Raw genomic sequence first — 54,231 nt, forward strand, 5'->3', positions numbered from 1 at the left:
GGAAAAGCCGTCATTGCGCGGCTTGGAGTTGACAGGCCCTGCGATCCATAGGATGCACTGGCCGCTGCGCACGGGGTCCCGGCCTTTTCCCGTCACCGCCGAAGCGCACCATCGGTCACGCAAAGGTATCCCGCCCATGGACTCCCACGCCCCCTCGCTGCACGGTTGCCTCTCCGCCGCCATCGATGTCCTGCAACGGACCATGGACAGCCTGGATCCGGCCCGGATGGAGGCCGCGGTCGCGGCGGTCACCGCGGCACTCGGCGCCAACAGGGCGCTGCTGGTCTGCGGCAACGGCGGCTCGGCGTCCGACGCCCAGCACATCACCGGCGAGCTGGTCGGCCGCTTCCTGAAGGAGCGGCGCGGGCTCAAGGCGATCTGCCTCAGTTCCAACCCGGCGGTGCTGACCGCCTGGAGCAACGATTATTCCTACGACACCGTCTTCTCGCGCCAGACCGAGGCCTATGGCGAGCCGGGCGGCGTCATCCTCGGCATCTCCACCAGCGGCAACTCGCGCAACGTGATCGCCGCCTTCGAGGTGGCGAAGAGCCTGGGCATGACCACCATCGCCATGACCGGCGAGGGCGGCGGCAAGATGGCGGCCCTGAGCGACATCCTGCTCGACGTGCCGTCGCGCTCGACCCCGCTGATCCAGCAGGTCCACATCTGCCTCTACCATTACCTGTGCGAGCAGGTCGAAGCCCGGCTGGCCTGACCCCGTCCATGATCCCGCCCACCCAGGATGTCCGGAACAGCCGGGACGCGCTGAAGCGCCAGGCTCTGGACGCTTTCGGCGCAGGACGGCTGGAAGAGGCGGCGTCCCTCTACCGCGGCCTGCTGGACCAGGACCGCACGGCCGCCGACCTGTGGAACAACCTGGGCATCATCCTGGCCGATCTGAAGCGCCCGGCCGAGGCGGCGGCGGCGCTGCGCAACGCCCTGGCGCTGCGGCCGGACTATGACAAGCCCTGGGTCGGGCTGGGCAGCGCCGCCTTCGGCGACCGGCTGGACGAGGCGGTGCGCTGCTGGACACGAGCGATCCGGCTGGAACCGCGGCAGAGCGCCGGGCTGTGGTTCAACCTGGGCGTGACCCGGCAGATGCGGGGCGAGGCCGCCGAGGCCGCCGCCCTGTTCGACCGGGCCGAGGCGTTGAAGCCCGACGACCCGCGCGTCGCCAGCCAACGGCTGCTGTGCCTCAACTATCTCGACCTGTCCGGCGAGCGCCTGCTGGCCGAACACCGGCGCTTCGACGAGCGGTTCGGTGACGGGACGGGCGGGAATGCCCGGCCCGCCGTGCCGCACGCCAACACGCCCGATCCGGAGAAGCGGCTGCGCATCGGCTATCTGTCGGTCGAGTTCCGCGAGCATCTCGGCGCCTATTTCCTGACGCCCCTGTTCGACGCCGCCGACCGCGGCCGGTTCGAGATCGTCTGCTATTCGATCCTGCCGGACACCCACGCCGACGCCTACACCGCCCGCTTCAAGGCGCAGGCCGACGGCTGGCGCACTGTGGGCCATCTGGACGACGAGGCCCTGGCGGCGCAGATCCGCGCCGACGGCATCGACATCCTGGTCGACCTTGCCGGCCATTCCGGGCTGAACCGGCTGCCGATGCTGGCGCTGCGCCCGGCGCCGGTGCAGGTGACGTGGCTGGGCTATCCCAACGGCACCGGCATGGCCTCGGTCGATTACCGCATCGTCGATCCGGTCAGCGACCCGATCGGGCCGACCGACGGTCATGCGGTGGAGACCCTGGTCCGGCTGCCGGCTCCCTTCCTGTGCTTCCGCCCGCCGGCTTCCGCCCCGCCGGTGGTGCCGCTGCCGGCCGGCGCCACCGGGGCCGTCACCTTCGGGTCCTTCAACAAGCTGTCGAAGATCACCGACGGCACGGTTGCGCTGTGGGCCGAGGTGCTGCGCCGCGTGCCCGACGCGCGCCTGTTGCTGAAGGACCGGCCGCTGTCCGATGCCGGCACCGCCGCCGGGCTTCGGGCGCGCTTCGCCGCCGCCGGCGTCGATCCGGCCCGGCTCGACCTCGTCGGCTTCATCAAGGACGCCGCCGGGCATCTGGCCGCCTACAACCGCATCGACATCGCGCTGGACCCGCATCCCTACAACGGCACCATCACCACCTGCGACACGCTGTGGATGGGGGCGCCGCTGGTGACGCTGGCCGGCGGGCGCCACGCCGCCCGCGTCGGCGCCAGCCTGATGACCGCCATCGGCCTGCCGGAACTGGTCGCCGCCACCCCGGACCGCTATGCCGCCGTCGCCGCGGAGCTGGCCGGCGACCTCGCCCGCCTGATGCGGCTGCGCATGGGCATGCGCGAGCGGGTGCGGGCGTCGGCGCTGTGCGACGAGCCCCGCTTCATGCGCAATCTGGAGACCGCCTACCGGCTGATGTGGCGGCAATGGTGCGATCAGCGGCGGCCGGGGGCTGATCCGACTCCGTGGCGGAGCCTGCAGCGAAATCGGGAGCCTCGGCCAAATGATGGGCCGGTTCCATGCTTTCATGCAGCAGCCGCAGGATGATGACCCTGGCCGGTCCGTCCGACGGACGTTCGACGGCATAGTACAGGAAATGGGAGGCGGCACCCCGTCGGCCCGCCGCCGTTTCGAGATGGAAGGCCCGAAGTCCCGGGACGACAGTCCCCCGGTCACGCGAACCACCGCGGCCGGGATCCTCGGCGACCATCGTCACCGCCTTCGCGATCAGGCGCTTGTAGGCTTCGCGCTGGTGCGTTCCGAACCGCTCCAGCGTTTCCCTCAGCACCATCCTGAAGTCCTGCTTCGCCGCGTCGGTTACACGGTAGACCACCCCGGTCCTCACACGTCGATCCCGTCGAGGATGTCCTCTATGGGCCGGTCGTCCAGGCGGCCCTGCCTCCAATCGTCGAGCCCGACGGTGACGGCCCGCCGAAGCATCTCCAGCTTTTCCTGTTCCGCGGCCTTTTCCCGATGAAGCAGGCGCAACGCATCTCTGACGACTTCGCTTTGCGACGCATATCCGCCGTCGGCGACCTGACGCTCAACGAAACTGGCAAGGGTTTCAGGAAGGCTGACGTTCATGGTGGGCATGGAACACCTCCTGCTGTTCAGCATGAAAGCTGGGACGATTGGCAAAGATTGTCAATATTGCGCGATCCTTGCCAACCCTTGCCCTGAACTCAGGCCTGTTCCTTGCCGTCGGGCCTTCCCGTCGCCGGCCAGGCGAAGTCGGCCATCCGCTCCTTGGCCGGTCCCTGGAAATGCAGGAAGGTGAAGGGAACCGGCGATCCGCCGTCGGTGCGGGGGCAGACCGGTATGCCGTCGGCGCCGAAGCGGATGTCCTTCAGCCCGTCGCGCATGGCGAAGCGGTGGTTGCCGTCGCGGATGTTGTGGTCGAAACCCCGGTCGATCAGGCCGCCCTGCTCCAGGAACCGGGGGTCGGCGGCGGCGATCTCCATCAGCAGATGCATGTCGCTGACATGCGGCTTGCCGTCGATGCGGAAGCGGTCGGCCAGGGCGTGCAGCCGCGGCTTGTCGGCGAAGATTTCGACGAAACGGTCGCACAGGTATCCCAGCGCCTCCGGCCCCTCGAAGCAGTTGGCCCAGCTCCAGTTGCCGGCGATGCGGCCGGCGAAGGGTGCGGCGAAATGTTCCGCCGGGCGGTAGAGCATGACATCGCTGTCGAACACGCAGAAACGGCCGAGCCCGTGGCGGACGGCGAATTCATGCACGAAGAACCAGCGCCCGTAGCACATCGCCTCGTACCCCTCGCCATTCACCGAGAGATGCTCGTACACCGCGCCGAAACGGCCGTAGGAGCCGGTGTAGAGGCGGATGTCGGCCTGATGGACCGGAAAAGGCAGGTCGCGGATCTCGTCGGTCAGCAGGATCACCGGACTGTCGGGCGAGGCAAGCGCCGCCTGCCGCAGTGCGACGTCCAGAACGGCCTTGTGGCCGATGTGGACGAACAGGATGGGCAGGCCGGGCTTGTCGAGTGGCATGTCGGGCATGGGGACGGGGAACGCTTCGTCTCGCGGGAAGGGACCGCATGGTAGCCGCCCGCGGCGGCGGGAGGAACCGGCCTGCTCCCATTGCCCTTCCTTGACAAGCGCGCCCTCCGGCTTCTACCGATAGCATCTCCTTTCCCGCCCTTCCCCATCACCACACCGGACCGCCGCGATGAGCGAAGCGCCGCCCTCTTCCCCGCCCCCGACACCGCATCCGCGGTGCACAGCGGGTCGGCCGACCGCTTCGGCTACGAATGGGGCCGTTATGCCGAGCTGAAGGACATCTACGAGGAGCAGTTCCGCCGCTGGACGCCCTTCATGGCGCCGGAGGACTGGCGCGGGCTGAACTTCGTCGATGTCGGCTGCGGCATGGGGCGCAACAGCCACTGGCCGATGAGCTATGGCGCGGCCGGCGGGCTGGCCATCGACATCGACGAGCGCAGCCTCGCTTCCGCCCGCGCCACGCTGGCGCCACATCCGGCGATGGAGGTGCGCCGCCAGAGCGCCTATGAACTGAACGAGGTGGCGCGCTTCGACCTCGCCTTCTCCATCGGCGTCATCCACCATCTGGCCCACCCGGAAACGGCGCTCGCCAACATGGTGCGCGCGGTGAAGCCGGGCGGACGGGTGATGATCTGGGTCTATGGCCGCGAGAACAACGGCTGGATCGTCCGCTTCGCCGACCCGCTGCGCAAGGCGCTGTTCAGCCGCCTGCCGATCGGGCTGGTGCATGCGCTGTCCCTGCCGCCGACCGCGCTTCTGTGGCTGGCGCTGCGGCTGGGGCTGGACCGGCTGGAGTATTTCCGCCTGATCCGCCGCTTCGACTTCGCGCATCTGCGCTCCATCGTCTTCGACCAGATGCTGCCGAAGATCGCCAATTACTGGCGCCGCGACGAGGTGGAGGCGCTGATGAAGCAGGCCAGGCTGGAGGACGTGCGGCTTGCCTGGGTCAACGAGATCTCCTGGGCGGCGATTGGAACGAAGCCCCGTGACTGATCGCATTATCTTTTAATCGAGGTTCAATCCTACGAGCCCCGCTTCAACTTGCGTCCACGAAGCGTCACCCCGGCCCCTTGCCCGCCTGTATCACCCGTCCTCACGGCAGCGCGCGGCCAACCGGCGTGGCCGGTTCTTCCGGCGCTTCTCGGCCAAACGGACCGCGGCTGCGGCACGCTCCGCCGCCCCCGGCGGCACCCCCGGGCGCTCGGCATCCGGCAGTCCCCAATAGTCGAAGTTGCCGGTCATCACCGCGACGACGCGGCGCATCTCGGTCCGGACGAGATCGCCGGCCTTGCACGCGGCGTCGCGGTGGTCTGGCGGACACAGGCCGGCGTCGACGGCCCGGGTCAGCGCGCGGGTGCCTCGGTCGAGGCTGGTTGCGATGGCCCGCAGCTCGTGGAACACCGCGCGTAACGCCTCCAGCTCCGCCGGGTTCCACTGCGGCCGGCCGGTCAGATGCACCAGGGCCAGCGAGCGCAGCCAGGTCGCCGGGCCGGTGCCGTGCGCCCGGGCCGCCTCGGCCAGGGCAGCGCGCTCGGCCTCCTTGAACCGGACACCGACCTGATGGCCCGTTCCGCCCCCTCGCGGCGCGGCCGGCGTCTGGCCATCCACCGCCTGGATGATGAGCCGCCGCAGCGCAGCCGAGGCGCCACCGTCGGTCCGCCGCGCCCAGGCCTGGAACCGTTCGGCCAGAGCGGCGTCAACATAGCCTCCGACCATCTTCTGCCCGGGCTTCGGCGGCATCACGCGAGCCCCGTTTCAAACCTGCTCCCACTAAACATATCCTGCCCTCTCTCTCCCTCACTTCACCATTGATCCCAGTACCCCATGGCCCCGCTTCCGTTTTGCACCGTGCAAAACCCGCATTGCATGCCGACGCGGTGGCGACCGCTCATTCGACGCGGACGATACGCAGATCGGCGGCCTTCACCTCGGCGATGCCGTCGGCGTAGGCCACCAGCACCAGTCCCGCCCCGCCGGCCCGCCGGTCAACGATCAGGCGGCCCTCCTCCCCGTCCCCGGCCGTGACATGGAACACCGGCGGCACCGGGGCGACCGCCACGGGGTCCGGAACTACGGTCGGCTTCGGTTTGCCCTCACCCCGCCCACGCCCCTCCTGGACGTCGGGTTTTGCACCGTGCAAAACCTCGCCGTCCGCAAAGGGCTCGGCCGCCGGGGCGGTCGGGTCGTCACGCAACGCCTCCGGCTCCTCGGCGGCGGGCACCGGCCGGTCCGGAACGAGGCTGCCGGCCGGCCGGCCGGTGATGCCGCCGACGATCCGGCGGGCCTCGGTGACGGTGAGGACCACGTCGCTATCGGGCAAGGCCGCCAGCACCGCGTCGGGGGTCTTGCGCCATTGCCGGTAAAGGTCGTAGAGCGCCCGCATGTCGGCCTGGTCGATGCGCGCCCGCAGCTCGGGCGGGAAATTGCCGGCCTGCCGGAACGCCGACACTTCATAGGCCTTGAGCGCGCAGATTGTGGCGATCTGCGGGCCGGTGTGCCCGTCCGCCGCCAAGCGGGCGATGGCGGCGGCGAGATCGCTGTTGGACAGGGCCGCGCGGTGCTGGTTCTCGATCACTTGCGCTGCGAAATCGCCGACGCCCTCCCGCCGGATCACCGCCGGGACTTCCGCCAGCCCGGCCAGCCGGGCGGCGCGCAGCCGTCGCGCCCCGAAGGCCAGCCGGTGGCGCCCGTCCACCGCCGGCCGCACCACCACCGGCTGCACCAGCCCATGGGCGCGGATGGAGGCGGCCAACAGCGCCAGCTCCTCCTCCGCGAAGACGGTGCGCGGCTGGCCGGGATCCTCGTCGATGTCGGCGAGCGGCAGGTGCAGCACCTCGCCCTGCCCGTCTCCCGCCGCCGCCCGCAAGGCGGCGAAGCTGGCCGCAGCGAAGGCGGCACGCGGGTTGGCCGGCGCGCTCACGGTCGGAGCTCCATCCGCTCGGCCACGGTGGCGAGCACGCCGCGGATCTCAGACGCCGCCTCGCGCGCCGCACTGCCCGGCATCGCCCACACCGGCGCTCGGTCGCTGGCGGCGCGGGCATAGGCGTCGCGCTTGGCCACCAGGCCCGGGAACAGCAGCTGGCCGAGCTCGGCGGCCAGGCTCTCGAACAGCGCGCGCTCGCGCCGGCTCTTGCGGTCGAAGATCGAGGGCAGCAGCCCGAGGAACAGGGGCTCGGGCCGGCCGTAATGCCGCGCCACCCCCTTGATCGCGCGCAACAGCTCGGCCACCCCCTGGAGCGAATAGTCGTTAATGCCGATCGGCGCCAGCACCGCGTCGGCCGCCAGGAGCGCGCCGAAGGTGCGGTTGGTCAGCGCCGGCGGGGTGTCGATCACGCAGACGTCGTAATCGGCCGCCATGGCGGCGAGGCTGTCGCGGAAGGTGGCGATGCAGGCGCGCCCCGCCCCCTCCACCCCCAGCAGGTCGCGGGTCGAGCGGGTGACGGTCAGGCGGCCGGCCTCCGGCACCCGGGTCGGGCGGACGAACAGCTCGACGCTGTCGACCCGCCCGAGATGCGCGCCCAGCGTGGCGGTCAGGTTGGCCTGCTGGTCGAGGTCGATCACCAGCGTGCGGAAGCGCTCGGCCAGGTACCAGCCGGCGTGGGCGGTGAGGCTGGTCTTGCCGACCCCGCCCTTCTCGTTCATCACGGCCAAGGTTTTCATCGGACCTCCTTAGCAGGGGGCTTGCCCGGCCGCGCCGCCCACCGAAGCCGGGGCGCGCAGAAAGGTTTTTGCAAAATCGCTTCGATCGTCGGCGAAATGTCGGCCCGGCGGGTGCGACTACAAAGGCAACAGCCGTTCGCGCCACCCATGCGCGAAAGAGCCACGGACCAACGGGCCGTGACCGCTTTTTGTCCCAACCCTTCGTTTGTTTGGGCAGCAATCATTTTCTCGCAGAGGATGCGCGTTCCGCCCTCTGCCCCTGAAGGCGTTTTTATAAAACCCCTGCAATCGATCCAATACAGCCGCTCATGCGGCCTGCCAAGGGAGGCCCACGAAATGACGAGGCGCCTATCCGCAAGGACCACTCGCTCCGGCTGCGCTTGCGCTGTTAGAACAGCAGCGGCACGGCGGGACGGCGGGGGCGGGGCTTGGCAAGCGGGCTGCAGGAAGGGGAGATCAGGCAGGCCCTGCAGGAGGGCGGCCATATCCGCAACGTTCTCATCGTCTCCAAATGCGTCGGCGGTGCTGTCGAACATCTCGCCTACCTGCGGGCGAGCTGGCGGCGCGATTTCCTGCCCTTGCGCACCTGGAACGACCGCGGCGACCGCACCTACCGCGACCTCGACCGGCTGCTCACCCTCATCCGCGCCGACTTCGGCTTTTGCGGCTGCATTCCGGTCTACATCGCCGGCGACCCTGAGCTCGCCCGCTACAAGGCGCTGGCCCAGGAACTGCCGGCCGCCGGCCCGCTGCCGCCCCACTGCGACATTGATCTCCAGCGGCCTGAAGCGGCGCCGCCGGGCTAGCGCCCTTTCCGCCGCTGCCGGCTGGGGAGGGTGGCGATGACCCTCTCCCTGGCGCTGTTCGCCCAACTGGCCGCCGCTTGCGGCCCCTGGGTGCATGCCGACACGCTGGCCGCCGTCGCCCAGGCCGAAAGCGGCCTCGATCCGCTGGCGATCGGCGACGCCACTGCCGGACGGTCACACAGCCCCCGAAGCGCCGCCGCCGCGGTGGCCCAGGCGACCGCGTTGGTGCGCCGGGGCCATTCCGTCGACCTCGGGCTGATGCAGCTGAACAGCGCCACCCTGGCCCGGCTCGGCCTCGGCGTCGCCGACGCCTTCGATCCCTGCCGCAACATCGCCGCCGGCGCGCGGGTGCTGGCCGGCGGGTTCGCTCCCCAGGGCGGCGAGGACGGCCAGCAGGCGCTGGTGCGGGCGCTGTCGCGCTACAACACCGGCTCACCCGAACGCGGCGTCGCCAACGGCTATGTCGCCCGCGTCCAGGCCGCCGCCGCCACCGTGGTGCCGGCGATCCGGCTGGAGGGTCGGCTTGAGGGAACGCCACCTCCCGATCCCGATCGGCCGGCCCTCCCACCTCCCGCCGCCACCACGATCGAGCCGGAACCGCCGGCCTGGGACGTCTATGCGCGAGCCCGCCGCGACCGCGAGCGCGCCCAGAGACCGCCACCGCTGCCGGCCGCACCCCCTCCGCACCTGCCAGACCGCCCGGCGGCACCGGAGGCCCGCCCCTGACTCCAGCCGGACCCGGCGTCCCGATCAGCCCCCAGCCCCAATTCCGAGGAGGTGTTCGTCCATGGTCACTCCCCGCTCCCTGCCCGCCCCTGCTCCTGCCACCGCACGCCCCGCCACGCCCGCCATCCTGGCGGCGCTCGGCATCGGACTGGCCGTCACCCTGGCCGCGGCCCCCGCCTTTGCCCAGGCGGCCGGCGGCGGCGGTGACCTCACCACCTTCCTGCAGAACGTCGTCAACATCCTCACCGGCACCGCCGGCCGCCTGATCGCGGTGATCGCCATCTGCATTGTCGGCATCGGCGCCTTGATGGGAGCCCTCAGCCTGCGCACCGCCGGCGGCGTGCTGCTCGGCGTCATGCTGATCTTCTCCTCCGCCTGGATCGTCACCCAGATCGTCGGGGCCTGACATGGACGGCCGGGAACTTGCCCCAAATCTCGCCGAAGACCCGCTGTTCCTGGCCTGCACCCGGCCGGCGATGTGGCGCGGCGTGCCCCTGGAGGCGGTGGCGGTCAACGGCATGGCCACCGGCATCGTCTTCGTGCTGGCCGGCAACCCGGCCTGGCTGCTGATCGGCGTCGTCCTCCACCACGCCCTGCGCGCCCTGGTCGGCCGCGACGCCCATCTGTTCGGCACGCTGCGGCTATGGGCCGACACCAAGGCGCGCGCCCGCAACACCGGCCATTGGGGCGGCTCCTCGGTCAGCCCGCTGCCGCTCGGTCCCGCCCGCAGCGCCCGGGAGGTCCGCATCCATGCCTGACACCGCGCTGTGGGCGCGCGAGCGCGGCCCCGACACCTACGTGCCCTATCTCGGCCACGCCGCCGCCGGCACGCTGCTGCTCGACGACGGTTCGCTGCTCGCCATGATCGAGCTCGGCGGCGCCGGCTTCGAGACCGCGGCGGCCGAGGAGGTCAACGCCCGCCACGCCCGGCGCAACCTGCTGCTGCGCAACATCGCGTCCGACCGGCTGGTGCTGGCCACCCACACCGTCCGCACGCTGGACGACGGCTCGGGCTATCCCGCCGCCCCCTGCACGATCGGCTTCGCCCGCGACCTCGACACCGCCTACCGGGCGCGCCTGCTGGCCAACCGGCTGTTCCGCAACCGGCTCTACCTGTCGGTGCTGCTGCGCCCGCCCGGGGCCGGCGAGCGCCGCCGGCTGGCCGGCCTGTTCGCCCGGCGCCGGCGCGGCGACCTCGCCCGCCCGGCCGGCCCGGCGGCGCTGGAGGCGCTCGACGCCGCCATCGCCACCCTGCTGGCCGAACTCGACGACCATGCCCCGCGGCGGCTGGGCTTGCGCGAACAAAACGGCGTGCTGTTCTCCGAGCCGGCCGAGGCCTTGCGGCTGATCCTGACCGGGCAGACGCTGCCGGTGCCGCTGGTCGACGGCCATCTCGGCGGGGCGATCTACACCGACCGCGTCATCGTCGGCCGCGAGGCGATCGAAATCCGCGCCCCCGGCGGCTCCAGCTATGCCGCCGCCTTCGGCCTGCGCGAATATCCCGCCACCAGCTGGCCCGGCATGTTCGACGCGGTGCTGGCCGCGCCCTACCGCTGCGTGCTGACCCAGAGCTTCGGCTTCCTCGCCAAGCCGGCGGCCCAGGCCGTGCTGACCCGCAAGCAGAACCAGATGGTGACGGCGCAAGACAAGGCGGCCAGCCAGACCGCGGCGCTCAGCGAGGCGGCCGACCTGCTGGCCTCCAACGCCTTCGTCATGGGCGACCACCATTTGAGCCTGGTCACCTTCGCCGACAGCCTGGACGGCCTGCGCGAGGTCGCCGCCCGCGCCCGGCGCGACCTGGCCGAGAGCGGGGCTGTGGTGGCGCGCGAGGATCTGGCGCTGGAGGCGGCCTATTGGGCGCAGCTGCCGGGAAACTTGTGGCTGCGCACCCGCCCCGGGGCGGTCAGCTCGCGCAACTTCGCCGCCATGGCCAGCCTGCACAACCACCCGTCCGGGGCGGCGCAGGGCCATTGGGGCGAGCCGCTGACCCTGCTGCGCACCAGCGGCGGCACCGCCTACCGCTTCCACCTCCACGCCCCCACCGGCACGGTAACCGACCTCGGCAACGTCTTCGTCGCCGGCCCGGCCGGCTCGGGCAAGACGACGCTGATGCTGTTCCTGGCAGCACTCGCCGGGCGCCAGGGCGCCCAGGTGGTGTTCTTCGACAAGGACCGCGGCGGCGAAATCCTGGCCCGCGCGGTCGGCGGCACCTACCTCGTCCTGCCGGCCGGCGCCCCGTCGGGCCTGGCGCCGCTGAAAGCCCTCACCGGCTCCCCCGCCGACATCGCCTTCCTCAAGAGCCTGCTGGCGCCGCTGATCGGCGAGCCGGGCGCCGGGCTCGCGCCGGAGACCGAGCGGCGGCTGGAGCTGGGCTTGCGCGCCGTGCTGGCGCTGCCCCCCGAGGCCCGCTCGCTGGGCGAGCTGCGCGCCTTCCTCGGCCAGGCCAGCGGGCCGGGCGCCCGGCTGGAGCGCTGGTGCCGCGGCGGCGCGCTCGGCTGGGTGCTCGACAACGAGGCCGACGCGCTGGCGCTCGAGGCGCCGTTCCTCGGATTCGACGTCACGGCGCTCCTCGACGACCCCGTCGCCCGCGGCCCGGTTCTGGCCTATCTGTTCCACCGGGTGGAGCGCCTGCTCGACGGCCGCCGGCTGGTGCTGATGATCGACGAGTTCTGGAAGGCGCTGCTCGACCCCGGCTTCCGCGAGCTGGTGAACGACAAGCTGAAGACCATCCGCAAGCTGAACGGGCTGGTGGTGCTCGGCACCCAGTCGCCGGCCGACGCGCTGAAAAGCCCGATCGCGCACTCGATCATCGAGCAGTGCCCGACGCAGATCCTGATGCCGAACCCGCGGGCCGATGCCGCCGACTACCAGGGCGGGCTGAAGCTGACCGGCCCGGAGTTCCAGGCGGTGCGCGAGGATCTCACCGCCGGCGGCCGGCGCTTCCTGCTCAAGCAGGGCACGGCGTCGGTCGCCTGCGACCTCGATCTCGGCGGGCTCGACGATCTGGTGGCGGTGCTGTCGGCCCGCGCCGGCACGGTGCGGCTGATGGAGCGGCTGATCGCCGAGCATGGCGCCGAACCCGACGCCTGGCTGCCGCAGTTCCGCCGGCAGTGGCGCGGCGCCCTGACATGACACCGCCCTCACCAAGCATGGAGAACCGGCGATGACCAGGACCATTCACACGGTGCAGGCCCTGCCCTGCCTTCTGGCGCTCGCCGCCCTGAGTGCCGCGGCCCCGCCCGCCCTGGCCCAGCTGGCGGTGATCGATCCGGCCAACCTCGCCCAGGCGGTGCAGCAGGTCCAGCAGATGGCCCAGCAGCTCCAGGCGATGCAGCAGCAATACCAGCAGCTCCAGCAGACCTACCAGGCGATCGCCCATGCCCCTTCGGACGCGCTGACCGACCTCGGCCGCCAGCTCGACGTCGAGGGGTTGCGCAACGCCCTGCCGGCGCAAAGCGGCGAGTTGGCCGCGGCGATGGCCGGCACCGCGCTCGGGCCGGGCGGCTTCGGCACGGCGGCGCAGGGCAACCTGGAGCGCAACCGCGTCTATGCGCCGTCCGGCGACGACTTCCAGGCGCAGGAGATGCAGCGCGGCGCCACCAGCATCGCCGGGGCGCAGGCGATGGCGAGCGGGCTCTACCAGTCGGCGTCCAGCCGGATCGCCGCCTTGCGGGCGATCGAGGGCCAGCTCGCCGCCGCCGGGGATGCCAAGGCAGTGGCCGACCTCGCCGCCCGCCTCGCTGCCGAGCAGGCCTACATCCAGGCCCAGCAGGTGCAGGCGCAGTCGCTGGTGCTGTGGCAGCAGGCGCAGATGCGCAACCACGAGCAGCGCGAGCAGGAACGGCGCCGGCAGTCGATCGACGCGCTGATCGACCAGGCCAAGGCGCGGGGAGGATGACGATGACCAGAAGTTTTTGCACCGTATGTGCCCTGCCTGCCCTCCTTGCCCTGGCACTCGCCGCCGGGCCGGCGATGGCGCAGGGACCGTCGGCAGCGCCGCCGCGCACCGTGAGCTGGTATGCCGACCACCCGCAGGTCCGCGCGCAAGTCCAGCTCGCCTGCTTCGACGACCCCGGCCGGCTGGGGCGAGACCCCGACTGCGTCAATGCCCAGCAGGCCAGCGTCGAGGTGGCGCTGCGCGAGGCACGCTCGCGCACCGGGACCATGGATCCCAATGATCCGGCCTTCTGGTCCAGTGACCCTGAGAATCGGCTGAGCCAACTCATAATGTGCCGCCGGAACCCAAACATCGACCACTGTGACGCAGCAAGACGGTCACTTCTCATCGAAGCTGGGAACATTCAGAGGTGATCCTCAATGGGCGACATCCAATGGCAGATTTTTGCCTATATCGTCTCCCAGGTGGAGACGCCGCTCATCACCGCCGTTGCGGAGGTGCTCAATGCCTTCCTCACATTTGCAGCAACACCGCTGCGGATTGCTTTGGTGCTGTACATCGCGCTCACCGGTCTGCTGGTCCTACGCGGGGAAGCCACTGAAACCGGCGCCGTTCTGTTCAGTCGCTTATTCAAGATGATCCTTGTGGTTTGGCTCATCACGGGAGCCGGAATCTATCAGCAATATGTCTACGACTTCTTCTTCAGCATTTTGCCGAACGCTTTGACCAATGCCCTGACTTCGTCGGGTTCGGTTCGGGTCGTCAGTGCCAACAGCTTCGATCAAGTCTGGCTGCGGGCTTGGCGAGCCGGCCTTGAGGTGTGGCGGACACTGGGCTGGAGCGACATCGCCGAAAAGGCCGTCGTCGTCCTGTTCTGGGGTGTCGCCATCCTGTCCACCGGCTTCTGCTTCGCCATCTGGCTGATCTCGCGGGTGATCCTGGCGCTCTACATCGCACTCGGCCCGCTGCTCGTCCCGCTGGTGCTGTTCGCCGCCACCCGCACCATCTTCGAGCGCTGGATCGGCTCGCTGATCTCCTGCGTCATCCTGCAGATCACCACCATCGTCCTGCTCTTCATTGTGCTCGCGGTCGAGCAAAGGGTCGTGGGCACCATCGCGGTCATGGGCTCGGTCGACCCGATGGTGATGCTGCAGGTGCTGCTCGCCGGGATGATCTTCTTCGCCGTCGCCGCCTATGTCGCCTTCCAGCTGCCGGCCTTCGCCGCCTCGCTGTCCGGCGGCCTGGCCTTCCACACCGGCGCGCTCGCCCGCGCCGCCCGGGGGCGGCCGGCTCCACCGGGTACAGCCGAATAGACGCCCAGGGCGACAGCCAGCGCGTCGGCCGCTCCGGCGCGCTCGGCGCGCTGCACCTCGCCGGTTCCGCCGGCTGGCGGGCCGCCGCGGGCGCCGGCCGACCGCCGCCGCTTCGCCCGCCGGCCGGCGGCTCCCTCTCCGACCGCAGCCCGCCGGTTTGAGGCGGCGCCGCCGCGCGCCGCCGCCCGGGACCTGCCCTGTCCGAGGACACCCATCATGAAACAGCGCCTCGCCTGTGCCGCCCTTCTTCTCGCCCTGTCCGCCTGTGCCGGCCAGCCGGGAGCCCCCGAGCCGTCAGGCCCGTACCGCGTGCTCAATCCCGGCCGCTGGACGCCCAATGCCGGCGACCTGCGGCCCGCCCTGCTCGGGGAGGCCGCCCGATGACCGCCCCACCTCCCGCCGATGCCTTCCTCGCCCGTCCGGTCGCCGCCGATCCCGAACTGCTCGACGCCTATTTCGCCCGGGTCGCCAGCTACGAGGCCGACCGCCTGCGCGCCCACCGGCGCACCGCCCGCGTGGGCCTCGCGGTCGGCGCCGCCGGCGCCCTGGTCGGGCTGGCCGGGGCGCTCGCCGTCGCCGCGCTGACCCCGCTGAAAAGCGTGGTGCCGCTGGTCTTCCGCGTCGACAACGCCACCGGTGCGGTGGAGCGCGTCTACGACCTGCAGGGAGGCCCGCTGGAGGCCACCGAGGCCGAGCGGCGCTATTTCCTCTGGCAGTATGTCCGCCTGCGCCAGGGCTACAGCGCCGCCGAGGCGCCTGCCAACTTCGAGGCGGTGGCCCTCTTGTCGGCACCGCCGGTCCAGGCCGAGTATGCCGCCGAATTCCGCGGCTCCAACCCGGCGAGCCCGCAGGTGCTGCTGGGGCGCGACGGCACGGCGACGCTGCGCTGGGTTTCCACCAGCTTTCTCGGACCGAAGCTGGCCCAACTCCGCTTCGTCCAGCACGAGCGCAAGGGCGACGCCGCGCTGCCGGTCCGGCGCATGGTCGCCACCATCGGCTTCGACATCGTCCCCGGTCCGGTCAGCGCCTCGGCGATGAACGTCAACCCGCTCGGATTCGTCGTCACCAGCTACCGCGCCGACGTGGAGGCCACGCCATGATCCCGCTCCGCCCCGCCGCCGCGGCCGCCGGCCTGCTGGTCGGCGCGGTCCTCGCCGCCGCTGCCGCCAGCGCCGAACAGGCCCCCAGGCCCGGCGGCTTCGACCCGCGGGTCCAGCTCGTCGCCTACAACCCGCTCGACGTCGTGCGCATCGTCGGCTCCCCCACCAACTCCACGCAGATCACCTTCGGGCCGGCTGAGGAGATCACCCAGGTGGCGATCGGCGACGCCGAGGGCTGGCTGGCCCAGCCGGCCGCCAACATGCTGTTCCTCAAGCCCACCGAGCGCCGCCCCGCCACCAACGCCCAGGTCGTCACCCGCCGCCCCGACGGTGCCTTGCGCTCCTACCAGCTGCGCCTCGTCGCCGAGCCGGGCGGCGAGGGCACCGGCGCCGCCATGGCCAGCGCCAGCGCCAGAGGGGAGACCGTGGGCGGCGCCATGTATGCCGTCCACTTCCGCTACCCGCAGGACGAGCGCGCCGAGCGTGCCGCCCGCCGGACCCGGGCGGCGGAGCGGGTGCGGGAGCAGGACGCCCAGGCCCGGCTCGCCGGCGCCTGGGCCGAGGGGCCACGCAACTGGCGCTACGTCGCCCAGGGCTCGGTCGCCCTGGAGCCGGCGGAGGTCAGCGACAACGGCCGGCAGACGGCGTTCCGCTTTCCCGGCAGCCGGCGCGTCCCGGCGATCTACGCGGTGGCCCCGGACGGCGCAGAGGCGATCGTCCCCGCCACCATGGCCGGCGACAGCGCCATCGTCCAGACCACCGCCCGGGCCTTCGTGCTGCGCGACGGGCAGGAGGTCCTGCGCGTCGTCAACCGCGGCTTCGACCCGGCCGGCCGCGATCCCAGCACCGGCACCGGCACGCCCGGCCTCACCCGCAGCGTCCGGAGCGCCGGCCCATGAGCAACATGAGCGGCGATCCCGTTTCCCCGCCCGGCGGCGCGCTCCCCGGCGAGCGCCACGTCTCCGCCGTCGCCGGCCGCGGTCCCGGCCCCGGCCGCAAGGCCGGCATCGGCGCGCTGCTCGCCGGAACGGTGCTGGCCTGCGGCGTCATCCTGCTGACCGCCGAAAAGCCCGACCTGAAACCGCAGGACGGCCCGCCGCCCCTGGCGCGCCCGGCCATCCGCTACGAGCCCCCGCCCCCGCCGCTCCCGGTGCAGCCGGCAGCCCTGACGGTGCCACCGCTGCCGCCACCGCCGCTGCCCGAGACGCCGGCGGCGGCCCCGGCCCAGGCGCCGCCGCGGCAGCCGCCGCGCCTGCTGGTCTACACCGCGACCGCGGCCGGCACCGCCGCCCCGGACGCCGCCACGCTGCTGTCCGGTGTTTCCGGCCCGCCCGGCAGCGGGCAACCGGCCCCAGACGCGCTGGCCGCGCGCCTGCAACCGACCCGGCTGGCCGGCGTCGCCGCCGGCCTGCTCAAGAACCAGCCCTATCTGCTCACCACCGGCACCGTCATCCCCTGCATCCTGCAGACCGCCATGGACTCCACCCTGCCCGGCTTCGTCACCTGCGTCGTGCCGCAGGACGTGCTCGGCAAGACCGGCCTGACCCTGCTCGACCGCGGCACCAGGGTGGTCGGCGAGTTCCGCGGCGGCGTCCGTCAGGGGGTGGAGCGAATGTTCGTCCTGTGGACGCGCGCCGAGACGCCGCAGGGCGTGGTGATCGCGCTCGACAGCCCGGGCAGCGACCCGCTCGGGCGCGCCGGCCTCGACGGCGAGGTCGACCGCCATTTCTGGCAGCGCTTCGGCGGGGCACTGCTGCTGTCCTTCGTCGACGGCGCCATCCAGGCCGGCGTCGCCGCGGCGTCGAAGGAGGGCACCACCACCATCAACACCGGCCAGACCCAGTCGGTGATCGCCGAGAGCCTGCGCGGCAGCATCGACCTGCCCCCCACCCTGCGCAAGGCCCAGGGCGAGGCGGTCAGCGTCTTCGTCGCCCGCGACCTCGACTTCTCCACCGTCTACCACCTCCAGCCGGCCGGGGGCTCGCCATGATGCGCCCTGCCCTACGCCTTGGCACGACGCGCCCCGGCGAGACCACCTTGCGCCTGCTGCTGGAGCCGCTCACCGCCCTGCTCGCCGACACGGGCGTCACCGAGCTGGTGGTCAACCGGCCGGGCGAGGCCGGGGTGGAGCGGGCGGGCGTCTGGTCCTGGCACGCGCTGCCGGATCTCGGCTTCGAGCGGCTCGACGCCATCGCCACGCTGTGCGCCGCGCTGTCGCAGCAGGATGTCGGGCCGCAGCAGCCGCTGTGCGCCTCGGTGCTGCCGGACGGCGAGCGGGTGCAGATCGCCCGTCCGCCGGCGGTGGAGGCCGGCCTGCTCAGCCTGACCATCCGCCGCCCCTCAAGCTTTGTCCCGACCATCGCCTCGCTGGCCGCCGGCGGGCTGTTCGCCCGCACCGCTCCAGCCGCTCCGCGCCTCCACGCTTTCGACGCCGAGCTGATGGCCCTGCACCGGGCCGGGGACTGGCAGCGCTTTTTCCCGCTGGCGGTCCAGGCCAAGAAGACGGTGGTGGTCGCCGGCGACACCGGCTCGGGCAAGACCACTTTCGCCAAGGCGCTGATCGGCGCCATTGCGCCGGAGGAGCGGCTCATCACCATCGAGGACACCGCCGAATTCATCGGCCTGCCCCAGCGCAACCGCGTGGCGCTCTTCTACAGCAAGGGCGGCCAGGGCCTGGCGCCGGTCGGCCCGGAGGCGCTGATCGAGGCGGCATGGCGCATGCGCCCCGACCGCATCCTGATGCAGGAGCTGCGCGACGGGGCCGCCCTCACCTTCCTGCGGGCACTCGCCGGCGGCCATCCGGGCGGCATCACCACCTGCCATGCCGGCAGCGCCGCCGGGGCGTTCGATGCGCTGCGCCTGATGGTCAAGCAGAACGAGGTCGGCCGCCACCTCGCCGACGCCGACCTGCACGCGCTGTTGCGCCGGCACATCGACATCGTCGCCCAGTGCCGGCGCGGTGCGGACGGCTTCGCCATCGAGGAGGTCTTCTTCGACCCGCCGGCCGCCGCTCCTCCCGGGGACGCCCCTGCGGACGCCATGCCCGTGCGCGCCGCCGGCTGAGGAGGGCCTGCGAAGGATGGACGGCTTCAGCGATTGGCCTCCGGCCGCCAAGGCACTGGCCGCCCTGGTGGCGCTGCTGGCGCTGGCCGGGCTGTGGTCGGTGCTGGCCTCGCTGGTTTTCCTCGCCGGCACCGGCCTGCTCACCGCCGACACGCTGCCCCTGGCGCAGTTCTGGCTCTATCTCCAGCATTACGGCCTGCACCACCCGGTGGCCGGTCCCTGGCTGCGGCTGGCGGCGGCGGTGGCCAGCGCGGTGCTGGTGCTGCTCCTGATCGGCCGGCTGGCGCGCGGCGGCTGGCCGCGCCGCAGCCGGCCGCTGCATGGCGAGACGCGCTGGGCCGGACGGCGGGCGCTGGTCGAGGCCGGCTTTTACGCGCGCGGCGGCGGGCTGTTCGTCGGCCGCGACCGCCGGGGCCGGACCTTGCGCTTCGGCGGACCCGAGCATGTCGTCTGCTATGCGCCGACGCGCTCGGGCAAGGGGGTGGGGCTGGTGATCCCCAACGCCCTGCTCTACGAGGCCTCGCTGGTCTGCCTCGACGTGAAGAAGGAGACCTGGGCGGCGACCGCCGGCATCCGGGCGGCGGCCGGGCAGCGGGTGGTGCTGTTCGATCCGCTCGCCCCGGACGGGCGCACCGCCCGCTACAACCCCTTCAGCTATGTCCGCCGCGGCACCGTCGACGCCTTCGAGGACATCCAGCGCATCGCCCAGATGGTCTTCCCGCATGCCGGCGGCGACCAGCAGTTCTGGACCGACGCGGCGCGTTCGGCCTTCACCGGGGCGGCTGGCTTCCTGGCGGAAAGCCCGGAGCTGCCCTTGACCTTCGGCGAGGTGCTGCGGCTCCTGTCCAGTGTCGACGGCGCGCGCTCGATGATCGAGCGCATCGAGGCCCGGCGCCGGCGGGGCCGGCCCTACACCGAGGCGACGGTGAAGGCGCTGGAGGATTACCTGAAGGGCTCGCCCGACCTGGTGAACTCGATCCGCAAGACCGTCACCGCCCGGCTGTCCTTGTGGTTCAACCCGCGCATCGACGCCGCCACCGCCGAGAGCGACTTCGACCTGCGCACCCTGCGCTCCTCGCTGCACGCCGTCTACATCGGCGTCACGCCCGACAACATCGCCCGGCTGCGCCCGCTGCTGGCGCTGTTCTTCCAGCAGCTGATGGACCTCACCGTGCGCACGCTGCCCCAGCACGACCCGGGCGGGCGCCACCAGGTGCTGCTGCTCCTGGACGAGTTCCCGCTGCTGGGGCCGATGCCGATGCTGGCCGACGCCTTCGCCTATGTCGCCGGCTACGACATGCGCCTCATGCTGATCCTGCAGAGCAAGGCGCAACTGCGCGACCGCGACCTCTACGGCCCCGACAAGGCGGCGGCCATCCTCGACAATTGCGGGCTGGAGGTGGTGTTCGGCACCAAGGATTTGAAGCTGTGCGAGGAGCTGAGCGCCCGGCTCGGCTACGACACGGTGGAGGGCACCGCGCGCAGCGGCCCGCGCTACTGGCGGCTGTTCCGCCGCGACCGGTTGACCCAGACGGAGACGGACCAGCGCCGGGCGCTGCTGCTGCCGCAGGAGATCGCCCGGCTGACGCCGCGCGACGCCATCCTGCTGCGTCCCGGAATGGAGCCGATCCGGGCCCGGCGCATCCGCCATTTCGAGGACCCCACCTTCACCCGCCTGCTCCGCCCGGCCCCGCAGGTGGCGGCGATCGAGGTTCCGGTGCGCCTCGACCAGGGCAAGGGCTTCGAGCCGATCGCCGCCGAGGCCGAAGCCGAGGCTGGCTCCCCGCAGCCGGCGCGGCCGGTCCGGCGGCGGGCGGGAAAGCCCCGGACGACGGAGCCCGCCGGCCAGGCGGGCGGCGGCGAGACCGCGGCGTCCGGCACCGGCGGCCGTCCCCCGCCCCCGGCCGGCCGGGCCGCAGCTCCGCCCCCTCGGAGCCGGAGCTGCGGCCGCACCAGGCGGACGGGCTGATCGCGGCCATCCTCGGCACCGAGGTCGACCTCGGCGCCTACGGGGTGGAGGATGCCAAGGCGGTGGTGGCGGCCATCGTCGACGCCGTGCCGACCGTCGAAAGCCCCGGCACCGCCCCTGATCACGGCCGCGGCGACGGAGCGCCGAACGCCGCCCTCCCGTCTTCCGCACGAAAGAGGTGAGCCATGGGACTTGTCGACCGCCTGGGCGACGCCGCCCGCCCGACCAACAGCATCCGGGAAGCCACCGGCGCGGACTTGACCCGGGCCAGCCCCGCCCCTGCGGCGGGGCCGCCGCCGCAGGAGCCGGCGGCACCGGCCGCCGCGAAGAAACCCGCCGGCCGCACCGCTTCGATCCCCTCGCCGGCACCTACTACCTCGAGGACACCGGCGGCGAGCGCCGCTACTACGAGGATTACAGGCGCCGGAGCCTAGCCCTGCGCGCCGGCGACAGCACAATCAGCAGCAAGCGCGAGGATCTCGCCACCATCCGCGCGATGCTCGCGCTGGCCGAGGCCCGCGGCTGGACGGCCATCGCCATCCGGGGCAGCGCCGACTTCCGGCGGGAGGCCTGGATCGAAGCCCAGGCCCGCGGGCTGGAGGCACAGGGCTACAAGGCCACCGCGCCGGACCGCCAGGAAGCCGGCCGGCGCCAGGCGGAGCGCCAGCCCACCAACGGCGTGCGGCAGGCGGCGGCCTCCGATTCGGCGGCGAGACCGGACTCGGCGCGGCCGGCATTGCCGGACGCCGACGCCACCCGGGCGCGGTCCAAAGCCGGGCGTGCCCCGGAGGCGGCGCCAGCGGACGATCCCAGCAAAGCCCTGCGCGCCGCGCGGAAGGACCTGTCGCCCGACGGGCGGCTGGTGCTCGCCGCGCTGTCGGAGAAGATCGACCGGCAGATGAACCGCTTCACCAGCGACGCCAAGGCGGACCTGAAGCGGTTCGTGGCGGCGGAGCTGCTGAAGAAGGAGCGCGCCGGGGGGCCTGTCGTGCTGACGGCGGAGCAGACGCGGGCCGCCCGCGCTCCCGCCCCCGCGCGGGCGGAGCCGGCGGCGGCGAAGCCGCTGCGCCGCAACGAGCCGGACCCGCCCCACCGAAGCCGCAGTCGGTAGCGCCGGCTCGACAACGGCACGGCCGCCGGTAAATCCCCTTGCCCCCATCCGCTAGCCCGGGGCGTCACCCGCAGGGCCGAGACAGGACCGGGCATGACGCTGGCGACCGGCAGCGACGCAGCTGCCCCGGTGCTGGCTCGGGGAGGAGGCGCGCGCCGCGCCGACGAGTAGCACCGGAGAACCCGGCGCGGTCAGTTACGGCTTTTCAAGCTCCAGAAATCCTGAGGCGTCCGACACACGACAGAGTGAGGTGGCGCCCCCTCCCGCTGTCCATGGAGCGCTCACCCGTCCCAGCCGCGCCGCCGAAGGCTTCCTCCGGCATTCCAAACCTGCCCCCGGGTCCGGTGCGGTTTGAGCCCTTGCGTACCCGGGACAGGGGCTCGGCGCTACCGTTTGACAGTCATGGTCCGCGGATCGAGGGCATGGCGCAAAGCGTCGGCCAGCAGCGTGAGGGTGACCGCGATGGCGGCGACGGTCAGGGTCGTCGAGACGATCAGATGCGGACCGCCCCTCAGATCGGCCAAGCCATCGCGGATCAGGGTTCCGAGCGACAGGTCCGGTTCCTGGACGCCGAGGCCAAGTCCGCTCAGCGTCGCTTCGGTGACGATGGCCGGGCCTGCGGTCAGTGCGGCACGGGCTGCGACCGGAACGGCACAGGCCGGCAGCAGGTGATTGCGCAGCATATGCACCGGCCCGGCACCCAGGGCCTGCGCGGCGGCGACATGTTCGGCCGTCCGCTGCGACAGCGCCAGAGCCCGGCACCAGCGAAGCTGGGGCGGCAGCGCCGCTATGGCAAGCGTCAGCACCATCGCTCCGGTGCCCGGCCCAAGCAGCGCGGAGGCGACGATCGCGAGCGACAGCTCGGGAAATCCGTGCAGCAGATCGGCGAGGCGCAGCGCGGCCGCGTCCACCCTGCCGCCGATCCACCCTGCCGCCCCGCCCAGCAGCGCGCCCAGCCCGACGGCGAGGGCGAGCGCCGTTCCGGCGATGGCCAGCGAGGTTCCGGTGCCGGCGATCAGGCGTGCCGCGACGTCACGGCCGAGGCCGTCGCAGCCCAGCGGGTGAGCGGCGGACGGCCCGACCCAGGCCCGGCCCAAATCCATGGTGGACGGGTCGAAGGGCAGCAGTGCGGCGGCCAGCGCCGGCAGGACCGCCAGGGAGGCCGCCAGCAGCAGCCCGGCGCGGCCCGCCCATGACCGCCCCATCCGCGCCGGCAGGCTCATGACGGCTCCGTTTTGCCGCGCAGCCGCGGATCGATCAGGCCGATCGCCAGCTCAACGACCAGGCTGACGGCGATCTGGGCCAGGACGAAGACCAGGACGGCGGCCCCGGCGAGCGCATGGTCGCGGGCCAGCACCGCCTGGACGGCCAGACGGCCGATGCCCGGCAAGGCGAACACGCTCTCGACCGCCGCGGTGGCGGTGAGAATGGTTCCGACCACCGAGCCGGCCGCCGCGGCCAGCGGCACCAGCGCGTTCGGGAGGGCATGGCACAGCAGAACCGCGCCCCGCTCGAGCCCCTTGGCCTCGGCGGTGCGGATGAAGTCGCGCGCCAGCACCTCCCTCACCTGGACCTGCGTCAGCCGGGCGATCACCGCGGCGGCCGGCAGGGCCAGCGCCACCACCGCCACAGGCGCCCGGCCGGACACCGCCAGCACACGCTCTCGACCGCCGCGGTGGCGGTGAGAATGGTTCCGACCACCGAGCCGGCCGCCGCGGCCAGCGGCACCAGCGCGTTCGGGAGGGCATGGCACAGCAGAACCGCGCCCCGCTCGAGCCCCTTGGCCTCGGCGGTGCGGATGAAGTCGCGCGCCAGCACCTCCCTCACCTGGACCTGCGTCAGCCGGGCGATCACCGCGGCGGCCGGCAGGGCCAGCGCCACCACCGCCACAGGCGCCCGGCCGGACACCGCCAGCATCAGCCATGTCGCCAGCACCAGTGGCGGGATGGACAGCGCCAGCGCCGAGCCGGTGGTGAAGAGCGGGACGGTCCAGGCTCTGCGTCCGTCGGCTGTCGCGAGACCGGCGGCGAGCCCGAGGGGAACGGCCAGCGCCGCCGCACCGGCGAGCAGGCCGAACGTGACCGGCAGCGCCTCGCCCAGCAGCGTCGCCACCGGCAGGCCGCCGTAGCGCAGCGACTGGCCGAGGTCGCCGTGCAGCAGGGCAAGGAGATAGGCGGCGAATTGCCGGACGAGCGGCTGGTCCAGCCCGGCGCCCTCGCGCAGGCGGCGGACCAGCTCGGGATCGGCGGCCTGCCCGTCCACCATCAGCAGCACCGGATCTCCCGGCAGCGCATGGGAGGCCAGGAAGCTGGCCAGCACCGCGGCGCCGGCCAGTGCCAGCAGTCCCGGCAGGCGTCCGGCCATCCGCCGCCAGGGCAAGCGCGGCCGGGGCAACCGTCCGGTCACGGCAGCCGGGCGTTGCGGAAGTCGGGGGTTCCGTCGGGCCGGATCGCCACCCCACTCACGCCGGGACGGACCAGCACGACGTAGTCGGGCACCGGCAGCGAAACCGCCGCGGCTTCGTTGTCCAGCCGGCGTTCGGCCTCGCGGTAGAGCTCTTGGCGGGCCATCGGCTCGGGCAGGCCGCGCGCCTGTTCGATCAGCCGGTCGACGGCCGGGTCGCGCCAGCGCGACCGGTTGGTCGGGCTGGCGCTGTGCCATTGGCTGGCGAGCTGGTCCAGAGGGTCCGGGTAGTCCGCCGTCCAGCCGTTGAAGAACAGCGCCTCGCCGCCCGCGTTGATCGCCGCGACAAAGCTGGCGCGGTCCTGGATGCGGACGCCGACCGGAATGCCGAGCACCGCGCCGAGCTGGGCGGCGAAGAAGGTCGCTTCCTCACGCACGTTGGGGGTGCCGGCGATCTGCAGCGGCGGCAGACCGTGCCCGCCGGCGAACCCCGCCTCGGCCAGCAGAGCCTTCGCCCGCGCCGGGTCGGCGGGAGCGGCACCCGTGCGGGCGGGGCGGTAGCCGCCGAGGCCAGGCGTGGCGAACCCGTCGGTCAGCACGGCGTGCCCGGCATGCAGGCCCTCCACCGTTGCGGCGCGGTCGAGGGCGAGACGCAGCGCCTCACGCACACGCCGGTCGCGGAAGGGCGGATAAAGCTGCTGGTTCACGGCAAGATAACGGACCTGGGCGCGCGGGAAGGCCTGGACCTGCCCGGCATAGCGCGGCTGGCGGACCGCGGTGCGCACGACGTTCTCCGGCAGCGGCGCCACGTCCAGCGTCCCGCCGTCGTAGCGGGCCAGCAGCGTGTTCGGATCGGGCAGGATCGACAGCTGGACCCCGTCGACGGTGGGCGCGCCACCCCAGTGGTCGCCGTGCGCCTCAAGCTGGACCCGCTCGCCGCGCTGCCAGGATACCAGGCGGAACGGCCCGGTGCCGCCCGAGCCATGCTCCGGCCATGCGGCCCCGTACTCTCCTTCCATGCCGCGGTCGACGAACAGGAACGGGTAGAGCGGGAACAGGGCGTCGGCGTCGGTGAGCCGGACGACCAGCGTGTATGGATCGGCGATGGTGACGCCGGTCAGCGAGCGGGCCTCGCCGCGGCTCAGCGCCGCCGCCCCGTCGATGCCGCGCAGGTGGAAGGTGCTGTATCCAGGCTGCGGCTTGCGGGTCAGGTGCCGCTCCCAGGTCCACAGCACGTCGGCGGCGGTGAACTCGCGGCCGGAATGGAAACGCACCCCATGCCGCAGGGTGATCCGCCAGCTGCGGCCGCCGTCCGGCGTCTCCCAGCCGGTCGCCAGCGCCGGACGGATGCGGCCTTCGGCATCGGTGGCGGTGAAGCCTTCATAGACCTGCCGCAGCACGCCGGCGGACGCCATGCCGGGAAAGACGAAGGGGTCGATGGTCGCGAGATCGTCGGACAGGCTGGTCCGCAGGGTCGCCGCGGGTGCCGGAACGGCGACCGGCACGGCAAAGCCGATGGCAAGGGCGAGGAGGAGTGGACGCGACGGCGCGGTCAGGGACATGACGGGAGGTTCACGGGGGCAAGGTCATGGGAACGGTGCGGCGGGCTGGACAGACCGGCGGAGTCCGCTCCACCCCGGCCCTTGCCGGCGCAAAGCCGGTTGGGGACCGGTCACGTTCGTATGAAGACATAGACGCGTGATTTTATCCATATGCTCGCGCCTGCGCTGTTACACCGGCAGGCATGCCCGCACCCGGTCAGGCGCGCGAGCCGAAATGCCAGCAGAGCGTGGTGACCTGACGGACGATGGCCGCCTGGTTGCGCAGTCCCGTCTTGCTCAGGATCGAGGACACCTGATTGTAGACGGTGCGGCGTTCCACGCCCCGGTCCTCCGCGATCTCCTCGACGCTTCGGCCGGTGCACAGCGCCAGGGCGACCTCCGCCTCCGACCCGGTGATCTGCAGCAGGTCGGAGACGGTACGGGGGAGACCGCGGGGAGCGCGTCCGGATCGACGATGGTCAGCAGGAGAAGGCCGGTCGTCGGGCTGTCCCAGCCGATGCGCTGGGCGGGTGGTTCGGTGAGCGTGGCGAAATAGGGCGAAGGCTGGTCCAGGCGCGACACCCGTAGCGTGATCGGCGTGCGCGCCCGCCTGCGGAAGAACCCGGCGGCGCGCTTGCTCAGCACGTCCTGTTCGTCCGGGGTGGACGGAATGCAGAGCCGCCCGCCGACCACGGCAATACCGTCCCCGCGCGAGACGATGGAGACGAAGGACTGGTTGCCATCGATCACCTGGCACCGCGGAGTGAGAAGGGCCGCCGGATAGGGCAGCGCATCAAGGAGCCGGACGACGAAGGTGGATTGGAGCGGTGGTGCGACGGTGTCGGCCAATCCGAACGGCAGCATCGCGTCGAGGCCGTTGCGGAGGTGATCCGTGAAACTGGTAGTGACATCACGACGCATCTGGTACCACCAGCCGTCGGAGTCTTTCAGGCGTTCGTATGTTACCTGAATAATGCGTCCATCAGAATGGTGGGATAGAGATTGAGAGAAGTTATTAAATCCCCTGAAGCTTTCAGCGCAATTAATCCAATCATCCGGATTGTTGTATACGGTTTCTCTGTTTATTTTTCTATTCAGCACACAACCCCAAACAAAATCGCTATACGTATGAGGGGTAGTTTTATCCAGAAACCTATACAACAATGAATGTACTTCATTCATTGTCACAGATGTGTTGTTTTTGTCATAAACAACCAATCCGGCACCAACAGATTTCGCGGCCACCTCTAGATTATCAATGAAATAATGCATATTACGCCGCTCCTCAAAGACACCGCCTCACTAATATTTGCATAAATTTGCAAAAGATTGCGCACAACAATTCGCTAGTTTCAACAATGAACATTGTGCGCGATCTATTTCATACGGGCTTAACAGAAATCAGGCACATCGCAAAGTCGCCCATAGCAAGATCTCTGTAGAATTTTTTTCGAAATTCATCCTGTGTATTGCGAATGCCATGATGCCAATCTTCGCAACCGTATACCTCAGGATAGTGATATACCTTACCCCCCACTATTTTTATCATGTCCTTTTCGTATCTTTCCATGAACAGGATGTGCTCGTGCCAAGCGGGGTCCGCGACCTTCGTAGGCACCAGGATCTTGTTCGGCTCCGCAGCCAGCACAGCGATGAAACGGCGATACTCCTCGACGGACCGCTCGGCCTCCTCGGGCGTGCGGCCGGCTCGTTCCAGGCGTTTGTTGATGAAGGAGAGGTCGAGAGTGGCAACCTGCTCGTCCATCACGCTTGCGCCGATGTCACTCATGCTGATGTCCTTGATTTCTCTGGCAGTTGATGTTCGATCCTATATCCGCGGTCCGAAGACGTAGGACAAGGTCGTCACTTGCCGCGTGACGGCGGCAAGATCTCGGGATCCCGTCTTGTCGAGGATGGACGCCATCTGACCGTCGATAGCCGCCTCGCTCATCTCGTGCTCGGCCGCGATCTGCCGTGGCGTTCGGCCGGCGGCCAACTCCTGCGCCACCCGTGCCTCCGTCTCGGTGATCTGGAGGAGGTCGGCGATGATGCGGGATTCGATCTGCAGCAAGGCATCCGGTTCGGTGACGGTCAGCAGCAGGATATCGGAGGCCGATGTGTCCCATCCGAGCTGTTCCGTCGGTGGTTCGGACAAGGTCAGAAGGTAGAATGGCCGCCGGTCCGGCTTGCCGGTGCGCAAGGTCACGGGAGTGCGCTTCCGACGGCGGTGGAATCCGGCGACCGACTTTGCGAATGCCTGCCGCGATTCGGGCGATGTCCGGAGGTCAAGCCTGCCGCCGTTCAGCACCAGCCCGTCGCCTCGCGCCAAATGCTTCGCAAAGGCGATGTTGCCGTCGACGACTTGTGCTCGCGTCGTCAGCAGCACTGCCGGATGAGAAATCCTGTCCAACAGCCGAACCATGAAGATCGTCTGTGCCGGCGGGGTAACGGCCTGATCGGCGTTGACGTGGGCGAGCGGATCGAGTCCGTCGCGGATGCAGCGCAGGACTTCGGCGGTGACGTCCCGGCGCATCTGGTACCAGAAGCCGTTGGTGCCCTCCAACCGCTCGTAGGTCACCTGAACGATCCGCCCGTCGGTGTGCCGGGTGAGGGTTTGGGAAAAGCGGTTGAGGTGGCGAAAGCGCGCATGGGCGGCAATCCAGCGATCCGGCGCCTTGTAGATCGAGCTTTCATCCAGCTTCCGGTGCTTCACGCACTCCATGGCGATGTTCGAGTAGTCGGTGGGCTTCGAGAAATCGATGAACGGATACAGGCTCCGATGGCGTCTGTTCACCGATATGATGCCATCCTGGCCGTTGTAGACCGCCAGGGCAGATCCGGAGCGTGCTGCACGACCGATGAGTTCTTGCAACAGGCCCACCATGCACCCCCTGCATACCGGAGTGTATCATAACCTTTGCGTCATACATTCTCAAGAGGAAGCGGCGCTATTGGTTCGAATATGAACGGATTTTATCGGATATCTTGCATACTAAAGTATGTGGCAGGGGATCTCTTTGCTGAATTCATGTGTAATCCATCACTTGATAGGCGCGTTTCTATTGCGATCCGACAGATTGCTGATATCGTCTGGTATCGGTTGTAAATCTGTGTCGGTATCGTGGAGAGTTGGATGACAGCCAAGCGGGTAGCACCTTTTTCGTCGCCATGGCTTAACCAATTACTCGCAGAAGCTTTCAAGCGGCCGGCGCTCGACGGGGCCGAAGACGCCCTTCTCCTGACCCGCATGTTTCCGTGTGACCGGCAATCGACCATCGACGCCGGTGCGGTGATCACTGCTCCCTGGGCCAGCGTCTGGCTCCGGCGGGCGGCAGCCGCCGCGCTGAAACAACCGCGCCATCAGGTGGCGCAGGACGTAGGGACTTTTGCCGACTACATGGTGGAGGTGGTGCTGCTGATGGACCGGCATGGCAAGTTCCAGCACCATAACGACATGCTGCGCGTCGACGCCATGCGGGATCGGGCGGACAAGCGGCGCGCGCTGTCGCCTTTGGTTGCGGCGGAGCGCTTGCTGGCGGCGGCCGACAGTCCGGACGCCGGGCGGTCGGATGCCATGGCGGAGGCGCTGGGAGCGACGGGTGGGGATGGAGGCATGGTGCCGGCCCTGCTCGACCTGGCAGCCCTGCCGGTGAATAAGCGCAGGGCGCGCTTGCAGGGCATGGGCATGGCCCTTCTGACCACGGCGGCACAGGGCCGGTTGAATGGCTGAAACGCGGATTTGCCGGAACGTGAAGGTGAGCGGGCGTCGGACCAGCCTCAGCCTGGAACCCTATTTCTGGCAGTCGCTGGAGGAGGTCTGCCGGCGCGAGGGGCTGAAGGTCAACGCGCTGTGCACGCTGATCGACAAGCGCCGGGGGGACGCCACCTTGACGGCGGTGCTTCGGGTTTTTCTGCTGCGCTATTTCCGCGCGGCAGCGGACTTCTCGCACGATGAAGCGGCCGACAACACTGCGCGCCTGATTTTGGAAATCGAACGGTCTTTGGAGCGACCGTCCGGCTTGATGGCTGCTTGGCGGTCCAACGATTCGGTGGGTGTCCCGTAGTCCGGTCAACCAGCACAGGGATCACCGGACTCCAGATGGTCCTTGCCCTAGCGTATGCCGTTCTCCGGTGTGGCGGTGGCTTCGGCCTCGCGGAAATAGCGCAGGGCGAAGGCGCGGATCGCCGAAGTCAGGGTGATCTCCCCGGACGGTGGCGTCTCCGCCTGGTCGGCATCGATCTTGTTCTTGATGACCGTGCACAGTGAATGGACGGACATCCCCTCGCGCGCGCAGATTTCGTTGAGAGCGTCCCACATCCCCTGTTCAAGGCGCATGCTCGTCCGATGCCCGTCGACCACGACGTTGCGTGGCTTGAGCGGGCCGGTTTCCGCAAGGCATCGCGAGACCAACGGGGAGGGAACGCTCTTGGCTCTGGAGTATCGAGGCATTGGTGAAGGTCCCGAAGTCGCAGCGGCAGACGCCAGACTCATGGGCACGGGCACTTGTTGGAAGGGCCCTGCGCCACGCCAGCGCCACCTCAATGAGTTGTGTAAATTTTGCGCATTGATCCAATACCAATGTATTGTGTCCGGTGCAAACGTCATTATAGGTGTGAAGGTTGGAAGTTTATGTGCGTTTTGGGAGAGCTATCGTCCTCCGGCTGGGCACCGATGCAGCACCACCGGCCCGGATCATCCCCCTCCCAAAGCGTTGGCCTGCCATAGGCGTGGTGGACCGTCAGTTGAGCCGCATCCACTGAGAGCCTGATTCCGGGTTCAGGATACTCCACCATCCTTCAACAACGGAGGCGACCCCATGGCACTCCGGTGCAAAGACGACCCGACGGGGAGCCCCCGCCGCCCGGAAAAACCGGCTTTGTCCCCGTTCGCCCGTCCCGACGGGACCTGCCTTGGTCGCCGACCAGAGGAGCAGCCTGACGAGCCGGTGCCCGAGGCACCAGCCGATCCCGAGGCGCCGCCGGTCGATCCGACCGCGCCGACAAATCCGGCCTGATGCCGTCGGGACATCTCCGCTCACGCTTTACCGAAGGGGTCGCCCGGTGCCGCATCATCGGCTTGGGCTTTTCGGTATGGATCGGAGCTGGCCTGCCGGCTTTTTCTACCGGACCGACCGGCTCACCGCTGATGGGGAGGGTGCTGTGGCAAAGCAGAATGCGGCCTTGCCTCCATAGGCGCCATGCGTTCCACGCTGGCGGGCACTGCCGGGGGTGGCGGCCCGGCCGTCGCCGATGGCTCCTGCACGTTGCCCATTGGCGGCCGGCCTTGACGGAATCGGTGGCGGGAGGGGCTTGCGGTCTCAGCGCGAATGCCGGACGGCATCGGTAGAGCGAAGGCCCAGCGTCGGCATGGCGACCGGCACGCCATCGAAAACGAAGCTGTCCGGCATGTCGAATGCCTCGGCCATCTGCCACAGCCGCCACGCGGCGCTGCCGTTCACCCCGGATGCGTATTTCCGGATCTGCTGGTAGGTGACGCCGAGCCGCTGCCCCAGCTCGGTCTGCGACAGGCCGAGTTGCGTCCGATGCAGGCACACACGACCGCCGATATAGGCGCCGACGGCGTCAAGTCCGGCCCCCTCCTGGAAGAAGATAGCCGCGTCCGCGGCTGCCCCGGCGGCGCCCCGCGCCGCCGGGAAAATTTTCTACCCCAATGCGATTCTCAAACATGTCCCATGCCGGTGGCGCGCCCCCGCCGGACGGGGCGGAGGCGCGCCGGTGCATGTCACTGCTGGGTGGGAGCCGGCCGATAGGCGACGTCGCCGGGCTCCAGCAGGCGGCGCTCGGCGAGGCACCAGACGCGCAGTCCCTGGCGCAGGCCGGCGGCGGCGAGGTGGCGCGAGCCGGCGTCCTCGCGGTCGGCAACCAGCACCATGCGCCCCTCGCCGGTCAGGGCGGCGCGCACCATGGCGTCGTTGCGCTCGAAGCCGGCCGCCTTGCCGCCCGCCTGCCAGCGCGGGGCGTGAATGACGCAGGGCACGCCGTGCTCCAGCGCCCACTGTGCCGCCAGCGTCTGCACGCCGCGCCGGTTGCCAGTGCGCAGCACCAGCGTGTCCGGGTGCTGCGCCAGCGCGCGGTCGAGGGCGGCGGTCAGGGCCGCTTCGTCGGCGGTCGCGCCGCCCATCACCAGCAGCTGGTACCCCTCCACCACCCGGCGCTCGTCGGCGGCACGGCGGGCGGCGCGGGCCTCCTGCCAGTCGCAGGCGACGACGCGGGCGGCGGTGACCTGGGGAACCGCCTGGTTGAAAGAGGAGCGGTGGGCGTAGACGTCGCCGGTGACGCGGGCATAGGCGGTGGCGGCGCCGATGGCGGCGGCGCGGGCGAGGTCGCGCATCGCCTCGGCCTGGGCCAGCTGATGCTGCAGGCGCTCCAGGCGCAGGCTGCCGATCTCGGAGGCGGGCTGCAGCCCTTCCTCGTCGAGCTGCTGGCGCAAGGACAGGGCGAGGCGGTCGATGCGCTGGTCGGCCAGTTCCAGCTGGCGGTAGAGGGCGTGGCAGAGCGCGCCGAGGATGCCGGCGGCTGGCAGCAGGGCGCGGTCGGGGTCGAGCTGGCCGTCGAGGTCCTGGCCGAACAGGGCGCCATGGTCGAGGAAGGGCTGGGCGATGGCCTGCACGGCCTCCTCGGCCTGAAGCCGCACCTCGTCTTCGCTCCAGTCCCCGTCGGGGGCGGGCAGGACCGGGCGCATGGCTTGGGCAACGGCGGGAAGGCGGCTGCGCTGCTCTTCCTCGCGCGCCCGGGCGCGGGCGGCGCGGTAGGCCTGCACCGGGTCGGGGCTGACGGGGGCCGTATGCGAATGCGCAATGGCCGGACGGGTGGCGTCGGTGCTATGCATGGATGTCGTCCCTTTTTGGCTTCAACGGTTGGAAGGGATGGCCGGGCGTGGGGAGTTGCTGCTCCCTGCGCCCACCTTTTTTGGGGAGACCGAGAAGACCCCGATCGCTGGTCTCTCCGCCGTCCTCACAAGACCTATTATGCCAGACGCGCCAAACAAAACAATGGCGCAGAGGATCTATTGCCCTATCTCTATTTGCATCTTCCAATTAATTCACTATATTCGACCAATGAAGCGCGCTATTTTTCAATTAATGATGCGGCAAAGAATCTGATTTCATTTCTTCTTCTCTTCGCCTGATATCCCTTTGTTCGACTTGGAAAAGACCATCCCTCCGTCCCGACCTGGGTCCCGCAGGGCGGCGCGCGCAGGGGCGGTCAAGGAGGCCCGACGGGCACCGCGAAAGCGGCGCGCGCCAGCGCGTCCTTGACGGCCCCGAGCACGGCGCCAGACTGGTCCTCACGGGCGGAGGATGACAGGCGGGGGCTGCCGCGGGCCGGCGGCGTGGCGCGTCTCAGGCCGTCCTGCCCTCCAGCTCCGCCCACGGCTTGCTGTCGATCAGCCGCGCCACCCGCTCCTGGCGGGCGTGCACCGTCGCCATGCGGTTGCCGCCGCGCGTGGGATCGTGGGTCGCCCAGTGGGTGAGCGTGTTGAACAGCGCCCACAGCGTGTCGTCCTCGCGGCCGCCCACCCAGGCGGTGGTCAGCTGGCCGACCAGGGCGTCGCTGGCCCCAGGCAGGGCGCGCAGCACCCGCACCGCCCGATCGGTGTCCACAGGCACCGCCGCCCAGCGGATCCAGCGCGCCGTCTCGGCGACATAGAGCGCACAGGCCGCCACCATGCCGCGGGCGAGCGCTTCCATGTCGAGCCCGGCGGAATGGCGCGCCTTGGCGGCGGCGACATCGCGGCCGATCACCGTGGTGTTGGCGCAGACGAAGCGGTAGCCGCCACCGCGCCAGGACACCGCCAGGCTGCCGTCGTAGCTGTTGAAACCGACGATGCGCAGCGCGGTGACGTCGCCCGGCCGGACCTCGACGCTGTGGGCGGGCAGGACATACTGGCGGAACAGCCGGCGGCCGTCGTGGGTGAGGTCGGTCGAGACCAGCATGCCGGTGGTGTCGAGCCCGCCGGCGCGCAGGGCGGCGTCGAAGGCGGCGGTGGCGGCCTCGTGCGGCACCAGCTTGTAGCCGTCCTGCCAGCAATGCAGCACCGCCCCGGTGTCGGGGCGCACCAGGGCGCGCCAGCCCTCGATTGTCCGCCCGGCGGCACTCATCGGCACCAGCTCGACCGGGAAGAAGGCCGGGGCGGTGTGGTTGGCGGGAACGAAGCCGTAGCGCTCCATCTGGTCGATATGGCCCATGGCTGAAACCCTCCTTGTCATAGGGGAGACCGGGATGCCCGGATGGTCCAGGCACCCCTTGGCCTCGCGTCCTGACTGGCTTTGTGTCACTCCGCGGCGATGGCGAGCGGAGCGGCGGCGGGGTCCTCACCGGCAGCATCGGCGGGAAGGGCGGTTCCGGGCGGCAGCCAGGACGCCGCCGCCGCGCGGGCCCCCTCCAAGGTGCCACTCTGGGCCGACACCAAGCCGCCGGTGAGGGCGGGCCAGCCGGCGGGATCGCCGCGATGCTCCAGGCAGCGCCCGACCCGCTCGGCCATCTCCGCCTTGCGCAGCCGGCCGACGGGCTGGGCGAAGCCCGGTGCGATGGCCCGGGCGGCCTCCTCGATCAGCGCCTTGGGCAGGCTCTCCAGGGCGGCCGGGCCGGGGCGCCAGTCGGCCGCCACCGAGGCGCCGAGGTCGCGCGCCACCTCCAGGCCGATGCCGGCCTCGCCGTGGCCGAGATGGCAGTGCACCGCCACCAGGACGGCGAACAGGGCGGACAGGTCGGCCGCCGGGTCGCCGAGGGCCGCCCACAGCGCCGGCGGATCGGCGGCGTAACCGCCCGCCGTAAGCCCGAGCCGGCCGGCCCAGGCCGCCCACGCCTCCTCCACCCGCCGCCAAGCCTCGCTTGCGTGGTGCTCGCGCGCGCCAGCGGGAAAGCGGTGTGCTGCCCCGAACAGGCCGCAGGGTCCTGCCCCAGGCGCCAGCAGGGCGAAGCAGGCCAGCCGCAGCGCCATGACGGGGGACTCCAGCACCGCCGCCTGGAGGCTCGCCGTGCGCACCGCGCCCAGCTCCTCGCGCACCGCCGCCGACAGCTTCGGCTCCTCCGGCGTGTCCTCCACCGCCGCGGCACCGCCGGCCGGCGGGTCCTCCCAGGGCGGCAGGTCGTCCTCGTCCGCCGGGGGCGGTTCGGGCTCGCGGCGGCGCAAGCCCTCCACCCACTGCACCGCTCCGTCCGGCGCCAGCACCGCCACCACGCCGCAGGCGCTGCGGTCGTACTCCGGCTCGATGGCGTCCAGCCGCTCCGCCAGGAGGGCGCGCTCCGCCTCGGTGAGGCCCGGGCGCTCCAGCTCCCTCTCCAGGCCGGCGAGGAGCGCCTGCTGTTCCGGCGTCAGGCTCGGCACGGCATGGCTGAAGGCGCCGCGCCAGCTCCAGGCCTGGGGGCCGTCCTGCACCTCGACGAAGGCCCAATTGTCCCGCCGCCGCTCGGCCTCGGCGTCCACGGCCGCCCGCTGGCAGGCGAGGAACAGCGCCGGGTCGTCGACCAAGCCGCCGTCGGCGCCGTCGAACAGGTCGCGGGTCAGCGTGCCGCCGGCCGCGGCGTAGGCCTCCAGCACGCCGGGCAGCGCATGGCCGGCCGGCAGCAGCAGCCGGCGCAGCGCCTCGCGCACATAGCGGGCGGTGTCGGCCGGCGGGCAGTCCAGCACGCGCCCCAGCAGCTCCTCCTGGCGGGCGTGCGAGGCCGACAGGGTCAGCGCCTCGGCGACGGCCAAAGGCACGCGGTCCTCGCGCAGGGCCTCCAAGACGGCGGGGCTGAGGTGGGCCAGCGCCAGCCGCTGGCGGACGTAGCGCACCGGCCGGCCGAAACGCGCGGCGAGTGCGGCCGGGTTGGCGCCGTCCGCGACCAGCCGGGCGAAGGCCAGCGCCTCGTCGGCAGCGCAGGGGGCGACGCGTTGCAGGTTCTCCGCCAGGCTGAGTTCGCGCGCCTCGGCCTCGCCGGCGCGGCGGCGCACCGCGGCGAGCCGGGCGGTGTCGGGCCATTTGCCCTCGGCGACCAGCGCGCGGGCGGCCAGCGTGCGCCGGGCGCCGGCGACGACCGCGAAGCCGGTGCCGTCCGCGGCAGGGGTGACGACGATCGGCTGGAGCTGGCCATGGACCAGCAGCGAGGCCTTCAGCTCCTCCAGGCCGGCGCTGCGGTGGGAGGTGCGCATGTTGGTGTCGGCCAGCCGCAGCCGGCCGAGGGGAATGGCGATGGTCTTCATGGGACGGGACCCTCAAAGATGGGCGTGCGGCAGGACGGACCCGCCGGCACGCAGGGGATGGGGACAGGCTCAGGCGCGAGGGGGCTAAGCGGGTGCCAGTGCCGAGTCGGTTGGCGGTTCGGCAATCAGGCCGATGGCGCTTGGCCAGACCACCCGCAGCCAGGCAGTGGCAGCGGTGGCGGGGACAGCGGTGCCGGCCACACGGGCCAGCCGGACGGAGGATAGATGCTCCGGCACGCCCGCAGAGACGACGGCGAGCGGGATCGGCAGCAGGATAGGAAAGCGGGATGCGGTGCCGGTCTCGGCAGTGTGGGGAATGAGGGCGGGCGGCGGCTGGCCGCCTTCGGCTGGGTATCTGTACATGGTCGGGAACCTCCGGTGTGCCTTGCATCCGTGCAGGCCGTCCCAATCCACCTTGGTCCTGACTGCCTTCCCCTCCCCTGGCGCGATCAGCCCAAAGCCGGCTGGCAGCGTCCCGGCGGTCGAGGCTCCAGCGCTGGCGGGTGCCCAAGCCGGCGCTGCCGGACTTGGCCGCTCCTTAGAGCAGGACTCTTCCCCGCCGTGCCCCGTCAGGCACCGCCCTCCGCCAGCGCGGTCAAGTCGGCGAGCGTGCCGGTCAGCACCGTCCAGACCAGACCGCCGGCGTCCGGACCGCTCGAAGCCGCGTCCCCGGCAATCGCCAGCCGGGCGACAACGCCCGCGAGCGACGCGGCGGAGCCCCGGACGGCGGCGCGGCGCAGCCGCTCCATGCGGTGTGCGGCGGCGGCCTCCTCGGCGCGGGCACGGGTCAGTCCGCACGCCCGCGCTTCTCCCGCCCAGCGAGCAAGAGCGGCGGCAAGCGCCTCACGGCGCCGCGGGTCGGCTTCCGGCACCCGGCCAAGCAGATCGTCGACCCCCTCACGGCGCCCGGCCCCACCCGGTCCTCCAGGGTCCGCTCCAGCCGCCGCGCCTGACCGCCGGCCTTGCGCAGAGCCGACCGTGCGCTTCTCCACTCCCGCCACAGCCGGACGAGCGGATCGTCGGCCTCGGGCGGCCGGGACAGCGACCGCAGCAGGCGCGCCGCCGCGGCCACGGCGGCGCGGCGGGACGGCCGGCGCTCCGGCGCCATCGCGTGATCCGGACGGAACGGCGCCCTCCCGACCGTGCCGTGACATCGGCTCTCTGCCATCCGCTCTCCTCATGTCCAGACCGTCGCCAGGATTGTGACTGATAGTCTGTAGACCGATCGGCTGCAAGCGGGCCATGCTCACGGCATGGACATCCGCAAACAGATCGGCCGCACCGTTCAAAGCCTGCGCAGCGACCATGGCTGGTCGCAGGAGGAATTGGCTTTCCGATCGGGGCTGCACCGCACCTACATCAGCGGCATCGAGCGCGGCACCCGCAACCCCACCGCCACCGTCCTGAAGGAACTGGCGGACGCGCTGCAGGTCTCTCCGGGTGTGCTGCTGGACGGACCACCCGACCGTCCGTCCCTGCCCGGCGCCTGACCGGGCCGGCATCGGTCAGCCGTTGGGGGGCAAGCGGACGGTCCGGCGCGACGGCCTGCCGCCCGTCGCCTCCGGGAGCGATGGGGTGAAGCCTTGGCGGTCCGCCAGCTCCAACACCCTCAGCCAGACGGCGCGCCGCACCGCATGGTCGGCCTCATCGGCAAGCGACGTGAGGATCTCTCCGGCGCGCCGGGCGAAGGTGTCACGGTCCATGCGGTCCGCCCTGCTCCGCCGCCGCCCTTCCGGACGGCGGCCGGACCGCGCCGGCCACCGCCACCAGATCGGCAAGGGCGGCGCGGATGACGGTCCAGGGCTGACCGTCGGCCTCCGGTTCATGAGCGCTCCATTCGGTGGCAATCGCCAGCCGGGCGATGATGCCGGCCAGCGAGCGGGCGGGCATGGCGACGGCGGCTTTCAGCAGCGCCAGGACGCGCCGGTCGGCGGCGTCCTCGGCAGCCCGGGCGGCAGCCAAGCCGCAGGCGTCGGCCGCCGCGGTCCAGGCGGCCTGGGCGGCGGCGAGGTCGCGCTTGAGCCGGGCGCGCAGCGCCTGCGTGGCGGCATCGCTCCCGAGCAGCCGGTCGATGTCCGACGGCGCCGCCGCGTAGACCGGCGGGGCATCCCCGTCTTGCGGCACCGGCACCCGCGGGAAGCCGGTCTGTTCAATCAGGCCGCGCTCCAGCCGCTGCGCGCGGCGCGACAGCCGCAGCAGGGTAGAGTGGGCCTCGCGCCAGTCGCGCCACAGCACGACCAGCGGATCGGCCGCTTCCTCTTGGGCCAGCGCCGCGGTCAGCAGCTGGGCCGCCGCGGCAAGGGTAGCGCGGCGGGACGGCGCACCGGCCCCTGGATCTCGGACCCTGGGCGGCATGGTCACCTCCTTGGCAAATCGGCAGGGATTCGGGTTGCAGCGGAGCCGTGGCGGCGGGCAGTTCCGGTACGAACGTCCGGTGATCGCCGTCACGCCACATACCTCCACCGCCATCGCGCTCCGGCTGCGCAAGCGCGCCAGCATGCACGCCAACGCCGCAGGTGTGTGACTTTTAGTCTGCAAACCAGGCAGCCGCAAGCCGACGGCTGCACCTTCCCGGCCGTCACCGCCGGCCGGCAAGGCGGCGGGCGTCGTCAAGGGCGCCCCAGACGAGGCGGTGGACAATGCCGGCCCCAGAGTCGGGCGGGCGGAACAGGCTGGCGTCGGTGTGGTCGAGGGCGGCCCACAGCACATGCAGCCGCACCAGCAGGCCCGCGGCACTGCGCGCGGGCAAGCCGGCGACGCGCTTCTCCAGGTCGGTCAACGCCTCGGTCAGGCGGTCCAGCGGCTCGTCCGCGATGGGCTGGGTGCGGCACAGGGTGCGGTAGGCGTCGAGCAGGAGGCGGTGCTCCGTGCCCAGGCGCTGCAGCATGTGGTCGTCATCGACGTCAGGAATGAGCGGGATCGGAGCGGTGTCGGGCATGGCCAGAGCTCCTCCAGGGGGCGGGGATGGACGTTGACGATCCGGCCTCTACCGGCCCGGATGCCCGCTTGGCCAATGTGTCCTGACTGCCGGCCCCGTCGCACGCACGCCGCCGCTCCCGAAGCTCCCGCTCGGAGGGGATGGCCGCGCACTCTGGACGCCGGCGCACTCCGGACACAGCCGACCGACGGCCCGCTGTTCTTCGGTTCATGCGCCGCCTGACCTCGGCGCGCTCGATCCACGAGAGCATCGTGCTGAAGCAGGTCGAGCGGACCGAGGAAAGGCGAACCGAAGCTCTTGACCACCGGGCGCTCAACACCGGGGACCATGCGCAGACGATCGAGGAACTCGCAGCGCTGGACGCACCCGCGGCGAAACCGGACGCGGCCTGAGCGGCATCGCTTGTCGGCGCCGGACGCCGTCCCCAGGAGGCGTAGAACACCCGCGCCCGGCACGGGGTGTGGTCAGGGCCCGCGCCCCTCGTCCAGCCACACCTCGCGCTCTTGCGGCGCGGGCTGGTCGCAGTCGGGAAAGGCGATGCCGGGAGTCGAAAAAATCGTCCCAGACGCTGTCGGCCGGCACGATGACCCGGCGCGGTCCCTCACGCAGGATGACGACTTCACGGGACATGCGCGGGGAACGACACGTCTTTCGGAAGCCGGACGGCCTGACTGCGGTTGGACAGGGACAAGGTCGCGCGGACCGTCATGGATCGTCTCCTGCGCATATCCCGCCACAGGGAGCGTCGATGAGCGGAGCCCCGGATCCTGGCTCCAAAGCCGCAGGACGCACAGGAGGTGCATTCGGAGAATGCTATGGGATCATTGGAGGGTCCGGCTGGACAAGGCCGCGGCGGCACGGCAGGTGATGCACCGTCCGGCCGCGCCGGCCGCAGCCACTCTTCGCGAGCACTCACCATGAGCGACGACGATGCTTGGCGGCTTCCGCCAACCCGGCACGGCCGCGACATCCGGCTCGGGCGGGAGCGCGCCGCGCCGCCGCTGCCCTCCGGCGCCAAGGCCCGGCCTGACGGTGCCGCGGCCAAGCCGCCGCAAGCCGTGGTGAAGCTGACCGGCCGCGCCCGGGGCGTTGCCGGCCATCTGCTCGCCCAGTTCGACTACATCACCCGCAACGGCACCCTGCTCCTCGAAACCCACGACGGCGAGTGCATCACCGAACGCGCACGGCTGCTCGCCCTCCACGACGACTGGCTGCTGGCCAACGCCGCGGACGGCCGGGGCCGGGATGCGGCGAACGCGGCGCAGAGCGTCGCCCTCACGCTGTCCATGCCGCCCGGCACCCCGCCCGACCGGGTGGAGGCCGCGGCGCGCCGGTGGGCGCAGGACAGCTTCGCCGGCACCCACGACTGGGTCCTGGTCCGCCACGACGACACAGAGCACCCTCACGTCCACATCGCGGTCCGCGCCGTCGGTGCCGACGGCCGGCGGCTGGCGCCCGGTCCAGCCGACCTCCAGCACTGGCGCGAGCGGTTCGCGCTTGAACTGCGGCGCCTCGGCGTGGAAGCCGAGGCCACACCCCGCGTCGCCCACATCCGGTTGCGGCACGCCGATCCCCCGACCGCCCACGAGGCGCGCCAGCACGGCGCAGAACCACACGCAGCCGATACCCGCGCCAACGCACCGCCACCACCGCTGGCCGAAGAGAGCTGTGATCGCAGAAGGCGGCGGGGGCTCGTCACCGTCCCGCGAAATTTGCAAGACGGTGAGCGTGACCCAATGTCCCGCTTTCCCATCCCGTCCGGTGACGGACACGAACTGGATGGCCTAGAGCCCACCCGATCCCATCCACGGGGCCGAGGTTGACCCCGAGTCTAGCGTCGCAAGCCTGATCCGCCGCTTCGACTTCGCGCATCTGCGCTCCATCGTCTTCGACCAGATGCTGCCGAAGATCGCCAATTACTGGCGCCGCGACGAGGTGGAGGCGCTGATGAAGCAGGCCGGGCTGGAGGACGTGCGGCTTGCCTGGGTCAACGAGATCTCCTGGGCGGCCATCGGCCGCAAGCCGCAGGGGTGACGCGCCGGAGGAGCGAAGAAGGCAGCCCTTTATTGCCGCCAACCGGGCTCTTGGGGTAAGAAGCCGCGGTTCCATGCGGCGGTTCCATCCGTGCGGCAGGCAGTCGGGCGAAGCGTTGGGGGTTGCCATTTCCGAGTTCTCACCGGCCTTCGTCGAGGCCTTCAACGGCGGTGCCGTCCTGTTCCAGGCCGGCCGCTTCGACGAGGCGGCCGAGACCTTCCGCCGGCTGGCCGACGAGCGTCCCGACATCGCCAACCTGCACGGCAACCTCGGCCTGTCGCTGCGCGCCGCCGGCCGGCCGCAGGAGGCGATGGAGCCGCTGCGCCAGGCGCTGCGGCTGCGCCCCGCCTATCCGGACGCGCTGAACGCGCTGGGCGGCATCCTGCTCGACCAGCGCAACCTCGACCATGCGCTGGTCGCCTACCGCGAACTGGCGCGGCTGAAGCCGGACTATCCGGGCGCGCTGCTGACGCTCGGCAACCTGTTCATGTTCACCGGCGACGGGGAAAAGGCGCGCGCCGTCTACCGGCTGGCGCTGAGCGTCGAGCCGGACGTGGCGGTCAACTACAACAACCTGGGTGCGGTCAGCCTCAGCCTCGGCCATCCGCCCGACGCGGCGCTGAACTACCGGCGCGCGCTCGCCATCGATGTCGGCAAGCCGGAATACCGCAAGAATCTCGGCACCTGCCTGCTGATGGCCGGCGACTACCCCAACGGCACCGTCGCCTACGAGGGGCGGCTGGAACAGCCGGTCTGGCGCAAGCGCAACATGCCGGGCGTCCTGTGGCAGGGCCAGCCGCTGGTGGGCAAGACGCTGCTGGTCCATTTCGAGCAGGGGCTGGGCGATTCCTTTCAGTACATCCGCTATGCCGGCGTGCTGAAGCGCATGGGCGCGCGGGTGCTCTACGAATGCCAGCCGGCGCTGAAGCGCGTGCTGTCGACCGCCCCCGACCTGGACGGGCTGTTCGCCTTCGGCGAGCCGCTGCCGGCCTACGACTACCACATCTCGCTGATGAGCCTGATGCACCGGCTGGGCACCACGCCGGACAACGTCCCCGGCGGCGTGCCCTATATCCGGGCCGAACCGGAGCTGGCGGCCCGCTGGGCGGAGCGGCTGGACCGGCTGGAGGGCGGCGAACGCCCGGCCCTGCGCATCGGCATCAACTGGCACGGCAACGAGACCGGCAAGTCGATCCCGCTGGAATGCTTCGAGGCGATGGGCCGGCTGCCCGGCGTCCGGCTCTACAGCCTGCAGAAGGTGTCGGGCCTGGACCATCTGGAGCGGCTGCGCGACCGGGTGGCAGTGACGGAGCTGGGGGCGGATTTCGACGCCGGGCCGGACGCCTTCCTCGACACCGCCGCGGTGATGGCCAACCTGGACCTGATCGTCACCTGCGACACCTCGGTCTGCCATCTCGCCGGCGCCATGGGGCGGCCGACCTGGGTGGTGCTGAAATGGTTCGCCGACTGGCGCTGGATGCGCGACCGGCTCGACAGCCCCTGGTATCCGACCATGCGCCTGTTCCGTCAGGCGAGGTCCAACGACTGGGCCGAGGTGATGGCCAGGGTGACGGCGGCGGCGGAGGACGTGGTGGCGGCGGAGGTTGCCGCGAAAGCCGACGCACTGACCGCCGGGGGCCGCGCGATGACGCTGAACGAGGCGGTGCGGCTGGCGCTGGAGCATTTCCGTGCCGGCCGGATGGCGGAGGCCGAGGGGCTGTGCCGGGCCATCCTGCAGGCGGCCCCCGGCATGGGGGAGGTCGCCCAGCTGCTGGGCGTGGCGGTGATGATGCAGAACCGCCCGCAGGAGGCGGAGGAGATCCTGCGCCAGGCGATCGCCATGCGGCCGGATCTGGCCGACAGCCACGGCAATCTCGGCACCGTGCTGCAGTCGCTGGGCCGCATGGGCGAGGCGTTGGCGGCGCACGACCGCTGCGTCCAGCTGTCGCCCACCACGCCGGAAGCCTATGTCAACCGCGGCTCCGCCCGGCTGACGCTGGGCGACCGCAACGGCGCGGCGATCGACTTCGCCCGCGCGCTGCGGCTGCGGCCCGTCGATGCGCTCGCCGCCGCCAATCTCGGCGTCGCCCTGCGCGAAGGCCATCGGGTGGCGGAGGCGGAACGCGCGCTGCGCCGGGCGCTGGTCGCCGATCCCGGCCATGCCGAGGCGATGCTGGGCTATGCCCACACCCTGCGCGAACTGGGCCGGCTGGCCGGGGCGAAGACCGCCTACACCCGCGCGGTGGCGCTGTCCCCGGCCAAGACCGAGGCGCTGTGCTACCACCTGTACCTGATGCAGACGCTGTGCGACTGGGACGATTACGAGCGGCTCTGCACCCGGGTGACGGAGATCATCGACCGGGACGGCGGCATCGTCATCCCGCTGGCCACCCTGTCGATCGACACCACCCCGGCCCAGCAGGACCGCTCCGCCCGCCTGTTCTTCGACCGGGTGGTCAAGCGCGCCGCCGCAGCCCCCTTGCAGGCGCGCGCTCCGTCGCCCGACGGGCGGCTGCGCATCGCCTATGTCTCCGCCGACTTCCACGAGCACGCCACCGCCTTCCTGGCGGCCGAGCTGTTCGAGCTGCACGACCGCGAACGCTTCGAGGTGCTGGCCTATTCCTACGGCCCCGACGACGGCAGCGCCATGCGCCGGCGGCTGGTGAAGGCCTTCGACCGCTTCCGCGACATCCGCAGCGTGCCGCTGGACGCCGTCGCCCGCTGCATGGCCGACGACGGGGTCGACATCATGGTCGACCTGAAGGGCTACACGAAGCAGACCCGGCTCGACCTGCTGTCGCGCCGGCTGGCGCCGGTCGAGGTCAGTTACCTGGGCTATCCCGGCACCATCGGCTGTCCGCACATGGATTATGTGATCGGCGACCGCTTCGTCACCCCGCCCGAGCACCAGCCCTTCTATGCCGAGCGGCTGGTGCTGCTGCCCGACGCCTACCAGATCAACGACCGCCACCGCCCGCTGCCGGAGCAGGTGCCGTCGCGCAGCGACTGCGGCCTGCCGGAGGACGGCGTCGTCTTCGCCGCCTTCAACACCGCCTACAAGATCAGCCCGGCCATGTTCGCCCTGTGGATGCGCATCCTGAAGCGCGTGCCGGGATCGGTGCTGTGGCTGTTCGAGGCCAACCCGCTGGCGGCCGGCAACCTGAAGGCCGCGGCCCAGGTCCAGGGCATCGACCCGGCGCGGCTGATCTTCGCCCCGCCCCGCCCGCTGGCCGACCACATCGCCCGCTACCGCGTCGCCGACCTCGCGCTCGACACCCTGCCCTACACCGGCCACACCACCACCAGCGATGCGCTGTGGGCCGGCTGTCCGGTGGTGACCTGCCTGGGCGGAACCTTCGCCTCGCGGGTGGCGGCCAGCCTGCTGAACGCGGCGGGGCTGCCCGACACCATCACCCGCTCGCTGGCCGAATACGAGGATCTGGCGGTGGCGCTCGCCGGCGATCCCGCCCGCCGGGCCGGCTTCCGCAAGCGGCTGGAGGACGGCCGGATGACGGTGCCGCTGTTCGACAGCCGCCGCTTCACCCGCAACCTGGAGCGCGCCTATCAGGTCATGTGGTCGCTGCACAAGGCCGGCCGCCCGCCCCAGGGCTTCATCGTCCCGGCCGGGCAGTAGGAGGAGGGGCCCCGCCGCCCCTCGGCTCCCCCGCCCTCGCCCCTCAGGTCCGCTTCCGGGCAGCCTTATGGGCGGCGTTCAGGCGGGTGACGTAGAGATCCTGCACCGCCTTGCGGTTCAGCGTGCGGCGGACATGCTCCTGTCCCGCCGCGGCGCGGCGGCGGGCTTCGGCCTCGTCGAAGCGGACGCGGCGCATCGCCTCCGCCGCCGCCGCGACGTCCGGCTCGAACCAGGCGGCGCCGGGGGTGACGTCGATATACTCGTCGGGCTCGATGAAGCGCTCCCGGCCGTCGACCAGGAAGCCGGTCCGGTCGGTCATGTAGTCGAGGTTCGCCGAATAGCGCGAGGCGATGACCGGCTTCCCCATCATCATCGCTTCCGCCATCGTATAGCCGAACCCCTCCGCCCGGTGCAGCGAGACGTAGCAGTCGCAGTTGCGCATCTCCGCCAGGGACTGGGCGTAGGGCAGATCCTGGTCGCGGATGACGATGCGCGGGTCGAGCCGGGCCAGCCGGTCGAGCTGGAGCCGGTGGGCGGTGTCGGCGATGCTGCGCGAACTGGCGCGGTAGCGGATGCGCAGCAGCAGCCGGACGTCGCCGCAGGACGGGTCGCCGGCCGGGAAGGCCAGCTGAAAGGCCCGCGCCGCCGCCAGAGGGTTCTTGCGCGTGTACCAGCTGCGGGCGTCGAAGCAGAAATAGAAGGTGAAGGGCCGTTCGCCACGCCAGCCGGCGCCAGCCGCCACCCCGTTCGCCACCGCCCCATCCCCCGTCGCCCCATCCCCCGCCGCCGGGGCGGCGGCCCGCTCGTCGACGCAGTTCGGCACGACATGGATGGGGCCGCGGAAATGGTGGGCCAGCCCCTGGGCGCAGAAGTCCGACAGGGTCCAGATCTCATCCATCAGGTCCAGCGTCAGCAGGCTGGAGCGCGGCGGCAGGCTGGTCTCCCACAGGAAGAAGCCGATGTTGTAGGCACCGGCGAAGCGCTCCATCCCATGGTTCACCATGTCGCCGGGGGCGCCGATGATGCCGAAATGGATCAGGTTCACGGGATGGAGGGATTCCGCGGCGTGATGCTGCGGCAGGACCAGCGGCGGCATCGTCAGCGGCACGCCGGCCGCCGCCAGGATCTCTCGCGAGAACAGGGCGTTGCGGCTGATGCCGGTGCTGCCGTCGAAATAGCCGAACAGGTTGACCCCGCCCTTCGGGGCGCTTCCTCCACCCTGGGCGGCCTCCCCGGCATCATGCGCGACGGCCGCGGCCTCCTGCCGGAGGCGCAGGCTGTCCAGCGTCAGGCTTTCCGCACCCGGCACGTCCAGGAAGGAGAAGAAATAGCCGAGCCCGCTCCATTCCCGCCCGGCATGCCGGATCCGGCGGTCGAACAATGCGCGCACCGCCGGCGGCAGGAACAGGTCGTCCAGGTTCCAGCGGACCAGCCACAGGCTGATGCTGAGCAGGATGACGAACAGGGCCTTGTCGTCCTGCAGCGCCAGCTTGCCGCCCAGCGCCTCGTCCATCGCATGCATTTCGGCGTAGAAGCGGGAAAGCAGTCCGTGCCCGACCGTCCCGCCGCCCTCCACCGTCAGTCCGGCCGGCCCGTTCAGGTAATCGGCATGCTCGGCGGCGAGTGCCGCCTTGGGCAGGCGTGCCTTGCCGAACATCCAGTGGACCAGCTTGCACAGCTCCGCCGCACCGGTCGGCCGGCCGGCGGTGTCCAGCACCTGCTCCTTGTATTCGGCGAGCAGGCGCGAGCGGAACAGGCCGCCGGCATCCTCCTCCCCCGACGCCAGGAAGGCGGCGACGTCGGCCGGCAGCGGGCACCAGGCATGGTCGGCCAGATTGAAGCGGTCGCCGTGCCGCACCAGGAAGCGCAGCAGGTCGGCGGCGCTGCGCAGATGAAAGTCCCGCGCCGCATCCAGCCGGTACAGCTGGTGCGCCAGGAAGGCGCCGATGGTCAGCTCCGCCTCCTCGTAGCCGGGGGCGGGACGGGTCAGGCGCGGATCCTCCAGCCGGTTGCGGGCGCGCTTGGTCAGGTTGAGTGTCTCTGCGAGCGCCGTCCGGCACAGCGTCTTGCGTTCCGGCGTCATGCCCGACAGGGCGGTGTCGATCACCGCCCGGTGCAGGTTGGTGACGATGGGGGCGTTGGGGATGGAGGTCGCGGTGCCGTGGATGCGGACGTCGACGACGCAGTCCTCCATCCCCAGCATGTCCTGCGGCAGCGGGATGTTGAAGACGCCGAACCCCTTGTGCCCCGGCAGCGAGGCGAGCGCCTCGTGATACTCGTTGCAGGGATGGGTGCCCATGAACCAGCCGTTGACGTAAAGATCGACCAGGCACTCCATCTCCGGCCGGGTCTTGTTGACCAGCCAGCCATAGATCTTGCCTGTGGTGATGAACTCAAGCCTGCCCTGGTAATCGATCTCGCTCATGGCTCGGTCATCCGGATGAGAATGGTGGGGCGGCGTTCAGAAGCCGGCGGCACGCCCAAGCAGCCTGAGGCGCGGATCGCCGTCCTCCCACCCCGACGGAGCGGAGCGGGCTCGCCGCAGGACGGCATCGGGCAAGGGCTGATACAGTGCCACGACGAGCGCCGCAACCGGAAGCGCACTGCTGTCGGCCGAGACCGGGGCAGCGTCCGGAACCAGGGCCGCGGCCAACCTCACGGCCTCCGCATGCTCGGCCGGGCCGGCCGGCCAGCTATAGGCGTGGCGTTCGGCCTGACAGGCCACGGCGGCCAGCAGCCGTTCGTCGCGTGCGGACAGGGCGGCCGGCACTTGCCGCAGCAGGGCCGCGCGGCGTTCCGGCAGGCGCGGCAGGAGGGCTTCCAGCGTCGCAGGCGCCAGCCGGGCTTCGCACAGCAGCACCTCGGCCAGGGCAAGCGCGCCGGCTGGCGGTTCGGAGGAGGATGGGAATTCCAGCGCCATCCCCTGCGGCAGGACCCGACCCAGGATGGCGGCAAGCCCCGGGATCACCGCCGCACGGCCGGGTCCCGGGGCGGTCAGCCACGCATCGGCAAAGGCGGCCAACCGGTCCAGCAACTCCCCGTCCAATGCCGCAAAGCCGTCCGGATTGGTCAGGGCGCTCGCAACCGCCTGCTGCGCCGCCGGATCTTCGGGGTCCAGATGCAGGGCGGCGAGGGCGTGGCGCCATGCCTGCGGCCCCCGGCCGGCGGCGGCATGGCTGGCGACAAGCTGCGCCCTGATGGCGAGGTCGTCGGGAACCAGGGCTGCCGCCTCCGCCAGAAGCCGGTGGATCTCGTCCCCCTGCCGATCCGGGTCGCGCTGCCGCAGGACACCGGCGCGGGCCTCCAGAACGGCGGCCAGCCGGCGCCGCGGGGCCGTCCAGCGGGAGGCCAGGCACCGGGCGCGCCGGGCCACATCCTCCGCCGCCGCAAGGTCGCGGTCAGGAGCCCCGGACAAGTTGGAAGCGGATAGCCGGTCGAGCCGCCGTCCGGCCGCATCCAGCGCGATGGCGACGGCAAGGCGGCGGTTCTCCTCGTCGCCCGGCTCCAGGAGCACCGCCCGCATAGCCGGTTCGACCGCTGCATCCGAGGCCGGCTCCGAAGCGCCGGAGCGGTCGCGCAGGCGCAGGATCGCGCCCAGATGGGCCAGGGCGGCGGCATCCTCCGGCCGGTCGTCCAGCAGCCGCCGCAGGTCCAGTTCCCCCTCGTGCAGGTTGCCGGCGCTCTGCCATTCCAGGGCGCTGCGCCGCATGCGGTCTGTGAAGCGGGCCGCGCCGAGCGCCCCGGCGGGCGGGGATGCCCCCCTTCGGCGAGGTGGAGGAAGGCGTCGAAGGCACGGCGGATGGCGGGAAGCTCGTCCTCCTCCCAGACCAGCCGCTGGGTGGGGGAGAGAAGGGATACTGCCCGTAGGGTTCGACACCCAGCCGCCGCTGGTGCTGCGCCCGCGCCTCGTTGACGTCCGCCAGCATCTTCAGCACGGCGCAGGGCGCATGCGGGTTGAGATAGGCGAGCGCCGCCGGGCCGTTGTTGACCAGCAGGTTGAACCAAGCCAGCTCGTAGAGCGCCATGCGCAGCGGGACGTTCCAAACCGGCTCCGGCCAGGAGACCGCGGCGCCCCAGTCGCCCGACAGCGGCTCGTGCGACCGCGCCATGTCGCGCAGGACCACCGACAGGTAGCGTTCCGGGTCCAGCCCGGCGGTGAAGGCGGCCCAATCCTCCAGCCGGCTGTTGCGCACGTCGCTGTAGGCGGTCTCGCGCAGGGTGACGGTCACCACCCGGCGCCCGGCGGCGCGTTCGTCCAGCCAGCGGCGCACCCGGCGGCGGGCGGCCTCCGGCGCCTCCAGCACGCGGACGTCCAGCCCGTCCTCGGCCCGCGCCATCAGGTGGGAGAACCAGTAGATCTCGCGCGGGTGGTCGATGTCGTAATCGGGCGGGAACAGATGGGGCGCGCGCGCTGCAACCAGCGCCCGCGCCTCCTCCCGCGTCCGGCAGACGGCCACCCCGCCGCCGCCCATCCCGCCGCCCGCCGACGCCAGCGAGGCCACCGGCAGGACGATCTGGCGCACCCGCCACCGCTGGTGGTCGAGCGGATAGGGATGGGCGGTGGCGCGGCGGTGCTCGTCGAACGGCGGCACGACGATCACCGAGAGGCGGCGGTAGCCGCGCTGCCGCCGCTCCACCTCGCCGTTGGCCACGGCATAGGCGACGTCGAAGGTCAGCGGCATCACCGCGAGGTCGAGGACGATGGTCAGGGTATCGGCCGGGGTATCGGCTGGGATGGGGCTGCTCATCGCTCCTCCTCCGGCTCGATGCCGGGCCAGCCGGCCAGGACGCTGCGGTAGATCTCGCCCAGCGCCGGGTCGAAGGCCATGCAGCCGTTGCCCTGCCCGACCCGGCCGGTGTTCAGCAGTTCCTGGCTGTTGACCATCAGCCGGTGCTGCAGACGGCGCCGTTCGTCGAGCAGGGCGGCGGTCGCGGCGAGGCCGGCCGGCGGGACGGCGATGTCGCGGGGACCGCCCGGCAGGGGGCGGCCGCTTCCCGTTTCGACCACCGCGATCCGGTGGGACCGGCCGTCGCACAGGGCCGCCGGCAGCACGGCGAAGAAGCCGCATTGGCCGTCGCCATGGCCGGCCGCCGCCAGCTCCGGCCGAGGCCGGTCGGCGACGATGCGCTCCACCAGCCGCCCATCGGCCAGGATGTCCAGCCCGACCCGCAGCGCCGGACGGCTGGGATCATGCGCCCAGCCATAGACGACCATGCCGTCGCAGCCCTCAAATGCACCGGCCGGGGCGTCCGTCTCCTCAATCCGCATGCCCGCCTCCCGCTTCGCCGTCGTCCGGCGGCCCCGGTTCCGGCCGGTGGCCGATCACCGCGCGCGACAGGCGGCGGAACAGCGGATGCCCGGCGCTGGAGAGGATGGCCGCGGCGCCGGGAACCCGTCCCGGCCAGCCATAGAGGGCGAAGACCAGCAGGTCCTTCGGCGACCGCCCGGCCTGCGCCTCCAGCGCCGGCAGCGCCTCGCGCTCCGCCGCCTCGGCCGGCGGGGGGTGGTCGCGCCAGAAGGATTGCCAGGCGAGCGCGCCCAGCAGGGTCAGCAGCGTCGGCGGCACCGCCGAGGCCGGAACGGCCGACAGGTGGCGCAGGCAGCCGCGCACCGCCTCGAACCAGGGGGCGAAGCCGGCTTCGTCGATCCGGCGGGCGGCCAGCACCGCGCGCAGCAGCCGGCCATGCGGCTCGGCATGGCCGATCGGGTGTTCCAGGATGCGCGCCAGATCGGTTCGCCGCCCCTCCGCCGCCGCGGCCAGCGACTGCGGCCACCAGGGACCGGCATGAAGCAGGGCGAGGGCGGCGGGGACGATGTCGACGCGGTTGTCCCCCGATTCCAGGATGGCGACCGCCGCGTCGACGGTGCCGTTGGCGACCAGCAGGTCCCAAGCCGCCGGCCGGCCGAGCGGCGGCACCGACAGGGCCCTCAGCGCCTCGGCCGCACGGCGCCGGTGCAGCGCGGAGTCCCGCCGCAGCCGGTACGCCGCCAGCCGGCGGGCCACTGCCTCCGCCCCGCGGCCCTGGACCCTCGCCCGCGCCTCCTGCACCGCGGCTGCGATGCGGCGCGCCGGCTCGCTTGCCGGGGAGAGGGTCACGGCGACGGAGGACGCCCGCTCCGCCTCCTCCAGCGCGTCGGCCGCCAGCAGGCGGCGGGCCAGTTCCAGCGCGGTGCGGGCGAGCGGGCCGGCGAAGCGCCGCTCCCCGGCATCCAGCGCCGCCGCCCGGACGCAGAGGTCGCAACCCGCCGCAAGGCTGTCCTGCTCGAGGGCAAGCATCGCGAGTTCCAGCGCAAGGCGAGCACCCGCCCGCGCATGCCGGCGGTCGCCGGGCGCGATGGCATGGGCCTTTTCCAGGGCCTGCAACGCAGCCCAGCCGTCGCCCAGCACGGCGAGCGCCAGCCCATGGCCGTGATGCGCCGCCGCCAGTTCAACGCTGTCCGGCGGGAGAAGCCGGATCAGGCGCGCGCAATCCTCCACCGCCGCCACGGCGTCGCCCTGCCGATGAAGGCGCCCGGCCAGCCGCAGCAGCCCGTCCGGCGCGGTGTCCGCCACGTCGGGTATCGGGGCGGGGGTCTCTGGAGCCAGCAGCGCCTCGAAGGCGGCAACCAGGGCCGGCAGATCGTCCTCGGCCCAGACCAGCCTTTGCCGCGGCCCGGCGAAGGCGTAGGAGGCGCCCGGCGGCTGGGCGACCCGGCGCATATAGCCGTCGGTGGTGACCGGGCTGTCGGCCAGCATCTTCAAGGTGGCATAGGCGACCCCGGCGCTGTGGTGGGCGAGCGCCGCCGGGCCGTTGTTGACCTGCATCACCGCCGCGCTCAGCTCGTAGAGCGCCATCCGCAGATCCAGGCTGCGCACGGCGGCCGGGCAGGCTACCGCATCCCCCCAGGAGGGCGGCAGCGGCCGGGCTGCAGTGTCGGCGTCGCGCAGGACCACCGGCAGGAAGCCGTCGCGGCTCAGCCGGCGGGCGAAGGCGGCCCAGTCGGGCAGGCGGCTGTTGCGCTCCGGCATGACCGGGGCCTCGCGCAGGACCAGCGCCACCACGGGCCGGCCGGCCGCCCTGGCCTTCCCGTCGAGCCAGCGGCGCATCCAGCCGCGGGCGGCAGCGGAGGCAGCCAGCGGGCGGACGTCCGCGCCTGCGCCGTGGGCCGCGGCGACGAAGGGGAAATGATGGCGCGGATAGGGGGCGGCGGGGTCGTAGTCGGGCGGGAAGACGGGCGGTGCGTCCCGGCCTTTGCGGTGCGCGTGCAGGCGCCGCACCGTCTCTTCCCGGCTGGACGCCACCGACACGGCCGGCCGACCGGGCAGCAGGCAGACGGCGGCGACCAGAAGCTGGGACAGCCGCCACACCGACTGCGCCGTCGTGAAGGGATTCCCGCCGTCGCGGAAGCCGTCGCTGGGACCGGGGACGATCACCACATGCAGACGCACCAGCCCCCGGCGCCGCCGCTCCGCCTCGGCCAGCACCAGGAACAGCACGACGTCGAAGGTGGCCGGCGCCACGGCCAGATCGTAGAAGGCCAGCAGCGCGTCGCTTCGTCCGGCACTCATGGGCTTCGCGGCCGCAGCGGCGGCAGGGCGAGGGTCCCGGCCATCCGCTCATAGGCGGCGGCGAGCGTCCCGGCATCGCAGGGGCCGGGGAATGGCCGCCGAACCGCCTCCGCCGCAAGGGCAGCCGCCGGCACCAGGGCGGCCAGCCGGTCCGCCGTGTCGCCGAAGGCGGCGCAGCGCGTCTCCGCCCCGAACAGGGCGAGACCGGCGCCGAACGGGTCCTCCACCAGCAGCAGGTCGCTCATCTCGTACAGCGCCAGCCGCAACTCGGCGTTCCAGGCCGCCTCGGCATAGAGCGGCACCGTCTCCCATACGGGACCGGGCGGACGGTGGGCGTCGGCGGCGGCAGGCAGCAGGACCGGCAGGATGCGGTCGCGGTCCAGCCGGGCGGCGAAGGCCGCCCACTCCCTTGCCCAGCCGTCCGTCCCGTCGCCACCCGCCATCGCGGCCGGCGACAGAGTGACCACCATCCGCCCGTCGTTCCGCCTCTCCAGCCATTGCCGCACATAGTCGCGCGCCTGCAGGGTGGCGCGCAGGGGAGCGGGCAAAGGGGACCCCGCAAGGTCCCGCGCCTGCGACAGGCCGGTCCGGCACTCGTGGAAGGCCGCCGGATCCGGCCCGCCATGGGGAACGGGAAAGGCGTCGGCACCGGCCAGGGCCGCCAGATCCGCGACCTCCCCGGCATCGCGGCACAGGGAGAAGCATTGGCCCGACGGCAGCAGCCACAGGGTCGGGATGACCTCGTTCCACAGCCGCCACTCGGCCTCCCCGTCCCAGGGCGGATCGCCGTCGGCTTCCCCGGTGCTGCGGTCGCACAGCACCACATGGCAGCGGCCGTGACCGCCCTGCCGGCGCGCGTGCTCGGCCGCGGCCAGGAACAGCGGCAGGTCCAGCGGCGGGGTGCCGGCGTGGAAATCCCAGAAGGCGTAGAGGATGTCGCTCATGCGGGGGCCTTGGGGGTAGACTGCACCCGGTCGCAGATGCGGTCGAGGATGCGTTCCCCCGCCGGGCCGGGGACCATGTGGCGGTCGAGGAACATCTGCCCGTCGGCGAGCGCCGCCGCACCGCCATCCGCCAGCACGCCGTCGAGGAAGTCCAGCCAGTCGGACGGCCGGCGCAGGATGGGCAGCGGCGCCAGCACCGGCAGGACGAGGTCGCCGCCGGCCACCGCCACCGGCCGCGCCGCCCTCGCCGCGTCGTGGGCGACGGTGGACGGGGTGGTGACCACCGCCGCCAGGGCCGGCATCAGGGCCGGCGCGGTGAAGGGTTCCCAGGCCGGATCGGCGGGATCGGCGAGGATCACGTTGCCGGGCAGCGCGCCGACCGGCATCTGCCCCAGCCAGCGGGCCGAATGGTGCGGCTTCACCAGAAAGCGCAGGGCCGGCCGTGCCGCCGCCGCCGCCGAAAGCGCCTCGACGAAGCCGGCGCGGAAGCGGTCGTCGTAGCGGTGCCAGTGCAGGTTCTCGAAGACGCCGACCAGGGGGCGCCCGTCGGCGGCCACCGCGGCCGGCAGGGCCGGGCGGACCAGCGTCGGCTCGCGCAGCGATCCCACCGGACACAACCGCCGCCGCACCTCCGCCGCCATCTCCGCCGGGGCCGCCGCCACCGGGAACCAGGTGAAGATGCGGTCGCCGCCCAGCCGGACGCCGGCGTCATGCACCTCGTCGAAATAGGTCAGCCCGATGGTCTCCAGCCCATGCTGGACCGCAAAGCAGGGAATGCCCAGCGCCGACGCGCGGCCGAGCAGCGCATGCGGCACGCAGTGGGAGGGATGGTCGGATTCGGCACCGACCAGCACGGCGTCGGCGGACGACAGGTCGGGCGCCCGGCCGGCCAGCAGCGCCGACCGCTCCGCCACCGTCCAGGCGATGCCGTGGCGGGCCAGCATGGCACGGGCGCGGGTCGAGCGGGTGGCGGCGTGGTCGGTCAGCACTGCGGTCAGCGCCACCGCTCCTGCCCCTGCGGCCGCCCTTGCCCGGCGGGCGGCGGCGGCCACCGGCTCCAGCAGGTCGACCTCCTCCGGCAGGTCGATCAGGATCAGCAGCCGCACCGGAGCCCGCCGACCGGCGGGAACGGCGGGCCGGGCCTCCGCGACCGCGCTTTCGCCACTGCGGACCGCCGCCGCCGCCAGATGCCGACGGGCCTCGCGCTCCCAATCGCGGACGGCGAGATCGCGCAGGCTGGCCGGCAGGCCGGGATCCGCCGCCGCCAGCACCGGAATGCCGCGCGCCAGGGCCGCCAGGATCGCCGGGCGCGCCAAGCCGCCCCCGCCGCTCCCGT

The 54,231-nt window shown here is 71.7% G+C and carries 55 protein-coding genes and 1 pseudogene (1 of these 56 running past the window's edge); 26 read left to right on the plus strand and 30 right to left on the minus strand.

Annotated features, from left to right (window positions below; translation table 11 throughout):
- The first annotated feature begins 202 nt into the window (after positions 1-202).
- Positions 203-715, plus strand: a complete 513-nt coding sequence (locus tag AB8P05_RS31895) for a D-sedoheptulose-7-phosphate isomerase (RefSeq protein ID WP_462620156.1) — start codon at positions 203-205, stop codon at positions 713-715.
- Positions 716-723: 8 nt separating this feature from the next.
- Entirely contained in the window at positions 724-2,529 is a 1,806-nt protein-coding gene (locus tag AB8P05_RS31900) for an O-linked N-acetylglucosamine transferase, SPINDLY family protein (RefSeq protein WP_472762227.1), read from the plus strand.
- Between the two features lie 28 nt (positions 2,530-2,557).
- Here the strand turns inward: AB8P05_RS31900 and AB8P05_RS31905 are convergent.
- The 3 genes and pseudogenes from AB8P05_RS31905 to AB8P05_RS31915 form a co-directional block, all read right to left on the minus strand.
- Positions 2,558-2,773 (minus strand): annotated as a pseudogene (locus tag AB8P05_RS31905) (type II toxin-antitoxin system RelE/ParE family toxin); the annotation flags it as partial.
- A 50-nt stretch (positions 2,774-2,823) separates the two neighbouring features.
- The gene (locus AB8P05_RS31910; protein WP_455176258.1) at positions 2,824-3,075 is read right to left on the minus strand and encodes a type II toxin-antitoxin system ParD family antitoxin; all 252 of its coding nucleotides are present in this window, start codon (positions 3,073-3,075) and stop codon (positions 2,824-2,826) included.
- An 89-nt stretch (positions 3,076-3,164) separates the two neighbouring features.
- Positions 3,165-3,995 carry a hypothetical protein gene (locus AB8P05_RS31915; protein WP_472762228.1) on the minus strand — a complete coding sequence of 277 codons (831 nt, stop codon included), beginning with the start codon at positions 3,993-3,995 and terminating at the stop codon, positions 3,165-3,167.
- 216 nt (positions 3,996-4,211) lie between these two features.
- Between AB8P05_RS31915 and AB8P05_RS31920 the strand changes: the two genes are divergently transcribed.
- On the plus strand, positions 4,212-4,988 hold the full coding sequence (locus AB8P05_RS31920) for a class I SAM-dependent methyltransferase (RefSeq protein ID WP_472762229.1): 777 nt from the start codon (positions 4,212-4,214) through the stop codon (positions 4,986-4,988).
- Between the two features lie 90 nt (positions 4,989-5,078).
- Here AB8P05_RS31920 and AB8P05_RS31925 read toward each other — a convergent pair whose 3' ends face one another.
- The 3 genes from AB8P05_RS31925 to AB8P05_RS31935 form a co-directional block, all read right to left on the minus strand.
- Complete coding sequence (locus AB8P05_RS31925) at positions 5,079-5,711, minus strand: hypothetical protein (protein WP_472762230.1); 633 nt, start codon at positions 5,709-5,711, stop codon at positions 5,079-5,081.
- Between the two features lie 172 nt (positions 5,712-5,883).
- Entirely contained in the window at positions 5,884-6,915 is a 1,032-nt protein-coding gene (locus AB8P05_RS31930) for a ParB/RepB/Spo0J family partition protein (protein WP_472762231.1), read from the minus strand.
- Positions 6,912-7,655: a ParA family protein gene (locus tag AB8P05_RS31935; protein WP_472762232.1), complete on the minus strand. Its 744-nt coding sequence runs from the start codon at positions 7,653-7,655 to the stop codon at positions 6,912-6,914. Before AB8P05_RS31935 ends, AB8P05_RS31930 begins: the two co-directional genes overlap by 4 nt.
- A gap of 428 nt (positions 7,656-8,083) precedes the next feature.
- On the opposite strand from AB8P05_RS31935, the gene AB8P05_RS31940 reads away from it, so the two are divergent.
- The 15 genes from AB8P05_RS31940 to AB8P05_RS32010 all read left to right on the plus strand — a co-directional run bounded on the left by AB8P05_RS31940 (position 8,084) and on the right by AB8P05_RS32010 (position 21,641).
- Positions 8,084-8,461 carry a hypothetical protein gene (locus AB8P05_RS31940; protein ID WP_472762233.1) on the plus strand — a complete coding sequence of 126 codons (378 nt, stop codon included), beginning with the start codon at positions 8,084-8,086 and terminating at the stop codon, positions 8,459-8,461.
- A gap of 36 nt (positions 8,462-8,497) precedes the next feature.
- The gene (locus AB8P05_RS31945) at positions 8,498-9,187 is read left to right on the plus strand and encodes a lytic transglycosylase domain-containing protein (protein WP_472762234.1); all 690 of its coding nucleotides are present in this window, start codon (positions 8,498-8,500) and stop codon (positions 9,185-9,187) included.
- 61 nt (positions 9,188-9,248) lie between these two features.
- The gene (locus tag AB8P05_RS31950; RefSeq protein ID WP_472762235.1) at positions 9,249-9,593 is read left to right on the plus strand and encodes a TrbC/VirB2 family protein; all 345 of its coding nucleotides are present in this window, start codon (positions 9,249-9,251) and stop codon (positions 9,591-9,593) included.
- A gap of 1 nt (position 9,594) precedes the next feature.
- Entirely contained in the window at positions 9,595-9,945 is a 351-nt protein-coding gene (locus tag AB8P05_RS31955) for a VirB3 family type IV secretion system protein (RefSeq protein WP_472762236.1), read from the plus strand.
- The gene (locus AB8P05_RS31960; protein ID WP_472762237.1) at positions 9,938-12,319 is read left to right on the plus strand and encodes a VirB4 family type IV secretion/conjugal transfer ATPase; all 2,382 of its coding nucleotides are present in this window, start codon (positions 9,938-9,940) and stop codon (positions 12,317-12,319) included. The genes AB8P05_RS31955 and AB8P05_RS31960 overlap by 8 nt, the downstream gene beginning before the upstream one ends.
- A gap of 31 nt (positions 12,320-12,350) precedes the next feature.
- Positions 12,351-13,085: a type IV secretion system protein gene (locus AB8P05_RS31965; protein WP_472762238.1), complete on the plus strand. Its 735-nt coding sequence runs from the start codon at positions 12,351-12,353 to the stop codon at positions 13,083-13,085.
- Positions 13,082-13,498, plus strand: a complete 417-nt coding sequence (locus AB8P05_RS31970) for an EexN family lipoprotein (RefSeq protein WP_472762239.1) — start codon at positions 13,082-13,084, stop codon at positions 13,496-13,498. The genes AB8P05_RS31965 and AB8P05_RS31970 overlap by 4 nt, the downstream gene beginning before the upstream one ends.
- 6 nt (positions 13,499-13,504) lie before the next feature.
- Entirely contained in the window at positions 13,505-14,398 is an 894-nt protein-coding gene (locus AB8P05_RS31975) for a TrbL/VirB6 family protein (protein WP_472762240.1), read from the plus strand.
- Positions 14,399-14,614: 216 nt separating this feature from the next.
- Positions 14,615-14,782, plus strand: coding sequence for a hypothetical protein (locus tag AB8P05_RS31980; RefSeq protein WP_472762241.1), 168 nt, complete (start codon positions 14,615-14,617; stop codon positions 14,780-14,782).
- Positions 14,779-15,498 (plus strand): VirB8 family type IV secretion system protein, encoded by a 720-nt coding sequence (locus AB8P05_RS31985; protein ID WP_472762242.1) that lies wholly within the window; start codon positions 14,779-14,781, stop codon positions 15,496-15,498. Before AB8P05_RS31980 ends, AB8P05_RS31985 begins: the two co-directional genes overlap by 4 nt.
- On the plus strand, positions 15,495-16,397 hold the full coding sequence (locus AB8P05_RS31990) for a TrbG/VirB9 family P-type conjugative transfer protein (protein WP_472762243.1): 903 nt from the start codon (positions 15,495-15,497) through the stop codon (positions 16,395-16,397). The genes AB8P05_RS31985 and AB8P05_RS31990 overlap by 4 nt, the downstream gene beginning before the upstream one ends.
- Complete coding sequence (gene virB10 / locus AB8P05_RS31995; protein WP_472762244.1) at positions 16,394-17,488, plus strand: type IV secretion system protein VirB10; 1,095 nt, start codon at positions 16,394-16,396, stop codon at positions 17,486-17,488. Before AB8P05_RS31990 ends, virB10 begins: the two co-directional genes overlap by 4 nt.
- Positions 17,485-18,561: a P-type DNA transfer ATPase VirB11 gene (gene virB11, locus AB8P05_RS32000; protein ID WP_472762245.1), complete on the plus strand. Its 1,077-nt coding sequence runs from the start codon at positions 17,485-17,487 to the stop codon at positions 18,559-18,561. The genes virB10 and virB11 overlap by 4 nt, the downstream gene beginning before the upstream one ends.
- Positions 18,562-18,577: 16 nt before the next feature.
- A complete protein-coding gene (locus AB8P05_RS32005) occupies positions 18,578-20,530 on the plus strand; it encodes a type IV secretory system conjugative DNA transfer family protein (protein ID WP_472762246.1) in 1,953 nt (650 codons plus the stop codon).
- Positions 20,531-20,708: 178 nt separating this feature from the next.
- Entirely contained in the window at positions 20,709-21,641 is a 933-nt protein-coding gene (locus tag AB8P05_RS32010; RefSeq protein ID WP_472762247.1) for an LPD7 domain-containing protein, read from the plus strand.
- Between the two features lie 386 nt (positions 21,642-22,027).
- On the opposite strand, the gene AB8P05_RS32015 is transcribed toward AB8P05_RS32010, so the two are convergent.
- The 8 genes from AB8P05_RS32015 to AB8P05_RS32050 all read right to left on the minus strand — a co-directional run bounded on the left by AB8P05_RS32015 (position 22,028) and on the right by AB8P05_RS32050 (position 28,469).
- Positions 22,028-22,864, minus strand: a complete 837-nt coding sequence (locus AB8P05_RS32015) for an ABC transporter permease (protein WP_472762248.1) — start codon at positions 22,862-22,864, stop codon at positions 22,028-22,030.
- Positions 22,861-23,298, minus strand: coding sequence for an ABC transporter permease subunit (locus AB8P05_RS32020; protein ID WP_472762249.1), 438 nt, complete (start codon positions 23,296-23,298; stop codon positions 22,861-22,863). The genes AB8P05_RS32015 and AB8P05_RS32020 overlap by 4 nt, the downstream gene beginning before the upstream one ends.
- Positions 23,232-24,005 carry an ABC transporter permease gene (locus tag AB8P05_RS32025; RefSeq protein ID WP_472762250.1) on the minus strand — a complete coding sequence of 258 codons (774 nt, stop codon included), beginning with the start codon at positions 24,003-24,005 and terminating at the stop codon, positions 23,232-23,234. The genes AB8P05_RS32020 and AB8P05_RS32025 overlap by 67 nt, the downstream gene beginning before the upstream one ends.
- Positions 24,006-24,043: 38 nt before the next feature.
- Positions 24,044-25,606 (minus strand): ABC transporter substrate-binding protein, encoded by a 1,563-nt coding sequence (locus AB8P05_RS32030; protein ID WP_472762251.1) that lies wholly within the window; start codon positions 25,604-25,606, stop codon positions 24,044-24,046.
- A gap of 196 nt (positions 25,607-25,802) precedes the next feature.
- Positions 25,803-25,925 carry a hypothetical protein gene (locus AB8P05_RS32035; RefSeq protein ID WP_472762252.1) on the minus strand — a complete coding sequence of 41 codons (123 nt, stop codon included), beginning with the start codon at positions 25,923-25,925 and terminating at the stop codon, positions 25,803-25,805.
- Positions 25,883-26,857, minus strand: a complete 975-nt coding sequence (locus AB8P05_RS32040; RefSeq protein ID WP_472762253.1) for a helix-turn-helix transcriptional regulator — start codon at positions 26,855-26,857, stop codon at positions 25,883-25,885. The genes AB8P05_RS32035 and AB8P05_RS32040 overlap by 43 nt, the downstream gene beginning before the upstream one ends.
- Positions 26,858-26,966: 109 nt before the next feature.
- The gene (locus tag AB8P05_RS32045; RefSeq protein WP_472762254.1) at positions 26,967-27,374 is read right to left on the minus strand and encodes a glycine-rich domain-containing protein; all 408 of its coding nucleotides are present in this window, start codon (positions 27,372-27,374) and stop codon (positions 26,967-26,969) included.
- 39 nt (positions 27,375-27,413) lie between these two features.
- Positions 27,414-28,469, minus strand: coding sequence for a helix-turn-helix transcriptional regulator (locus AB8P05_RS32050; RefSeq protein WP_472762255.1), 1,056 nt, complete (start codon positions 28,467-28,469; stop codon positions 27,414-27,416).
- A gap of 249 nt (positions 28,470-28,718) precedes the next feature.
- Between AB8P05_RS32050 and AB8P05_RS32055 the strand changes: the two genes are divergently transcribed.
- Positions 28,719-29,315, plus strand: coding sequence for a hypothetical protein (locus tag AB8P05_RS32055; RefSeq protein ID WP_472762256.1), 597 nt, complete (start codon positions 28,719-28,721; stop codon positions 29,313-29,315).
- The gene (locus AB8P05_RS32060; protein WP_472762257.1) at positions 29,308-29,649 is read left to right on the plus strand and encodes a ribbon-helix-helix domain-containing protein; all 342 of its coding nucleotides are present in this window, start codon (positions 29,308-29,310) and stop codon (positions 29,647-29,649) included. Before AB8P05_RS32055 ends, AB8P05_RS32060 begins: the two co-directional genes overlap by 8 nt.
- Before the next feature lie 47 nt (positions 29,650-29,696).
- On the opposite strand, the gene AB8P05_RS32065 is transcribed toward AB8P05_RS32060, so the two are convergent.
- From AB8P05_RS32065 to AB8P05_RS32095, 7 genes are all read right to left on the minus strand, one after another.
- Positions 29,697-30,191, minus strand: coding sequence for a ribbon-helix-helix domain-containing protein (locus tag AB8P05_RS32065; protein WP_472762258.1), 495 nt, complete (start codon positions 30,189-30,191; stop codon positions 29,697-29,699).
- Between the two features lie 712 nt (positions 30,192-30,903).
- Entirely contained in the window at positions 30,904-31,140 is a 237-nt protein-coding gene (locus AB8P05_RS32070) for a helix-turn-helix domain-containing protein (protein WP_472762259.1), read from the minus strand.
- A gap of 188 nt (positions 31,141-31,328) precedes the next feature.
- Entirely contained in the window at positions 31,329-32,435 is a 1,107-nt protein-coding gene (locus tag AB8P05_RS32075) for a DUF2493 domain-containing protein (RefSeq protein WP_472762260.1), read from the minus strand.
- A gap of 514 nt (positions 32,436-32,949) precedes the next feature.
- A complete protein-coding gene (locus AB8P05_RS32080) occupies positions 32,950-33,795 on the minus strand; it encodes a DUF932 domain-containing protein (RefSeq protein ID WP_472762261.1) in 846 nt (281 codons plus the stop codon).
- A gap of 86 nt (positions 33,796-33,881) precedes the next feature.
- Positions 33,882-35,795 (minus strand): ParB/RepB/Spo0J family partition protein, encoded by a 1,914-nt coding sequence (locus tag AB8P05_RS32085; protein WP_472762262.1) that lies wholly within the window; start codon positions 35,793-35,795, stop codon positions 33,882-33,884.
- A gap of 84 nt (positions 35,796-35,879) precedes the next feature.
- Positions 35,880-36,158, minus strand: a complete 279-nt coding sequence (locus AB8P05_RS32090) for a hypothetical protein (protein WP_472762263.1) — start codon at positions 36,156-36,158, stop codon at positions 35,880-35,882.
- Positions 36,159-36,364: 206 nt separating this feature from the next.
- The gene (locus AB8P05_RS32095; protein ID WP_472762264.1) at positions 36,365-36,787 is read right to left on the minus strand and encodes a hypothetical protein; all 423 of its coding nucleotides are present in this window, start codon (positions 36,785-36,787) and stop codon (positions 36,365-36,367) included.
- A 261-nt stretch (positions 36,788-37,048) separates the two neighbouring features.
- Between AB8P05_RS32095 and AB8P05_RS32100 the strand changes: the two genes are divergently transcribed.
- On the plus strand, positions 37,049-37,285 hold the full coding sequence (locus tag AB8P05_RS32100) for a helix-turn-helix domain-containing protein (RefSeq protein ID WP_472762265.1): 237 nt from the start codon (positions 37,049-37,051) through the stop codon (positions 37,283-37,285).
- Positions 37,286-37,300: 15 nt separating this feature from the next.
- On the opposite strand, the gene AB8P05_RS32105 is transcribed toward AB8P05_RS32100, so the two are convergent.
- Positions 37,301-37,498: a hypothetical protein gene (locus tag AB8P05_RS32105; RefSeq protein WP_472762266.1), complete on the minus strand. Its 198-nt coding sequence runs from the start codon at positions 37,496-37,498 to the stop codon at positions 37,301-37,303.
- The gene (locus tag AB8P05_RS32110; protein WP_472762267.1) at positions 37,488-38,150 is read right to left on the minus strand and encodes a hypothetical protein; all 663 of its coding nucleotides are present in this window, start codon (positions 38,148-38,150) and stop codon (positions 37,488-37,490) included. The genes AB8P05_RS32105 and AB8P05_RS32110 overlap by 11 nt, the downstream gene beginning before the upstream one ends.
- 34 nt (positions 38,151-38,184) lie before the next feature.
- Here AB8P05_RS32110 and AB8P05_RS32115 point away from each other — a divergent pair, with 34 nt between their 5' ends.
- Positions 38,185-38,319 (plus strand): hypothetical protein, encoded by a 135-nt coding sequence (locus tag AB8P05_RS32115; protein ID WP_472762268.1) that lies wholly within the window; start codon positions 38,185-38,187, stop codon positions 38,317-38,319.
- 54 nt (positions 38,320-38,373) lie between these two features.
- Here the strand turns inward: AB8P05_RS32115 and AB8P05_RS32120 are convergent, their stop codons facing one another.
- On the minus strand, positions 38,374-38,733 hold the full coding sequence (locus AB8P05_RS32120; protein WP_472762016.1) for a hypothetical protein: 360 nt from the start codon (positions 38,731-38,733) through the stop codon (positions 38,374-38,376).
- Positions 38,734-38,942: 209 nt separating this feature from the next.
- Between AB8P05_RS32120 and AB8P05_RS32125 the strand changes: the two genes are divergently transcribed.
- From AB8P05_RS32125 to AB8P05_RS32140, 4 genes are all read left to right on the plus strand, one after another.
- Positions 38,943-39,125, plus strand: coding sequence for a hypothetical protein (locus AB8P05_RS32125; protein WP_472762017.1), 183 nt, complete (start codon positions 38,943-38,945; stop codon positions 39,123-39,125).
- 525 nt (positions 39,126-39,650) lie between these two features.
- Complete coding sequence (locus AB8P05_RS32130) at positions 39,651-40,556, plus strand: relaxase/mobilization nuclease domain-containing protein (RefSeq protein ID WP_472762018.1); 906 nt, start codon at positions 39,651-39,653, stop codon at positions 40,554-40,556.
- A 73-nt stretch (positions 40,557-40,629) separates the two neighbouring features.
- Positions 40,630-40,767: a hypothetical protein gene (locus AB8P05_RS32135; RefSeq protein ID WP_472762019.1), complete on the plus strand. Its 138-nt coding sequence runs from the start codon at positions 40,630-40,632 to the stop codon at positions 40,765-40,767.
- A gap of 73 nt (positions 40,768-40,840) precedes the next feature.
- The gene (locus AB8P05_RS32140) at positions 40,841-44,401 is read left to right on the plus strand and encodes an O-linked N-acetylglucosamine transferase family protein (protein WP_472762020.1); all 3,561 of its coding nucleotides are present in this window, start codon (positions 40,841-40,843) and stop codon (positions 44,399-44,401) included.
- Positions 44,402-44,444: 43 nt separating this feature from the next.
- On the opposite strand, the gene AB8P05_RS32145 is transcribed toward AB8P05_RS32140, so the two are convergent.
- The 6 genes from AB8P05_RS32145 to AB8P05_RS32170 form a co-directional block, all read right to left on the minus strand.
- A complete protein-coding gene (locus AB8P05_RS32145) occupies positions 44,445-46,826 on the minus strand; it encodes a glycosyltransferase (RefSeq protein WP_472762021.1) in 2,382 nt (793 codons plus the stop codon).
- A gap of 973 nt (positions 46,827-47,799) precedes the next feature.
- Positions 47,800-49,149, minus strand: a complete 1,350-nt coding sequence (locus AB8P05_RS32150) for a hypothetical protein (RefSeq protein WP_472762022.1) — start codon at positions 49,147-49,149, stop codon at positions 47,800-47,802.
- Positions 49,146-49,670, minus strand: coding sequence for a hypothetical protein (locus AB8P05_RS32155; protein ID WP_455176249.1), 525 nt, complete (start codon positions 49,668-49,670; stop codon positions 49,146-49,148). Before AB8P05_RS32155 ends, AB8P05_RS32150 begins: the two co-directional genes overlap by 4 nt.
- Positions 49,660-51,951 (minus strand): hypothetical protein, encoded by a 2,292-nt coding sequence (locus AB8P05_RS32160; RefSeq protein WP_455176248.1) that lies wholly within the window; start codon positions 51,949-51,951, stop codon positions 49,660-49,662. Before AB8P05_RS32160 ends, AB8P05_RS32155 begins: the two co-directional genes overlap by 11 nt.
- On the minus strand, positions 51,948-52,895 hold the full coding sequence (locus AB8P05_RS32165) for a hypothetical protein (protein WP_472762023.1): 948 nt from the start codon (positions 52,893-52,895) through the stop codon (positions 51,948-51,950). Before AB8P05_RS32165 ends, AB8P05_RS32160 begins: the two co-directional genes overlap by 4 nt.
- Positions 52,892-54,231, minus strand: the 3' end of a protein-coding gene (locus tag AB8P05_RS32170; RefSeq protein ID WP_472762024.1) for a hypothetical protein. Its footprint extends 1,387 nt past the window's final position; only the last 1,340 of its 2,727 coding nucleotides appear in the window; the start codon falls outside the window, past its right edge; it ends in the stop codon at positions 52,892-52,894. Before AB8P05_RS32170 ends, AB8P05_RS32165 begins: the two co-directional genes overlap by 4 nt.

The sequence above is a fragment of the Azospirillum sp. VT-I1 genome, from assembly GCF_055698305.1.

Excerpts from the sequence above, each read along its gene's own strand:
- AB8P05_RS31895 (WP_462620156.1), top strand. The coding sequence starts at position 203 with ATGGACAGCCTGGATCCGGCCCGGATGGAGGCCGCGGTCGCGGCGGTC.
- AB8P05_RS31900 (WP_472762227.1), top strand. The coding sequence starts at position 724 with ATGATCCCGCCCACCCAGGATGTCCGGAACAGCCGGGACGCGCTGAAG.
- AB8P05_RS31910 (WP_455176258.1), bottom strand. The coding sequence starts at position 3,075 with ATGCCCACCATGAACGTCAGCCTTCCTGAAACCCTTGCCAGTTTCGTT.
- AB8P05_RS31915 (WP_472762228.1), bottom strand. The coding sequence starts at position 3,995 with ATGCCCGACATGCCACTCGACAAGCCCGGCCTGCCCATCCTGTTCGTC.
- AB8P05_RS31925 (WP_472762230.1), bottom strand. The coding sequence starts at position 5,711 with ATGGTCGGAGGCTATGTTGACGCCGCTCTGGCCGAACGGTTCCAGGCC.
- AB8P05_RS31935 (WP_472762232.1), bottom strand. The coding sequence starts at position 7,655 with ATGAAAACCTTGGCCGTGATGAACGAGAAGGGCGGGGTCGGCAAGACC.
- AB8P05_RS31945 (WP_472762234.1), top strand. The coding sequence starts at position 8,498 with ATGACCCTCTCCCTGGCGCTGTTCGCCCAACTGGCCGCCGCTTGCGGC.
- AB8P05_RS31950 (WP_472762235.1), top strand. The coding sequence starts at position 9,249 with ATGGTCACTCCCCGCTCCCTGCCCGCCCCTGCTCCTGCCACCGCACGC.
- AB8P05_RS31955 (WP_472762236.1), top strand. The coding sequence starts at position 9,595 with ATGGACGGCCGGGAACTTGCCCCAAATCTCGCCGAAGACCCGCTGTTC.
- AB8P05_RS31960 (WP_472762237.1), top strand. The coding sequence starts at position 9,938 with ATGCCTGACACCGCGCTGTGGGCGCGCGAGCGCGGCCCCGACACCTAC.
- AB8P05_RS31965 (WP_472762238.1), top strand. The coding sequence starts at position 12,351 with ATGACCAGGACCATTCACACGGTGCAGGCCCTGCCCTGCCTTCTGGCG.
- AB8P05_RS31970 (WP_472762239.1), top strand. The coding sequence starts at position 13,082 with ATGACGATGACCAGAAGTTTTTGCACCGTATGTGCCCTGCCTGCCCTC.
- AB8P05_RS31975 (WP_472762240.1), top strand. The coding sequence starts at position 13,505 with ATGGGCGACATCCAATGGCAGATTTTTGCCTATATCGTCTCCCAGGTG.
- AB8P05_RS31980 (WP_472762241.1), top strand. The coding sequence starts at position 14,615 with ATGAAACAGCGCCTCGCCTGTGCCGCCCTTCTTCTCGCCCTGTCCGCC.
- AB8P05_RS31985 (WP_472762242.1), top strand. The coding sequence starts at position 14,779 with ATGACCGCCCCACCTCCCGCCGATGCCTTCCTCGCCCGTCCGGTCGCC.
- AB8P05_RS31990 (WP_472762243.1), top strand. The coding sequence starts at position 15,495 with ATGATCCCGCTCCGCCCCGCCGCCGCGGCCGCCGGCCTGCTGGTCGGC.
- virB10 (WP_472762244.1), top strand. The coding sequence starts at position 16,394 with ATGAGCAACATGAGCGGCGATCCCGTTTCCCCGCCCGGCGGCGCGCTC.
- virB11 (WP_472762245.1), top strand. The coding sequence starts at position 17,485 with ATGATGCGCCCTGCCCTACGCCTTGGCACGACGCGCCCCGGCGAGACC.
- AB8P05_RS32005 (WP_472762246.1), top strand. The coding sequence starts at position 18,578 with ATGGACGGCTTCAGCGATTGGCCTCCGGCCGCCAAGGCACTGGCCGCC.
- AB8P05_RS32015 (WP_472762248.1), bottom strand. The coding sequence starts at position 22,864 with ATGAGCCTGCCGGCGCGGATGGGGCGGTCATGGGCGGGCCGCGCCGGG.
- AB8P05_RS32025 (WP_472762250.1), bottom strand. The coding sequence starts at position 24,005 with ATGGCCGGACGCCTGCCGGGACTGCTGGCACTGGCCGGCGCCGCGGTG.
- AB8P05_RS32030 (WP_472762251.1), bottom strand. The coding sequence starts at position 25,606 with ATGTCCCTGACCGCGCCGTCGCGTCCACTCCTCCTCGCCCTTGCCATC.
- AB8P05_RS32040 (WP_472762253.1), bottom strand. The coding sequence starts at position 26,857 with ATGCATTATTTCATTGATAATCTAGAGGTGGCCGCGAAATCTGTTGGT.
- AB8P05_RS32045 (WP_472762254.1), bottom strand. The coding sequence starts at position 27,374 with ATGAGTGACATCGGCGCAAGCGTGATGGACGAGCAGGTTGCCACTCTC.
- AB8P05_RS32050 (WP_472762255.1), bottom strand. The coding sequence starts at position 28,469 with ATGGTGGGCCTGTTGCAAGAACTCATCGGTCGTGCAGCACGCTCCGGA.
- AB8P05_RS32055 (WP_472762256.1), top strand. The coding sequence starts at position 28,719 with ATGACAGCCAAGCGGGTAGCACCTTTTTCGTCGCCATGGCTTAACCAA.
- AB8P05_RS32060 (WP_472762257.1), top strand. The coding sequence starts at position 29,308 with ATGGCTGAAACGCGGATTTGCCGGAACGTGAAGGTGAGCGGGCGTCGG.
- AB8P05_RS32065 (WP_472762258.1), bottom strand. The coding sequence starts at position 30,191 with ATGACGTTTGCACCGGACACAATACATTGGTATTGGATCAATGCGCAA.
- AB8P05_RS32075 (WP_472762260.1), bottom strand. The coding sequence starts at position 32,435 with ATGCATAGCACCGACGCCACCCGTCCGGCCATTGCGCATTCGCATACG.
- AB8P05_RS32080 (WP_472762261.1), bottom strand. The coding sequence starts at position 33,795 with ATGGGCCATATCGACCAGATGGAGCGCTACGGCTTCGTTCCCGCCAAC.
- AB8P05_RS32085 (WP_472762262.1), bottom strand. The coding sequence starts at position 35,795 with ATGAAGACCATCGCCATTCCCCTCGGCCGGCTGCGGCTGGCCGACACC.
- AB8P05_RS32090 (WP_472762263.1), bottom strand. The coding sequence starts at position 36,158 with ATGTACAGATACCCAGCCGAAGGCGGCCAGCCGCCGCCCGCCCTCATT.
- AB8P05_RS32100 (WP_472762265.1), top strand. The coding sequence starts at position 37,049 with ATGGACATCCGCAAACAGATCGGCCGCACCGTTCAAAGCCTGCGCAGC.
- AB8P05_RS32105 (WP_472762266.1), bottom strand. The coding sequence starts at position 37,498 with ATGGACCGTGACACCTTCGCCCGGCGCGCCGGAGAGATCCTCACGTCG.
- AB8P05_RS32110 (WP_472762267.1), bottom strand. The coding sequence starts at position 38,150 with ATGCCGCCCAGGGTCCGAGATCCAGGGGCCGGTGCGCCGTCCCGCCGC.
- AB8P05_RS32120 (WP_472762016.1), bottom strand. The coding sequence starts at position 38,733 with ATGCCCGACACCGCTCCGATCCCGCTCATTCCTGACGTCGATGACGAC.
- AB8P05_RS32125 (WP_472762017.1), top strand. The coding sequence starts at position 38,943 with ATGCGCCGCCTGACCTCGGCGCGCTCGATCCACGAGAGCATCGTGCTG.
- AB8P05_RS32130 (WP_472762018.1), top strand. The coding sequence starts at position 39,651 with ATGAGCGACGACGATGCTTGGCGGCTTCCGCCAACCCGGCACGGCCGC.
- AB8P05_RS32135 (WP_472762019.1), top strand. The coding sequence starts at position 40,630 with ATGCTGCCGAAGATCGCCAATTACTGGCGCCGCGACGAGGTGGAGGCG.
- AB8P05_RS32140 (WP_472762020.1), top strand. The coding sequence starts at position 40,841 with ATGCGGCGGTTCCATCCGTGCGGCAGGCAGTCGGGCGAAGCGTTGGGG.
- AB8P05_RS32145 (WP_472762021.1), bottom strand. The coding sequence starts at position 46,826 with ATGAGCGAGATCGATTACCAGGGCAGGCTTGAGTTCATCACCACAGGC.
- AB8P05_RS32150 (WP_472762022.1), bottom strand. The coding sequence starts at position 49,149 with ATGAGCAGCCCCATCCCAGCCGATACCCCGGCCGATACCCTGACCATC.
- AB8P05_RS32155 (WP_455176249.1), bottom strand. The coding sequence starts at position 49,670 with ATGCGGATTGAGGAGACGGACGCCCCGGCCGGTGCATTTGAGGGCTGC.
- AB8P05_RS32160 (WP_455176248.1), bottom strand. The coding sequence starts at position 51,951 with ATGAGTGCCGGACGAAGCGACGCGCTGCTGGCCTTCTACGATCTGGCC.
- AB8P05_RS32165 (WP_472762023.1), bottom strand. The coding sequence starts at position 52,895 with ATGAGCGACATCCTCTACGCCTTCTGGGATTTCCACGCCGGCACCCCG.